A 57,671-nucleotide genomic window follows, 5' to 3' on the forward strand; every position below is an offset into this window, starting at 1 on the left:
TATTCTTCACGAGCGAAGGCCCCGAAACCCAGTGTTCCGGGGCCTTCGCCCATTCACCACCAAGCACACCCCGGTCGGGGTGTGCCTTCGCGCATTCACCCACGAAGCACCACCCACCGATAGGAGAGCCCGGAACCGCGGGTTCCGGTGGCTGCCATTCGTCGCCCCGGGGTCGGCACCATCTTCGGTCCGTGAACCCTGCGGGTCCCGCCACCCATCACGTCCATTGGGGCGCGGATGCAGCTCCCAGCATTCGTGGTGTCTTCCTTGATGCTGCCGGCTCCCCGAATGTGCTCCGGTCCTGCTTCGCATCGCGGGCACCTCGACTCCGGATGCCGATGTCTCGCCAAGATCCCTCGTTGCTGGCCGGCGAGTGCGCTACCCGGTGTCAGTGCGTTGTCTCTGCGGTTGAGGGCGCGTCCCGGGCTGCGGGTCGGTCGCGGGGCTTCCGGTCGGCCACGGTGACCTTGCACAGATCGGCTGTTCCGCTCTCAGGAACCTTCGGATATCGACCTCTGGAGGGGCGGGAGTCTCGGGGGATGGGCTGGGTGATGGACCAATCGGTCGACCGCATATCATTGCACTCATGTCCTTGCATACCAGTCTTCAGCCGATCTTCGACACCGTCCTGCGGAGGAACCCCGGCGAGTCCGAGTTCCACCAGGCCGCGCACGAGGTTCTGCACTCCCTCGGAGCCGTCGTCGAGAAGCACCCCGAGTACCTCTCGCTCGCCGCGATCGAACGTCTCTGCGAACCCGAGCGCCAGATCATCTTCCGGGTGCCCTGGGTCGACGACAGCGGCCAGGTGCAGATCAACCGTGCCTACCGCGTGGAGTTCAACTCCTCGCTCGGCCCCTACAAGGGCGGCATGCGCTTCCACCCGACGGTGAACTCCGGCATCATCAAGTTCCTCGGCTTCGAGCAGACCTTCAAGAACGCGCTCACCGGCATGCCGATCGGCGGCGGCAAGGGCGGCTCCGACTTCGACCCCAAGGGGCGCAGCGATCTCGAGATCATGCGCTTCTGCCAGTCGCTCATGACCGAGCTCTACCGGCACATCGGTGAGTACACCGACGTGCCGGCCGGCGACATCGGCGTGGGCGAGCGCGAGATCGGCTATCTGTTCGGCCAGTTCCGCCGCATCACCAATCGCTTCGAGGCCGGCGTGCTCACCGGCAAGGGGCTGGCCTACGGCGGATCGATGGTCCGCACCGAGGCCACCGGCTACGGTCTCGTGTTCTTCGTCCGCGAGATGCTCGCCGTCCGTGGCATCGACCTCGGCAGCAAGTCCGTCGTCGTCTCCGGCTCCGGCAACGTGGCGATCCACGCCGCGGAGAAGGCCCAGGCGCTCGGCGCCACGGTCATCGGCATGTCGGACTCCTCGGGCTACATCGAGGACCGCGAGGGCATCGACATCGCGCTCATGAAGCAGATCAAGCTCACCGACGGGCTGCGGATCTCCGAGTACGCGGAGCAGCGCTCGAGCGCCCGCTACGTCGAGGACGGCAACGTGTGGGAGATCAGCACCGACATCGCCCTGCCGTGCGCCACCCAGAACGAGCTCGACGAGGATTCGGCCCGGGCGCTCGTCGCCGGCGGCGTGGTCGCCGTGGCGGAGGGCGCGAACATGCCGTGCACCCCGGCCGCCGTGCGGATCTTCACCGAGGGCAACGTGCTGTTCGGCCCCGGTAAGGCCGCGAACGCCGGCGGCGTGGCCACGAGCGCCCTCGAGATGCAGCAGAACGCCTCGCGCGACAGCTGGGACTTCGCCTACACCGAGCACAAGCTCGACGAGATCATGTCCGGCATCCACGAGCGCTGCGCGGCCGCCGCCGAACAGTACGGCACCCCCGGCGACTACGTTGCCGGGGCGAACATCGCCGGCTTCGTCCGCGTCGCCGAGGCGATGCGGGCCCAGGGAGTCGTCTGAGCCGCGTACCGCCCGGCGTACCCCTCCCGCAGACCCCGTAGGTGGGGAACAGTGCGGAGCGATCGCGGCGACGCGGCCGGGCCCCGGGCCCCGGGAGCCCTAGGAGGAACCGGCGCGGGGCGCGAACGTCCCGTACCCCTCCCCGAACCGGATGAGCGGACGGCCGGTGCCCCGGGTGCCGGCCGTTCCGCATGTCCGGACCTCGCCGACGATGAGTGTGTGCGTGGCGACCTCCAGCCGCTGCGTCAGCGCGAGCTCGAACCACACCGGCGCCTCGGCGACGATCGGCAGCCCGCCGGGGGAGCGGAACGTCGGGACCGGGTCGAGGACGCCGTGGAGCGGCTGCCCGGGCTCGCCCAGCCACTGCGCCGTCCCCTTCTGCTGCGCGGACAGGACGCTGAGCGCCCAGGAGTCGGCGCGTTCGAGCGCCTCCATCATCCGCGAACCGCTGTACACGCTCACCGCCATAGTCGGCGGGTCCCATGACACGTCGAGGAACGAGTCGACGGTGATCGCCTGCGGCTTCCCGGCGCGCAGGCATGTGAGAACCGCGACACCCCGGGAGATCTCCGCGGCCAGACCCCGGTATGCGTCGACGAACCCCGGGTCCCCGACGGCCGCGGAACGGCCTGGTGGGCGCGCCTCAGGGGACGCCGGAGACGGGTCGACGGGTGCGGCGGGCGGGTGGCCGGCGGGCGTGGGGCGAGGGTCGTCGGACATGCACTCCAGTCTAGGAGTCCTAGAATGGGGGCATGTCCGAAACCATTCCGCAGTCCGGCGGCGCCGCCACGATCGAGCGCCAGGCCCAGGAGCAGCTCGTCGAGCCCGGCGACCACGAGCGCTTCTCCCACTACGCACCCAAGGCGAAGATCATGGAGTCCATGGTCACCGGCACCCCGCTCATCGCGCTGTGCGGCAAGGTGTGGGTGCCCACCCGTGACCCCGAGCGGTTCCCGGTGTGCCCCAAGTGCAAGGAGATCTTCGAGACGATGCCCGAAGGACCCCAGGAGTAGATGACGGGTCCGCAGAGGGTCCCGGGAACCTCAGCGGCAGAGCACCTGCCACCCGCATTCCCCGAACGCGCCGCGTGGGGAACCGCGGGCAAGCTGCGTGCCTGGCAGGCCGAGGCCCTGGATCAGTACTTCCGCACCGAACCGCGCGACTTCCTCGCCGTCGCCACGCCCGGCGCCGGCAAGACGACGTTCGCCCTCCGGCTGGCCGCCGAGCTCCTCGCCCAGCAGAAGGTCGACCGGGTGACCGTCGTCGCGCCCACCGAGCACCTCAAGACGCAGTGGGCCGACGCCGCCGGGCGCGTGGGCATCCGGCTCGACCCGCACTTCAAGAACAGCCAGGGCCGCCACGGCGTCGGCTTCCACGGTGTGGCGGTGACCTACGCGCAGGTCGCGGCGAAGCCGGTGCTCCACCACAACCGGACCGCGGCCGCGCGCACCCTCGTCATCCTCGACGAGATCCACCACGCCGGCGACAGCCTGTCCTGGGGCGAGGCGATCCGGGAGGCCTTCGAGCCCGCCCGGCGCCGGCTGTCGCTCACCGGCACGCCCTTCCGCTCCGACACCTCGGCGATCCCGTTCGTCGAGTACGCGCCCGACGACGAGGGCATCCGCACCTCCCAGTCGGACTACTCCTACGGCTACTCCCGGGCGCTCAGCGACGGCGTGGTGCGCCCGGTGATCTTCATGACGTACTCCGGCCAGATGCGCTGGCGGACGAAGACCGGCGACGAGATGTCGGCGGTGCTCGGCGCCGAGGCGACGAAGGACATCCACGCCCAGGCCTGGCGCACCGCGCTCGACCCCAGGGGCGAATGGATCCCCGCCGTGCTCACCGCCGCGGACCGGCGCCTCACCGAGGTCCGCCGCACCGTCCCCGACGCCGGCGGGCTCGTCATCGCCACCGATCAGGAGACCGCGCGCGCCTATGCGAAGCGCCTCACGGAGCTGACCGGGGAGCCGGTCACCGTCGTCCTGTCGGACGAGGCCGGGGCGAGCCGGCGGATCGAGGAGTTCCAGGACTCCGAGCGCCGCTGGATGGTCGCCGTGCGGATGGTGTCCGAGGGCGTCGACGTGCCGCGGCTCGCCGTCGGCGTGTATGCCACCTCCTCTTCGACCCCGCTGTTCTTCGCGCAGGCGATCGGCCGCTTCGTGCGCGCCCGGCGGCGTGGGGAGACCGCCTCGATCTTCCTCCCAAGCGTGCCGATCCTCCTCGCACTGGCCAACCAGCTCGAGGCCGAGCGCGACCACGCGCTCGATCGGAAGCCGGACCCCGACGACGACGGCACGGTGACCTTCGACGACGAGGCGCTCGAGCGCGCCAATCAGTCGGAGTCCGCCCCCGACGACCTGCTCGGGGCCTTCGAGGCCCTCGACGCACAGGCGTCGTTCGATCGGGTGCTGTTCGACGGCGGCGAGTTCGGCGCCGGGGGAGCGGTCGGCTCGGACGACGAGCTCGACTTCATCGGCCTGCCCGGCCTGCTCGAACCCGACCAGGTCACCGCGCTGCTGCGCACCCGCCAGGCCGAGCAGACGAAGCGCAAGACCAACGGGGCCGGACCCGGGCCGGTCGCCGACACCGGCGACGAGCTCGAGCACCGCGCGCTCAAGGAGGAGCGGAACCAGCTGCAGAGCCTCGTCGGCGCCTGGGCGCGCCGTACGGGCAAGCCGCACGGCAAGATCCACGTCGAGCTCCGCGCCGCCTGCGGCGGGCCGGCGGTCGCGCAGGCGAGCCGCGCACAGATCCAGGCCCGGATCAAGAAGCTCCAGGCCTGGTTCGTCGGCCGCTCCTGAGCCGGCGGCTCAGCCGGAGTAGTACACCGTGGGGATCGCCGGCTCGCCGTCCTGCAGGCGGTGCGCCGAGCGCGGCAGCTCGCCGACGGACTCCGCGTGCCGCACCTGCGCGCGGCGCACGCCCTCGGCCCCGGTGAACGCGTCGTCGATCTCCCCGTCGACGACGAGGTCGACGAGCAGCGCCCGGCCGTCGAAGTCCGCCGGGAGAGCGGGAACGCCGATCGACTCCTCGGTCGCGATCGACCCGTCGTAGCTGCGCACCGCCTGCTTGATGCCGCCGTGCGAGGCCTTGGACTTCGACGCCTTCTCCACCGATACCCAGGTGCCTTCGGCTCCCTGGCGTGCGACGAGCTTGTAGACGAGACTCGCCGTCGGTGCGCCGGAGCCGGTGACCACGCGGGTGCCGACCCCGTAGGCGTCGACCGGGGCGGCCTGCAGCGCGGCGATCGCGTACTCGTCGAGATCGCTCGTCACGGTGATCTTGGTGTTCCGCGCCCCCCGCGCGTCGAGCTTCTCGCGCACCTCGTGGGCCTGGATCCCGAGGTCGCCGGAGTCGAGCCGCACCCCGCCGAGCTCCGGGCCGGCGATCTCGATCGCGGTGTCGAGCGCGGTGTCGACGTCGTAGGTGTCGAGGAGGAGGATCGTGTCCTTCCCGAGCGAGTCCACCTGGGCGGCGAAGGCCTGCCGCTCGGTGTCGTGGAGGAGGGTGAAGGAATGGGCCGAGGTGCCGATCGTGCGCAGGCCGTAGCGGCGCCCGGCCTCGAGGTTCGACGTCGATGCGAAACCGGCGATGACGGCGGCGCGCGCGGCGGCGACGGCGGCGGCCTCATGGGTGCGGCGCGAGCCCATCTCCGCGCACGGCCGGTCCCCGGCGGCGCCGCTCATCCGGGAGGCCGCCGAGGCCACCGCGGTGTCGTAGTTGAGGGCGGACAGGATGAGGGTCTCGAGCACGACGCCCTCGGCGAAGCTCGATTCCACGGACAGCAGCGGCGATCCGGGGAAATAGACCTCGCCCTCGGCGTAGCCGCGGATCGTGCCGCTGAACCGGTAGTCGGCGAGCCAGTCGAGGGTGGGGGCGTCGACGACGCCCGTGCTGCGGAGGAAGTCGATCTCTTCACCCGTGAAGCGGAAGTCCCGGAGCATCTCGAGGATCCGACCGGTGCCGGCGACCACACCGTAGCGGCGACCGTGCGGCAGCCGTCTGCCGAACACCTCGAACACGCTGCGTCGCTGCGCGGTGCCCGCGGCGAGCGCGGCCTGGAGCATGGTGAGCTCGTAGTGGTCGGTGAATAGCGCCGTCGACGGCGACGAGGGTGTGAGATCACTCATAAGGACGATCCTATTGCACACTTCCGGGCCGTCGAGCTGCGCGGGATCGCTTACAGTGGACGGGTGACATCCACCTCCGCGGGCTCCCAGGCCGTACTGGAACCTGAGGTCGAGGTCCGGACCGGGACCCGGCCGGAGACCCCCTGGGTGACCATCGTGTTCAACGATCCGGTCAATCTCATGAGCTATGTCACCTACGTCTTCCAGAGCTACTTCGGCTACTCCCGCCTCAAGTCGGAGAAGCTCATGTACGAGGTCCACGAGGACGGCCGCTCCGTCGTCGCCACCGGCTCCCGCGAGCAGATGGAGCGCGACACCGCGGCGATGCACGGGTTCGGCCTGTGGGCCGCCTGTCGCCGGGCCGACCAGGGAGACTCCTGAGTGAAGATCACCCCCGGACCCCGCGGCACCGCCCGCCTCGATCTCAGCAGCGCGGAGAAGAGCGTCTTCGTCTCCGTGTTCTCCGACACCGCCGCCCTGCTCGGCCATGACGAGGGACGGGACGCCGGTGAGCTCAGCGAGGCCGAGCAGCTCGCCCGGCTCGTCGGGATGGGCGGCGAGGTCGAGCGCCCCACCGACCCCGCACTCCTGCGGCTCCTGCCCGACGTCGACCCCGACGATCCCGAGCGCTCCGCGGAGTTCCGCCGCCTCACCGACCTCGACCTCCGCGAGTCCAAGCTCGCCAATCTCCGGATCGCCCTCCACTCGCTCGGGGCGAGCGGCCGCGTCGAGCTCGACGGTCCCGCGCAGCGCGCATGGCTGACCGCGCTCACCGATGTGCGGCTCGTCGTCGCGAGCCGGCTCGGTCTCGAGACCGACGCCGACCTCGAGGACCTCTACGCCCGCGAGGAGGAGCTGCCCGACAGCGAGGCGATGCTCGTCACCGTGTACGACTTCCTGACCTGGGCGCAGGAGCGCCTGGCCGGGATCCTGCTCGACTCCCTCACCCCACCCGAGAAAGAGGACCCCTGATGCGGCTCACCGCGATCGGCACCTCGGGCTCGTTCCCCGGACCCACCTCGGCGGCGAGCTGCTACCTCCTCGAAGCCGAGGCGGGCGGCCGCACGCACCGGATCCTGCTCGACCTCGGCAGCGGTGCGCTGGGCGCGCTCCAGGCCCACTGCTCTCCGGCCCAGATCGACGCCGTCGTCCTCACCCACCTCCACCCGGACCACTGCCTCGACGTCACCGGCCTCTACGTCCATCGCTGCTACGACCCCGATCACTTCTTCACCACCGGGGAACCCGGCGGCGGGCGCGCCCCGCTCCCGGTGTGGGGGCCGGCCGGCACCGAGCGGCGGCTCGCCGCGGCCTACCACACCGACCCGGGGCTGAGCCCGTGCGCCGAGCAGGCGCACGAGACCGACCTCACCACGGTGTTCGCCTTCCACGACATCACGCCCGGGGCCCGCTTCGAGGTGGGGCCCTTCGCGATCGAGTCCTTCCTCGTCGATCACCCGGTGGAGGCCTACGCCCTGCGGGTCACCGGGTCCGACGGCGGCGTGCTCACCTACTCCGGGGACTCCGACGAGTGCGAGGCGCTCGTCGCCGCCGCCCGGGACGCCGACGTGTTCCTGTGCGAGGCGGCGTTCCAGGAGGACCGCGACACGGTGCGCGGCATCCACCTCACGGGCCTGCGCGCCGGCCGGGTCGCGACCGCGGCCGCGGCACGGGCGCTCGTCCTCACCCACATCCCGCCGTGGACCGACACCGGGACCGTGCGCGCCGAAGCCGCGGCCGAATTCGCCGGCCCGATCGGCGTCGCCGCCCCCGGCGGCGCCTGGACCATCGACCCCATCCCGGCCGCCGGCCGGCCCACCTTCGAGGAGACCCGATGACACGACCCGACGGACGCGCAGTCGACGAGCTGCGCGAGGTGCGGATCACCCGCGGCTGGCTCGACCATGCGGAGGGGAGCGTGCTCGTCGAGTTCGGGCGCACCCGGGTGCTCTGCGCGGCTTCACTCACCGAGGGCGTGCCCCGCTGGCTCAAGGGCCAGGGACGCGGCTGGGTGACCGCTGAGTACGCGATGCTCCCGCGCGCCACGAACACCCGCAGCGCGCGCGAATCGATCAAGGGCAAGGTCGGCGGCCGGACGCACGAGATCTCCCGCCTCATCGGCCGCGCGCTGCGCGCGGTGGTCGACATGAAGGCGCTCGGGGAGAACACTCTGCAGCTCGACTGCGACGTGCTCCAGGCCGACGGCGGCACCCGCACCGCGGCGATCACCGGGGCCTACGTCGCGCTCGCCGATGCGATCTCCACCGGCCGCAGTCGCGGCTGGATCCCCGCCGCGGTCGACCCGCTCACCGACTCCGTCGCCGCGGTGAGCGTGGGGATCGTCGACGGCACCGCGGTCCTCGACCTGCCCTATGTCGAGGACTCCACCGCGCAGACCGACATGAACGTCGTGATGACCGGCTCCGGCGCCTTCGTCGAGGTGCAGGGCACCGCCGAGGGCGCGCCGTTCGACCGCACCGAGCTCGGCACCATGCTCGACCTCGCGACCACCGGCTGCGCCCGGCTCACCGAGATCCAGCGCACCGCGCTCGCCGCCCCGCTGGAGCGCTGATGACCCGGCGCTTCGTGCTCGCGACCCGCAACGAGAAGAAGCGGGTCGAGCTCGCCGCGATCCTGGGGCAGGCGCTGGGCGAGGACGTCGAGGTGCTCACCGCTGCCGACCTCGACCTGCCCGAGGTCGCCGAGACCGGCGTGACCTTCGAGGCCAACGCCCTGCTCAAGGCGCACTCGGCGGCCGCGGCCTCCGGGCTGCCGGCGATCGCCGACGACTCCGGGCTCGCCGTCGACGTGCTCGGCGGGGCGCCCGGGATCTTCTCCGCCCGCTGGGCCGGCCGCCACGGCGACGACGCCGCGAACCTCCGGCTGCTCCTCGACCAGCTCGCCGACGTGCCCGATGAGCACCGCGGCGCGGCCTTCGTGTGCGCCGCGGCCTACGTCGGACCCGACGGGGCGGAGCGGGTGCACCGGGGCCGGTTCACCGGCCGCCTCATCCGCTCGCCGCGCGGGGACAACGGCTTCGGCTACGACCCGATCTTCGTCCCCGAGGGCGAGGAGCGCACCGCCGCAGAGCTCACCGCGGCGGAGAAGAACGCCCGGTCCCACCGGTTCCTCGCTCTCACCGCTCTCGCCGCGGACCTCCCGCCGGCGCTGCGCTGAGGCTGCGCCGGCCGCCTGCCCACACCGTCCGGACGGCGGGCGTCGACTGTCCGCACGGCGAGCGCCGGCGGCGGCCCGACATTCTGCGATCACCCTGCTGACCAGGACGTGATCTCCGCTACACTGTGATCCAGACTGGCCGAACGATCGTTCGGCACTCGGGTGCGCCCGGCAGCGGCGGCATCGCCGCGGGCACAGTGAGAATGAGGAGATCCATGGGACATCGTCGCGTCATCGGAACCCTGGCGGCCGCCGCCGCGATCGCGCTCACCGCGAGCGCATGCAGCGCCGGCGCGAGCAGCACGAGTGAGGGCGAGGGCGGCGAGTCCCGCACCGACATGGTCGTCGCGCACACCGCGGAGCCGGTCAACCTCGACTTCACCACGACAGCCGGTGCCGCCATCCCGCAGGCGCTCATGGAGAACGTCTACGAATCGCTCGTGCGGATCGACCAGTCCGGTGAGCTCCAGCCCGCGCTCGCGACGAGCTGGGAGGTCAGCGAGGACCGGACCGAGTACACCTTCGACCTGCAGGACGGGGTGACGTTCTCCAACGGGGACGAGTTCACCTCCTCCGACGTCAAGTTCTCGTACGAGCGCGTGAAGTCCGACGCCTGGCAGAACCAGCTCAAGACGAAGATGGACATCGTCGAGAGCATCGAGACGCCCGACGACTCCACCGTGACGATCACGCTCACCCAGCCCTCGAACCGCTGGCTGTTCGACCTCGCCTCGCTCGTCGGTGCGGTGTTCAGCGAGGACGCCGTCAACGACCTCGCGAACCAGGCCGTCGGCACCGGACCCTTCGAGGTCTCGGCCTTCACCCGCGGCCAGGAGATCGTGTTCGACGCCCGCGACGACTACTGGGGCGAGGCCCCGGCGCTCGAGGAGGTCACCTTCAAGTACTTCCGCGACTCCGTCGCCGCGACGAATGCGCTGCGCTCGGGGGAGGTCGACGTCATCGGCAACCTCCAGGCCCCCGAGCTCGCCGGCGAGCTCGAGTCCACCGAGTTCCAGGTCATCGAGGGGACCTCGAACGGTGAGGTCGTGCTCTCGATGAACAACGCCGACGGCGTGTTCGCCGACCAGAAGGCGCGCGAGGCGGTCCTCTACGCGATCGACGAGCAGACGATCCTCGACACCGCCTGGGGCGGCTACGGCACGCTCATCGGCGGCATGGTGCCGCCCACCGACCCCTACTACGAGGACCTCACCGGGGTGTGGGAGCACGACGTGGAGAAGGCCCAGGAGCTCGTCGAGGAGGCCGGGATCGCCGGCGAGGAGATCCGCTTCGCGGTGCCCAACCTCCCGTACGCCACCGCGATCGGCGACATCGTCGTGTCCCAGCTCGAGGAGGCCGGTCTGTCGGCGACGATCGAGTCCCAGGAGTTCCCGGCGGTGTGGCTCGACCGGACCTTCACCAACCACGACTACGACATGTCGGTGATCAACCACGTCGAGGCACGCGACATCCTCACCGTGTTCGGCGAGGGGTCCTACACCGGCTACGACCACACCCGGATCGACGAGCTCGCCGCGCAGGCCGATGCCGGCACCGAGGAGGAGTACGTCGAGGGCATGAAGGAGGTCGCCCGGACGATCACCGAGGACGCCGGAGCCGGCTTCGCCTTCCTCTTCCCCAACCTCATCGTCGCCGACCCCGCGGTGCAGGGCCTGCCGGAGAACTGGGTGTCCGACGCGTTCCCGATCGCCACGCTCTCGTGGAGCTGACGGCGGGATCCTGACACCGATGCTGCGCTATGTCCTCGTCCGGGTGCTCCAGTTCCTCCTCACCGCCTGGATCGCCTCGATCATCGTGTTCGCCCTCATGCAGGTGCTGCCCGGCAACGCCGCGCAGGTGGCGCTCGGCACGAACGCCACACCCGAGGCGGTCGCCCGGCTCGAGGCCGAGTACGGGCTCGACCGCCCCCTCGTCGTCCAGTACCTCGACTGGATCGGCGGGGTCGTCATCGGCGACTTCGGCCGCTCCTACGTCACCGAGGCCGACATCACCCCGGTGATCTCGGACTCGATCCAGGTCACGCTCATCGTCGTCATCGCCTCGATGGCGCTCGCGCTGCTCATCGCGGTGCCGCTCGGCACCGCCGCCGCGGTGTTCCACAACCGTGCCGCCGGCGTGGCGATCTCCGGCGCCTCGCAGGTGGGCATCGCGATCCCGAACTTCCTCGCCGCGATCATCCTGGTGATGATCTTCTCGCTCGGCCTCGGCTGGTTCCCGTCGAGCGGCTGGCGGGCCCCGATCGAGGGGATCGGGGAGTTCCTCGAGCGGCTCGTCCTGCCCGTCACCGCGCTCGCGCTCGTGCAGGCCGCGATCCTCACCCGCTACGTGCGCTCGGCCGTGCTCGAGGTCATGCGCGAGGACTTCCTCCGCACCGCCCGCGCCAAGGGGCTCACCGCCGGCCGCGCGCTCGTCAAGCACGGCCTGCGCAACGCCGCGATCCCGGTCGTCACCGTCGCCGGCGTGCAGCTGGCCACGCTGCTCATCGGCGCCGTCGTCATCGAACAGGTGTTCGTGCTGCCGGGGATGGGCTCCGAGCTCGTCCGCGCCGTGTCCAACCGCGACCTCCTCACGGTGCAGGGCATCGTCATGGTGCTCGTCGTCCTCGTCCTGCTCCTCAACCTCATCGTCGATCTCCTCTACAGCGTGCTCGACCCGCGTGTCAGGAGGGCCGCATGACCCCCGAACCGCAGCACCCGGACCCCGCCGCTCCCGAACCGTCGGCGGCGGCGCGCACCGCTCCCGCCGCGACGGCCGGGTCAGCTCCGCGCAGTCCGATCCCGAACGGGAACGACCCTCGCAGCACCGACCAGCACGGCGCGGACCAGCACCGCACGGCCCCGGACGGCACCGACCCGGACAGCACCGATCCGACCGGCCCGGCGGCGCCCGCCCGGCAGCGGGTCGGCTGGAACGCCTCGCTCGTCATCGGGGTGGTGCTCGTCGGGATCGTCGTCCTCATGGCGCTCGTGTCCTACCTGTGGACCCCGTACGACCCGACGCAGGCCGTCCCGGACGACCGCCTGCAGGGGATGACGGGGGACCACTGGTTCGGCACCGACCGGTACGGCCGCGACACCTTCACCTGGATCATGTACGGCTCCCGGATCACCCTGCTCGTGGGCATCGTGTCCGTCGCGATCGCGATGCTCATCGGCGTACCGCTGGGCATCATCGCCGGGATGACGAACAGCGGGATCCTCTCCGGGCTCATCATGCGCGGCAACGACCTCCTGCTCGCGTTCCCGGCGCTCCTGCTCGCGATCGTGTTCTCCGCGGTCTACGGGCCGGGCACGGGACCGGCGATGGTGGCGCTCGGCATCGCCTCGATCCCGGGGTTCGCCCGCGTCGCCCGCTCGGGCACGATGCAGGTGATGAGCACCGAGTACGTCATGGCCGCGCGCGCTGCGAACCGGCGTGCGCCGGCGATCGCCGCGCGCCACGTGCTGCCGAACATCGCCGGGATGGTCGTCGTCCAGGGCTCGGTCGCGTTCGCGCTCGCCGTGCTCGCCGAGGCCGGCCTGTCGTTCCTGGGCCTCGGCACCCAGGCACCCACCCCGTCCTGGGGCCGGATGCTCCAGGAGTCCCAGCAGTTCCTCGGCACCCGGCCGGAGCTCGCACTGTTCCCCGGCCTGTTCATCGCGATCGCCGTGCTCGGCTTCAACCTGCTGGGCGACGGACTGCGCGACCGGATGGACCCCAAGCTCCGAGGACGGGAGTGAGATGAGCACACCGCACACACCCGCGGCCCGCGACACCGCGAACGGCGGCCCCGCGACGACGGACAGCACAGCGGACGCACCGCTCGTCGCCGTCGAGGACCTGACGATCAGCGCCGGCGGGCGCACCCTGCTCCACCCCACCTCGTTCGCCATCGGCGCCGGCGAGCGCGTCGGGCTGATCGGGGAATCCGGGTCGGGCAAATCGCTGACCTCGCAGGCGATCATGGGCCTGCTGCCCCAGGAGCTCACCGCGCGCGGCTCGATCGCGCTCGCAGGCGGCTCCGGCAACCTGCTGCAGCAGTCCGAATCGCAGCTCGCCCGGCTCCGCGGCCGGGAGATGAGCATGGTGTTCCAGGAGCCGATGAGCGCCCTCAACCCGCTCATGCGGGTGGGCGACCAGGTCGCCGAGGTCATGCGCATCCACCGCACCGCCGGTGCCGCACGCGCCCGGGAGCGCGCCGTCGAGCTGCTCGACAGCGTCCGGCTGCCCGACCCCGCAGCCGCCGCGCGCGCCTTCCCGCACCAGCTCTCCGGCGGCCAGCGCCAACGCGTCATGCTCGCCATGGCACTGGCGAACTCGCCCCGCCTGCTCATCTGCGATGAGCCGACCACCGCGCTCGACGTCACCGTCCAGGCGCAGGTCCTCGAACTCATCGGCGAGGCGGTCGAGAGGGAGAACACCGGGCTGCTGTTCATCACCCACGACCTCGCCGTCGTCGCCGGGGTGTGCGAGCGGGTCATGGTGATGTACCGCGGGGAGCTCGTCGAGTCCGGGACGAGCGAACAGATCTTCACCGACCCCCAGCACGAGTACACGCGCGGACTCCTCGCCGCTTCCGACCTCACCGCCACCGACGCACGCGGCCGCCTGTTCACCATCGCCACCGCCGCGCAGTACCACTCCGGCGCCGAAGCGGGCAGCGATACGGACAGCGACCCGGGCCGCACGACGGGCGCGGCGACGAGCACTCCGGCCGGCGAGGCGACGCGCGGGGGAGTGGGCACCTCGGCCGATCCCGATGCGCCGCTCATCGAGGTCACCGACCTCGTCAAGACCTACCGGCGGACCAAGTCCTCGCTGTTCGGACGCGCCGACGAGGTGCCCGCGCTCGGCGGGATCTCGCTCTCGATCCCCGCCGGCCGACGGTTCGGGATCGTCGGCGAGTCCGGCTCCGGCAAATCCACCCTGCTCAAGATCCTGTCCGGGCTCGACACCCCGACGAGCGGGCGCGTGCGCGTGGGCGACGTCGAGGTCGGCTCCGCCGGGGAAGCCGAGCTGCGCCGGATGCGCGAGGATCTGCAGATCGTGTTCCAGGATCCCTTCGCCTCCCTCGACCCCCGCATGCGGGTGGCCGACATCATCGCCGAGCCGCTCGTCCCGATGGGCGTCGCCGCCGGCGAGCGGCGCTCCCGCGTCGCCGACGTGCTGCAGGCGGTGGGCCTCGACGCCGATTCCGCGCAGCGCTACCCGCACCAGTTCTCCGGCGGGCAGCGGCAGCGTATCTCGATCGCACGCGCACTCGTGTGCCGACCGCGGATCCTCGTCGCCGACGAACCGGTGTCCGCACTCGACGTCTCCGTCCGCGCGCAGGTGCTCAACCTGCTCACCGACCTCGTCGAGGAGTACGCGCTCACCCTGGTGTTCGTCTCCCACGACCTCGGAGTCGTGCGCCACCTGTGCTCCGACGTCGCGGTGATGCGCGGCGGGGAGATCGTGGAGTCCGGCCCCGTCGAGGAGATCTACACCGACCCCCAGCACCCGTACACGGCCGACCTCGTCGCCGCCACCCCGACCCTCGCGGCAGTCTTCGCCGACGCCGGATCCGACCCCAGGGAGCGACCATGACCTTCCCCCGCACTCTCGCCGACCTCTCCACCGCGGAGCTCGGCTCCGGCTACCAGGCCGGCGACTTCTCCCCGGGCGAGGTGCTCGACGCGGTCGCCGAACGGATCGCCGCGTGCGAACCGACGATCAACGCGCTGTGGCACGAGGACCTCGCCGCCGCGCGCTCCCGGGCGGAGGAATCCGGCGCCCGCTGGCGCTCCGGGCAGCCCCGCGGCGCGCTCGACGGGGTGCCGGTGACGATCAAGGAGAACATCGCCCGGAAGGGTGTGGCGATGCCCTCGGGTCACGCCGCCGGCGACCCGCAGCCCGCCGACCACGACGCTCCCATCACCGAGCGGCTGGAGGAGGCCGGGGCGATCATCGTCGGCTCCACGGTGATGCCCGACTGGGGGATGCTGTCCTCCGGGGTGTCCTCCCGGCACGGGATCACCCGGTCCCCGCTCGACCCGGCCCTCACCACCGGCGGCTCGTCCTCCGGGGCGGGTGCGGCGGCCGCCGCCGGCTACGGGCCGATCCACATCGGCTCCGACATCGGCGGCTCGATCCGGCTCCCCGGCACCTGGCTCGGCCTCGCCACCCTCAAGCCGAGCTTCGGCCGGATCCCGCTCGACGCCCCCTACCTGGGCCGCTGCGCCGGGCCGCTGGCCCGCACGGTCGACGACCTGCGCGCGGCGATGACGGTGATCGGACGGCCCGATGCGCGCGACTATTCCCAGCTCCCGCCCTACTCGGGGGACTACCGGGTGCCGGACTTCTCCGTCAGCGGCCTGCGCGTCGCGGTGCACACCGAGGCGGGGTGCGGCATGCCCACCGACCCGGAGGTGGCCGCCGTCGTCGACGCCGCCGCGCAGCGCTTCGCGGACGCCGGGGCGCAGGTGACCCGGATCGCGCCGTTCATGTCCGAGGAGCTGCTCGTCGACGTCGACCGGTTCTGGCGGGTGCGCTCCTGGGTCGACTACCACGGCCTCGACATCGAGGACCAGCGCCGGATCCTGCCCTATGTGGCCCGCTGGTGCACCGCCGGTGCCGATGTCCCCGGCGCGGAGCTGCTCCGCTGCTACCAGAGCATCCAGACGATGCGGCAGGCGACCGTCGCGGCGACCGAGCCCTTCGACCTCGTGCTGTCCCCGGTCGCGCCGGTGGCCGCGTTCACGGCGGAGTGGCCGATGCCCTTCAACGACCCCGACCAGCCGATGGGGCACATCTCCTTCACCGTGCCCTACAACATGTCCGAGCAGCCGGCGGCGAGCGTCAACGCCGGGTACACGGCCGACGGGCGCACCGTGGGGCTGCAGCTCGCCGGCCGCCGCTTCGACGACGCCGGGGTGCTCGCCGCCGCGGAGTGGTTCGAGCGCTCCGCCGGGATCGCGGCACCGGAGCGCACCGTCGGCTGACCGCGGCCGCGGACCATCGTGCGCGGCAGCGCTCCCCGAGACCGCAGCGGCGGCCCCGGCCGAATGGCCGGGGCCGCCGCTGCATTCATCCCGCGAGGTGCGGGCCCGAAGCGCTGGGGCCGATCAGAAGAACGAGACCGAGACGGCGTCCCCCTCGATCGCGACCGAGCCGGAGACGCTGAGGTCACCGCTGCCGGTCCACGCTCCCTTGCCCTGCGTCTTGGAGTCCATTGTGAACTCGATCTTGCCGAGCGAGGAGGTGAAGAAGGAGCCGGCGGACAGATCCGAGCTCATCGTCGCGGAGACCTTGGGCTGCTTGCTGATCGTGTAGTCCACGCTGCCGTCCACCCCGTCGTCGAGCGCCTCGACGCCGGTCCGCGAGTCGGTGCCGCCGATGCCGAACGGGCAGCCCTCCGGCTCGAGGTCCTTCTTCTTCGCGCACTCGTTGAGCGCGTCCTCGACAGCCTTCTGCACGTCGGTGCTGAACGCGTCGGTGGCCTGCACGTCGATGGTCATCGACGCCGGCTGCGGCTGCTCGGTGGGGGAGAAGCCGACGGTGAGCTGATCCGATCCGGCCTGGAAGTACTTGCTCTCCGGGGTCGCCACCGCATAGGTGCCGGGCATCACCGCATACTCGGTGCGGCCGCCCTCCTCGGGGTTGAATTCCTCGCCGTTGACCGTGGCGCCCTCGATCTTGGGCAGCTCGACCGCGATCGTCTGCAGGACCGGGCCGGTGAGCACCCAGTTGTCGAAGAACAGGCCCTGGCGGCCCTCCTTGTTCGCGGTCAGGGTGAGCTCGTGCGGCTGGCCGCCGAGCGTGTAGACGGCGTCGATGGTGGCGGTGTCGCCGTTGATCGTCGTGTTCTCCACCGTCGCGTCGGTGATGACGTCCTCGGAGGCCGCGGCGAACTTCGGGTCGAGGAGCAGCTCGTTGGCACCGTCGGGCACGGTCGGCGCGGCGATCTCGTTCGCCGCCGCGATGTCCTGGTTCTCGAGCGCGGTGAGGTACTCCTGCGCGACGGTGTCCGGCCCGTACTGCGAGCGGTTGACCGAATTCACCACGATCGCGCCGATGACGACGAGGAGGATGACGACGCCCACGGCGGTGAGCGAGAGGATGAGCGGCAGCTTCGACTTCTTCTTCGCCTGCTGCTGCTCGGGCGGGACGTAACCCGGGGCCGGTGCCGGCTGCGGTGTCGCACCGGCGGCACCCATACCGGGGCCGGAGGCGGAGTAGGCCGGGGGAGGGGACCCCTGGGCCGGTCCCGAGGCGGAGTAGGCCGGGGGAGGGGTGCCGTGCTCCGGCTGTCCCCAGCCGCCGCCGGACTCGCCCTGCGGCGAGTAGCCGGGACGCGGCGGCACGCCACCGGGGCCTTTCGCCGGGGGGCCGGGCTGCTGCCAGCCCTGCGGACCGCGGGGATCGCCCGGGGAGCCAGGGGGGAGATTGCTTCCGGAGCTCATCAGGATCCGTTCCTCACAGTTGTCGGGGGGCATGGGACACTGGGATCAAAATTATCACGGAGGCCCGGACCGGGGTGTGTCGAAGCGGCAACATCCCATGACGGTTCGGGCATCATGGCATGGGTGAAGGGACCAGCGGACTCCGGGCGGGCGCCGGGCATGATCGGGCGGCACCCGGCCGTCATCGGACTGTTCGAGAGCGCCCGTGTGCTCCTCCTGCTCGTCCTCACCGCTCTCCTCCTGGCCGCCGTCGCGTGGTTCATCGGCATCGCCGAGCAGCGGCCGCTCGCCGCGATCGCCGCCTGGGCGGCCACCGGGCTCGGCGTCGTCCACGGTCTGAACGCCGACCTCGAGACGCATCGGCACTCCCTGCCGCCCACCTCGCTCACGCTGCTCGTCTGGCTGCTCGTGCTCCAGGCCGCGCGCCGGACCCGGCGCGCACTGCACGCCAACGAGCGGCTCGCCGCCGCCGGTGCCCCACTGGTGCTCACCCGCCCGCGCCTCATCGCCGGGTCCGTGCTCGCGGGCACCCACCTCCTGCTCGTCCTCGTGCTCGCGTTCGGCTTCGGAGCGATCGGTGCGAGCGTGCTCGGGTTCGCCCGGATCATCGTGCTCGTCGGCAGCGCGGTGCTGCTCGGCCTCGGATGGCGGCCCGACGCCGAGCCGGTGCGCGCCCGGGTGCGCGACCTGGCGGGGCCGCACTGGGCCGAGGCGCTGGCAGCCGGCCATGCGGTGTTCCGGAGGGCGGGGCTCGCCGCGCTCGTCGTGGGCCTGCTCGCCCTCGGCGCCGCGCTCGCGCTGCGCTGGGAGCAGGCGGCCTCCGTGCTCGCGCTCTACTCCGATGCCACCGCCGCGGCGGTCGGCCTCACCGCCGTCCAGCTCCTCTTCGCCCCGACACTCGTGGTGCTCGGCCTCGCCTGGACCTCCGGGGCGGGCGTCGTCCTCGCCTCCGGCGCGCTCGCCTCACCATTCACCGCGGTCGAGGTGCCCGTCGCCGGGTTCCCCGTGCTCGCCGCGGTGCCCCAGGACCCGGCCGGGGCGTTCGTCCTCGTCCCGCTCGCCGTCGTGCTGTGCGGGATCGTCGCGGTCATCGGGCGGCCCGCCTGGCACCTCGTCGATCTGCGAGCGGTCGCGGTGATCGGGATCGAGATGCTGCTCGCGGGACTGTTCGTCGGCCTGTTCGCGTCCGGGGCCGTGGGCCCCGGGGGCCTCGCCGGGTTCGGCCTGCAGCCGGTGCTGTTCGCCCTCGCGGTGGCCGGGGAGATCGCACTGGGAGCGGCGATCGGCTGGGGACTGGTGCGCCTGGCCGGGCGGGGCCGCGCCGCGGACTGAGCGCCGCACGCTGCATCGAGGCCCGCTGCGCTCTGAGCGGTCAGCCGGGGTACGGCTGTCCGGTCGTCTTCTCGAACCAGGTGGAGAGCCCGGAGTTGTACTCCGCCGTGCAGCCGACGGAGGCCTGCTCGGTGATCGCTTCGCGGATGCACGTCTCGTACTGCGCCTGCACCGGCCAGATGGCGATCGTGCCGAGGGTCGCCAGCAGCATGTAGAGGCAGCTGAGGGCGGCGAGGATCCCGAGGACGATCCAGCTGCCCTTCTTCTTCGTCCGGGCGCCGGCGATGAAGTAGCGGACCACCCACACGAGGGCGAGGACGGCGAAGACGCCGGCGGCCATCCGATAGGGGAGGGGGAACGTCGTGGCGAGCAGCGCCCCGCCGAAGAACAGCGCGAGGATCGTGCCTTCGCGGTTGCGCGCGGCGGCCGCGCGGGTCTCCGCGTCCTCGGTCCGGTCGGGCTCGGTGCGGGGTTTCTGGTCGACGGGGCTCACCCGTTCAGTCTGGCATAGAATGGCCGCGTGCGCTGTGTTCTCCTCGCCTCCGGATCCGGCAGCCTGACCCAGGCCGTGCTCGACGCCTTCGTCGTCCCCGATCCCGCCGGCGCGGCCGCACCCGGCCCGGCCTCCGGCCGCAGCGATGGTGCGGCGACCGGGCCCGCGAGCGGCGTGGAGATCGTCGCCGTCGGCTCGGACACCGCCTCCGCCGGAGCACTCGAGAGGGCGGCGCGCGCCGGGATCGACACCTTCGTCGTCGCCCCCCGCGACCACCCGGACCGGGACGCCTGGAACCATGCGCTCGCCGAGGCCGTCGCGGCCCACCGGCCCGACTGGGTGGTATCGGCCGGCTTCATGCGCATCCTCGGCCCGACGTTCGTCACCCGCTTCGCCCAGCGCATCATCAACACCCACCCCGCGCTGCTCCCGGCATTCCCCGGCGCGCACGGGGTGCGCGACGCGCTCGCCCACGGCGTCAAGGTCACCGGCACCACGATCCACCTCGTCGACGACGGGGTGGACACCGGGCCGATCATCGCCCAGTTCCCGGTCGCCGTCCGCGACGACGACACCGAGGACACCCTCCACGAGCGCATCCGCGCCGTCGAGCGCGCACGCATCGTCGAACTGCTCGCCTCCCTGGCCGAGCACCCCCTGGATGTCTCCGGGCGGCGCGTCACCGGCTTCGTGCCGGCGCCCGCCGGCCGGATCTGAACCGCACCCAACGAAGGAGAACCCGTGGAAGCCGTACGGCCCATCCGTCGCGCACTCATCAGCGTGTACGACAAGTCCGGACTCACCGAACTCGCCACCGGCCTCGCCGCCGCCGGCGTGACGATCGTGTCGACCGGCTCCACCGCCGCCCGGATCGCCGAGGCCGGGGTCGACGTCACCCCGGTGGAGGACCTCACCGGCTTCCCCGAGTGCCTCGAGGGCCGCGTGAAGACCCTGCACCCGCGCGTCCACGCCGGCATCCTCGCCGACACCCGCAAGCCCGAGCACCTCGACCAGCTCGCCGAGCTCGGCGTCGAGGCCTTCGACCTCGTCGTCGTCAACCTCTACCCCTTCAGCGAGACCGTCGCCTCGGGCGCGGGCTTCGACGAGTGCGTCGAGCAGATCGACATCGGCGGGCCCTCGATGGTGCGCGCCGCGGCGAAGAACCACCCGAGCGTCGCCGTCGTCACCGACCCGGCCCGCTACGCCGAGGTCGTCGAGGCCGCCGCGGGCGAGGGCTTCGACCTGGCGACCCGGCGCCGGCTGGCGCAGGCCGCCTTCGAGCACACCGCGGCCTACGACGTCGCCGTCGCGACGTGGTTCGGCGAGCAGGACTCCCGCAGCGACGAGATCGCCGGCCGGGCAGGCGGCGCCGCGGCAGGTGACGGAATCGAGACCGGCACGGCTGCGCTGCCGGGGTTCTTCGGGCTCGCCGTGGAGAAGACCGCGGATCTGCGCTACGGGGAGAACCCGCACCAGAAGGCCGCGGTCTACGCCTCCCCGGGTGCCGGGGGGATCGCGAACGCCCGGCAGCTCCACGGCAAGGAGATGTCCTACAACAACTACCAGGACACCGACGCCGCGATCCGCGCCGCGAACGACTTCCGGACCCCGGCCGTCGCGATCATCAAGCACGCCAACCCGTGCGGCATCGCCACCGCCGACACCGTCGCCGAGGCGCACCGCCTCGCCCACGAGTGCGATCCGGTGTCCGCGTACGGCGGCGTCATCGCCGTCAACCGGGAGGTCACCGTCGAGCTGGCGGAGTCGATCGCCCCGATCTTCACCGAGGTCGTCGCCGCGCCGTCCTTCGCACCTGCCGCCCTCGAGGTGCTCCAGCGGAAGAAGAATCTGCGTCTGCTCGAGCTCGGTGAGCCCGCCGCCCCGGAGGCCGAGTTCCGGCAGATCTCCGGCGGCCTGCTCGTGCAGGACCGCGACGTGTTCCAGGCCCCCGGCGATTCCCCGGAGAACTGGACGCTGGCAGCCGGTCCCGCCGCCGATGCGCAGGCGCTCGCGGACCTCGAATTCGCCTGGCGCGCGTGCCGGGCGGTGAAGTCGAACGCGATCCTGCTCGCCCGCGGCGGCGCCTCCGTGGGCGTCGGCATGGGCCAGGTCAACCGGGTCGACTCCGCTCACCTCGCGGTGCAGCGCGCCGGAGGAGAGCGGGCCCGCGGTGCGGTCGCCGCTTCCGACGCCTTCTTCCCGTTCGCCGACGGCCTCGAGGTGCTCATCGCCGGCGGGGTCACCGCCGTCGTGCAGCCGGGCGGGTCGATCCGCGACGAGGAGGTCATCGCCGCGGCCGAGGCCGCAGGACTCACGATGTACCTCACGGGTACCCGCCATTTCTTCCACTGATCCTCAGTCCGCGGCCTCGGCGCCCCGCACCCGCGCCGAGGCGCGGGCCCGGGCGGCGGATGCCGGGGCTCGGCACGCCGCGCGCAGCGCCCACGTTCCGGTGCACGCCGCCCCCGGGGACACCGGGGCGGCCCGGCACGCGGCGGCGAGCGGCGATCCGGCACGACGGCATGCGGTGCGACGCCCGCCCCTGCGCCGCACCTCGAAGGGCCGCAACCCGATCGCGAAGCGCTGGATCTACTGGCGCCGCCGGTACTCGAACCCGACCCGCCGGGACTGGCTGCTCCTCATCTGCCTGCTGTGGATCCTCGCGTCCGCGGCGCTGAGCCTCGTCGACTTCCGGCTCGGCGGGATCGCGCTGGCGGCCTGTCCGCTCGCGCTCGCGGGCCTGCGCGCGATGCCGTCGCCGTGGGGCGAGATCTGGATCAACCGCTCCCGGGGCGTCGACATGGCCACGATGGTCCTCGTCGCCGTCCTGCTGCTCTCCCTCACCGTCACCGTCCCCAACGTCTGAGCGGTGCCCGGGATCGACTGTTTACAGCCGCCCGCATCCGATGTCAGGATGAATGCGTGGGCGGGGGGACCCCCGCCTGATCCCGACAGCGAAGGAGAATCACCATGGGACTCGGAGACCTGGGAAACAAGGCACAGGACGCTCTCAACACCGAGAAGGGCGAGCAGATCAGCGATCAGGGCATCGACAAGGCGCACGACGCGGCCTCCGGTGTGGGCGGCGGCAAGTTCGACGACCAGATCCAGCAGGGCCGCGACGCCGCCGACCAGCGCGTGGGCGACGACGGCGCCGACGAGAAGTGACGTTCCACCACTGACCCCCACCGCGTGAGCGCCGCCGGCGGCGGATCTGCGGACGTTCAGGGCCGGCACCCGAGAGGTGCCGGCCCTGAGCTGTGTCCGCGCCTCAGCTGATCTTCTCGACCGGGGCGTAGCGCATGAGGAGGCGCTTGGTGCCCTCCGAGCCGAAGTCCACGGTGGCGACGGTCTTGTCCCCGGCCCCGGCGACCTCGACCACGGTGCCGAGTCCGAAGGAGTCGTGGGAGACCTTGTCGCCCGGCTCCACCTGCGGCACCTCGCGGTTGGGGCGGATCCGGTTGGGGAACCCGCCCGGGGACGTCCCGGCGCGCGCCCCGCCGCGGCGACCGCCGCGGGAGCCGGACGCCCCGGACCCGTTCGCCGGGGAGCCCGCGCCGCCGGAGCGGGAACCGGGGGACCAGGCGCCGGAGAACGCACGGTCGGCTCCGGAGGTGTTCAGCGATCCCGTGCTCTCCCAGTCGACGAGCGAGTCGCCGAGCTCGCTGAGGAAGCGGCTGGGCGGGTTGTACGTCGGCTGGCCCCACATGCTGCGGGTCTCCGCGCGGGACAGGAAGAGCTTCTGCCGGGCCCGGGTGAGGCCGACGTAGGCGAGGCGGCGCTCCTCGGCGAGCTCCGCGCTCGTGTTGAAGGACCGCTGGTGCGGGAACGTGCCGTCCTCGAGCCCGGTGAGGAACACGACGGGGAACTCGAGCCCCTTGGCGGTGTGGAGGGTCATGAGCGTGACCTCGCCGACGTCCTGATCCGGGATCTGGTCCGCATCGGAGGACAGGGACACCTGCTCGAGGAACTCGTCGAGCGTGCCCTCGGGATTCGTCCGGCCGTAGTCCTCGGCGACCGCGACGAGCTCGGCGAGGTTGTCCACCCGCGACTCGTCCTGCGGGTCGGTGCTGCGGTGGAGCTCGGCGAGATAGCCCGTCTGCTCGAGCACGGACTCGAGGATGCGCGACACCGGGGCTCCCTCCGCGGTGGTGCGGAGGTCGGCGAGCAGCTCGCGGAACCGGGTGATCGGGCCGAGCGAGCGGCTCGACAGGCCCGGGGCCTCCTCCGCGCGGTCGAGGGCGGCGGCGAAGCTCATCCGCTCGCGTTCGGCGAGCGCCCCGACGAGCGCCTCGGTGCGGTCGCCGATCGAGCGCTTGGGGACGTTGAGGATGCGGCGCAGGTTGACGTCGTCGTCGGGGTTCGCGATGACCCGCAGGTAGGCCAGCGCGTCCTTGATCTCCTTGCGCTCGTAGAAGCGGGTGCCGCCGACCACTTTGTACGGCATGCCGGCGCGCATGAGCGCGTCCTCGATCGCGCGGGACTGCGCGTTCGTGCGGTAGAACACCGCGAAGTCGCCGTAGGTCAGGGAGTCGGAGTCCATGAGGGTGTCGATCCGCTCGGTGATGAAGCGGGCCTCGGCCTGCTCGGACTCCGCGACCCAGCCGGTCACCGGATCCCCGGGGCCGGCGTCGGTCCACAGGCGTTTGTCCTTGCGGTCGTCGTTGTGGGAGATCACCGCGTTCGCCGCGGACAGGATGTTCTGGGTGGAGCGGTAGTTCTGCTCGAGGAGGATGACACGGGCCTGCGGGAAGTCCTCCTCGAACTCGACGATGTTGCGCACCGTCGCGCCGCGGAAGGCGTAGATCGACTGGTCGGCGTCGCCGACGACGGTGAGCTCCGCGGTGGGTGCGGGGAGGTCCGCGCCGGCGAGCGCCCGGATGAGCCGGTACTGCGCCGGGTTCGTGTCCTGGTACTCGTCGACGAGGATGTGCGCGAAGCGCGCCCGGTAGTTCGCCGCGATGTCGGGGAACGCGTCGAGCAGGTGGACGGTCTCCATGATGAGGTCGTCGAAGTCGAAGGCATTGGCCAGGCGCAGGCGCTCGGAGTAGCGGCGGTAGATCTCGGCGAGCGCCTGCTCGGAAGGATTGTTCTCCTGCGCCCGGGAGGCGTAGTCGTCCGCGGTGAGGAGGTCGTTCTTGAGGTTGGAGATCCGGTGCTGCAGGGAGCGCGGGGTGAACTTCTTCGAGTCGAGGCCGGCCTCGCGGACGCACTGCGTGATGAGGCGCAGGGAGTCCTGGGAGTCGTAGATCGTGAAGTTCGACTTCATCCCCAGGGCCTTGGCCTCGCGGCGCAGGATCCGCACGCACGCGGAGTGGAAGGTCGAGATCCACATCCCGCGGGCGGCCGGCCCGACGAGCTCGGTGATCCGCTCGACCATCTCCTTGGCGGCCTTGTTCGTGAAGGTGATCGCGAGGATCTGGCCGGGGTGGGCGCGCCCGGTGCGCAGCGCGTAGGCGATCCGGCGGGTGAGCACGGCGGTCTTGCCCGAGCCGGCGCCGGCGACGATGAGGAGGGGGGAGCCGGTGTGCTCGACGGCGGCGAGCTGCTGCGGATTGAGGCCCTCGACGAGAGCGGCCGCGGTGGCCGGAGCAGCAGGGCCGGGGGCGGCGGGCTCCTGGGCCGAGGGGCCCGCGGGGGCACCGGCGGATGCGGCGGTGCTGGACGGCTCGGACGCGGGGGGAGCGTTGAGGAACTCGAACGGTGAAGTCATGGTGACACGCAATCTACCTGGCGGTGCGGACACGGGCGAGGTCGGCCGCCGCGGGCCGGCGGACGCGAAGCGACCGGGGACCGCGGCGGCGGTCCCCGGTCGTGGGCCGGGACGGACGGGCGATCGGGCAGGACCCGTCCACCGGGCGAGGGATCAGACGAAGACGGCGACGGCGGTGGCGATCACCGCGGCGCCGAAGGTCAGGTGCGCCATCGCGGCCGAGGGGTGCACGACCGGGGCCGGCGGTGCGGTGTCGCCGGCGTAGCCGTCGGTGCGGGCCGGGGCGCCGGCGCCGGCGCGGGCCGCCTTCTCCTTGCGGGCGCCGATGAACGCGAAGACGGCGACGAGGATCGCGAGGACGAGCTTGATGCCGATCTTCATGTGGTTGATCTCCACGCCGTCGGTGAATTCGAGGACGGTGACGAGGAGCAGCCCGGTGACGAGCTGGAGGTAGGCGCCGTGGAGCATTCCGGACACGACTCGCGGCGCGCGCAGATTGGCGAAGTACGAGCCGATGATGATCGCCATGCCGAGCAGGTGGATGAAGACGAGAAGATCGCGAAGAATTTCCATAGGATCAACCTTAGTGGCAATAATGGTGGCTCCCGGCACGGGGTCGTCGCTGTGCCGATCCGCCTTGGTGTAATGGCAGCACGCCGGCCTTTGGAGCCGTGCAGTCTAGGTTCGAGTCCTAGAGGCGGAGCGACGTCCGGCAGGCCGGTCGCCACCGTAATTCTCTGTGCAGAGGAGCCCTCTTCCATGACTCAGCACCGCCCCGCAGCGGTCATCGTCCTCGCCGCCGGCGAGGGCACCCGGATGAAGTCCGCGACGCCCAAGGTCATCCACCCGATCGGGGGGCGGTCCCTCCTCCACCACGCCATCAACGCCGCCGCCGGCACCGCCCCGGAGCACCTCGTCGTCGTGCTCCGCCACGCCCGCGACCAGGTGGCCGAGCACGTGGCCGGGATCGCCGAGGTCATCGACCGCACCGTGCTCGTCGCCGACCAGGACGACATCCCGGGCACCGGCCGGGCTACCGAGTGCGCGCTGACCCAGCTGCCCGACGACCTCACCGGCACCGTCGTCGTGACCTACGGCGACGTCCCGCTGCTCACCGCGCACACGCTGAGCACGCTCGTCGAGCACCACGAGGAGCACCGCGGCGCCGTCACTGTGCTCTCCGCGCAGGTCGCCCGCCCCCGCGGCTACGGGCGGATCGTGCGCGACGCCGCCGGCGACCTCGAGCGGATCGTCGAGGAGAAGGACGCCGACGAGCAGCAGAAGCGCATCACCGAGATCAACTCCGGCATCTACGCCTTCGACGCCGCCGTGCTGCGTGAGTCGCTCGCGCAGGTCGGGACCGACAATGCGCAGGGCGAGAAGTACCTCACCGACGTCATCCAGATCGCCCGCGGCTCCGGCGCCCGGGTCGCCGCGCTCACCACCGAGGACGTGTGGCAGGTCGAAGGCGCGAACGACCGCGTGCAGCTCGCCCAGCTCGGCCGCGAGCTCAACCGGCGCATCGTCGAGGACTGGATGCGCGCCGGGGTCACCGTCATCGACCCCGACACCACGTGGATCGACTCCGACGTCACGCTCGCCTCCGATGTCACCCTGCTGCCCGGGGTGCAGCTCCACGGCGCCACCGACATCGCCTCGCACGCGGTGATCGGCCCGGACACCACGCTCACCGACACCGAGGTCGGAGCCGGCGCGCAGATCGTGCGCACCCACGGCCAGCTCGCGGTGGTCGGGGCCGGTGCGACCGTCGGCCCGTTCGCCTACCTGCGCCCGGGCACCCTGCTCGGTGCCGAGGGCAAGATCGGCACCTTCGTGGAGACGAAGAACGCGCGGATCGGCACCGGCTCGAAGGTCCCGCACCTGAGCTACGTCGGCGATGCGACGATCGGGGAGTACTCGAACATCGGCGCCTCCTCGGTGTTCGTCAACTACGACGGGGTGGCCAAGCACCACACCACCGTGGGGTCGTACGTGCGGACCGGCTCCGACACGATGTTCGTCGCCCCGGTGACGGTGGGGGACGGCGCCTACTCCGGGGCCGGCACGGTGATCCGGAAGGATGTTCCCCCGGGTGCACTCGCCATGACCGTCGCGCCACAGCGTAATGTTGAGAACTGGGTCGTCGAACAGCGACCGGGCACGCCTGCGGCGCAGGCGGCCGAAGCAGCCGCACAGGCGAAGAAGGAGTCCGACTAAGTGAACTCGATCACCACCGCGGGGGAGAAGAAGCTCGTCCTCGTCACCGGCCGCGCCAACATGGAGCTCGCCGAGCAGGTCGCCGAATGCCTCGGCACCGAGCTGCTGCCCACCGACGTCTACAACTTCGCCAACGGCGAGATCTACGTCCGGTTCTCCGAGTCCGTGCGCGGCACCGACGTGTTCGTCATGCAGTCGCACTGCTCGCCGATCAACGACTGGCTCATGGAGCAGCTGCTCATGGTCGACGCGCTCAAGCGCGCCTCGGCCAAGCGGATCACCGTCATCGCCCCGTTCTTCCCCTACGCCCGGCAGGACAAGAAGCACCGCGGCCGCGAGCCGATCTCCGCCCGTCTCGTCGCGGACCTCTACAAGACCGCCGGCGCGGACCGCATCATCACCGTCGACCTCCACACCGCGCAGATCCAGGGGTTCTTCGACGGGCCGGTCGACCACCTCGTGGCGCTGCCGATCCTCGCCGACTACGTCAAGGCCAACCACCCCGGCGACCTCGCCGTGGTGTCCCCGGACGCCGGCCGGATCAAGGTCGCGGAGAACTGGTCGGCGAGCCTCGGTGGCGTGCCGCTCGCCTTCATCCACAAGACGCGCGACATCTCCCGGCCCAATTCGACCAAGGCGAACCGCGTGGTCGGCGAGGTCGAGGGCCGCACCGCAGTGCTCGTCGACGACATGATCGACACCGGCGGCACGATCGTCCAGGCCGCCGACGCCTGCATGGAGGCCGGGGCCACCGGCGTCGTCATCGTGTCGACCCACGCGGTGTTCTCCGGCCCGGCCGTCGAGCGCCTGCGGGACTCGGTGGCCAAGGAGGTCATCGTCACCAACACGCTGCCGCTGTCCGAGGACATGAAGTTCGACAAGCTCACCGTGCTCTCCATCGCCCCGCTGCTCGCGCGCGCCGTCCACGAGGTGTTCGAGGACGGCTCGGTCACCAGCCTGTTCAACATCTGAGGCCCGTCCACCGTCCGAACCGGGCCTGCCCGGCCCGGACCTCCCCGCGGGGAGCCGCACCCGAGGCGCCCACCGGCCACCGAGCCGGCGGGTGCCTCGGCGTCGGTGGGACGGCACGGGAGTGCGGTCCGGAGGGCGCCGGCGGGCGACGAGTGGCGGCGGCGGCCCGGGAGGGACTACACTGGACGGGTTGCCTCGGCGAGGGAGGCCGGTTCCCCGGCACTCCGTTATCGACGCGGTCTTCACGTGACGGCTCGCTGAGTCGGCACCACGAGGATTGTTCGCCGTGGTGCCCACACCACTCACGAAGGAGCTTCACATGGCAGTCGACGCCAAACTCATCGCCGAGCGCCGGACCGAATTCGGCAAGGGCGCAGCCCGCCGCATCCGCCGCACCGACCGGATCCCCGCGGTCCTCTACGGCCACGGCCAGGACCCCATCCACCTCACGCTCGAGGGCCACGCCACGATGATGGCGCTCAAGACCTCGAACGCGCTGCTCGAGATCGAGAACCCCGACGCGACGAAGAACGAGCTCGCGATCGCCCGCGAGGTCCAGGTCAACCCGGTGACCCGCCACATCGAGCACGTCGATCTCATCATCGTCAAGCGCGGCGAGAAGATCGAGGTCGACATCCCGATCCACGTCGACGGCGAGGCCGCGCCCGGCACCATCGTGTCGGTCGACAACCAGACCCTCCTGGTGTCCGCCGAGGCCACCCACATCCCCGAGTACTTCGAGGTCTCCGTCGAGGGCCGCGAGGTGGGCGACCACCTCTACGCCGCCGACGTCACCCTGCCCAAGGGTGTCGAGCTCATCGCCGACCCGGAGATGCTCATCGTCAACATCTCCGCCGAGCTCTCCGAGGAGCAGCTCGAGGCCGAGCTCGAGTCCGAGGCCGTGGACGAGGAGGTCGCAGCCGCGACCGGCGCCGAGTCCGACGAGGACGCCGAGGCCGGCACCGAGGACGCCGAGGGCGATTCCGACGAGGAGAAGTCCGAGGACTGATCCCCGCGCGTGTGCGGACGGCCCGGGTCGTCCGCACGCACCGCGCCCGAGTGTGGGGCGTTCAGGGGAGAGTGGTGGCCACGACGGTCGCACTCTCCACCGGACGCCCCACAGTCATGTCCGGCCGCGGTGCGGACGGGGAGCCGGCCGGCCGAGGTGCGGGCCGGTACAGTGGGGGCGGCGATCGACGCGCACGGAGCGCGTGCGAGCAGCGACGGAGGGAGAACGGTGGCCGGCGACACGTGGCTCATCATCGGGCTGGGGAACCCGGGGCGGCAGTACGCCCGGACCCGGCACAACATCGGCCACATGGCCGCCGATGCGCTCGCCGCGCGGATGGGCGCGAGCTTCACGAGCACCCGCGCCAAGGCGGTCGCCGCGACCGGTCGGCTCGGGATGCGCGGGGGAGTGCCCGGACCGCGCGCCGTCGTGATGAAGTCGCTGACCTACATGAACGTGTCCGGGCCGCCGGTGGCGCAGCTCGCGCAGTTCCATTCGATCGACCCGGAGCGGATCATCGCGATCCACGACGACGTCGACCTCCCGTTCGACTCGATCAAGCTCAAGCGCGGCGGCGGCGAGGGCGGCCACAACGGCCTGCGCTCGATGACGCAGTCGCTCGGCACCAAGGACTACCTGCGGGTGCGCGCCGGGGTGGGACGCCCGCCCGGCCGGATGGACACCGCCGACTACGTGCTCAAGCCCTTCATCGCCGCGGAGCTCACGACCCTGCCGATCCTCGTCGACGACCTCGCCGACGCCGTCGAGCTCCTCACCGCCGAGGGCCTCGAGGCCGCCCAGCAGCGCTTCCACGGCCGCAGCACTGCTGTCTGATCCGTCGAGCCGACCCGGCAGGGTGACCCGGCCGGCCCGCCGCGTGGGATGCGGGACGGAGCGCGGTGCTCTCCCGGACCGTCATTCGAGGCCGAGCTCGCGCAGACCGTAGGGGTCGTCGCGCCGTGCCTGCTGTGCCCGGCTCCGGGCGAGCCTGCGGTTGTCCCCGCGGCCCAGCCACACCGCGGCGAGTCCGCCGCCGACCGCCCCGAACAGGTGCGCCTGCCAGGAGATGCCGGGATAGAGCGGCAGCACCCCGGTGAGCATCGACGCCCCGAACACCATGACCACGACGACGGCGACGACGGCGTACCCGATCCGGTGCGCCATCGACCGCACGACGAAGGCGCGGACGAGCAGGTATCCGAAGTACCCGAACACGAGCACCGAGGCGCCCACCGTCACCGTGCCGGGCAAGTTGACGAGCCAGGTGCCGACCCCGCCGACGAGCGCGATGAGCGCGGTGACGAGCCAGAACCGGCGCGCTCCCTCGGCCGCGACGAGCAGCCCGAGGACGAGGAGCGGGACCGAGTTCGCGATGAGGTGGCCCCAGCCGGAGTGGAGGAGCGGCGCGAGGACGAGGCCGAAGGCGCTCGTCACGTCCCAGGAGCGGATGCCGTAGGTGTTGAAGGTGCCCGGCAGCACGAAATCGGCCGCGCGGATCACCCACATGAGGGCGAGGAGCGCGAGCGGGTGGACGAAGCGGGTCAGCGTCCGGCCGAGCTCGGCGGTCGGAGCGGAGGCGGGCGGGGACGAGGGCTGGAGCGGGCTCATGCGCCCAGTGTCCCAGAACCGCCTGAGCGTCGGATCGACAGGCACCCGGCCCTCCTGCGAGGGCCGGCGCGGAGCACACTCCGGACGACCGCCGCGGCCCCGCCCCGCGTGTGGCGCGCGCGTGCCGCGAGTAGACTGGAGCGCGTGCCTCTGACCGGAATCACCACCACCCTGCGCGCCCACCCGACCTTCGCCGACGCCGTCTCCGCGCTCGCCGACCCGAGCCACCGGGCCGGTACCATCAACGCCGTCAAGGGCCTGTGGCCGGCGCTCGTCGCCGACGCCGCGGCCGCCGGCACCGTGCTCGTCGTCACCGCCACCGGCCGCGAGGCCGAAGAGCTCGAGACCGCGCTCGCCGACCACCTGGCGCCCGACCGGGTGGCCGTGTTCCCGAGCTGGGAGACCCTGCCCCACGAGAAGCTCTCGCCGCGCTCCGACACCGTCGGCCGCCGCCTGTCCGTGCTGCGGCGGCTCGCCCACCCGCGCCCCGACGCGCCGCTGTCCGTGGTCATCGCTCCGGTCCGTGCGCTGCTCCAGCCGCTCGTCAAGGGACTCGGGGCGCTCACACCCGTCGAGCTCGCGACCGGTGACACCGTCGAGCTCTCCGCGCTCGCCGCGCAGCTGTCCGACCTCGCGTACTCGCGCGTGGACATGGTGTCCCGCCGCGGGGAGTACGCGGTGCGCGGCGGCATCCTCGACATCTTCCCGCCGACGGAGGACCACGCGCTGCGCCTCGAGTTCTTCGGCGACGAGATCGACGAGATCCGCCCCTTCGCCGTCGCCGACCAGCGCTCCCTGCCCGTCGCCGAGGGCGCCGAGTTCCGGCTCTGGGCCCCGCCCTGCCGCGAGGTGCTCCTGACCTCGGCGGTCCGCGAGCGGGCCCGCACGCTCATCCCGATCCTGCCCGCGGCCCGCGAGATGCTCGAGAAGATCGCCGACGGCATCGCGGTCGAGGGCATGGAGTCGCTCGCCCCCGTGCTCGCCGACGGCATGGAGCCGCTCATCGCCTGCCTGCCGGAGCACACCCGGATCGTCGTCACCTCCCCGGAGAAGGTCACCGCACGCGCCGAGGACCTCGTCGCCACGACGGCGGAGTTCCTCGCCGCCGCCTGGACCGGCGCCTCGGGCGGGGGCGAGGCACCGATCGACCTGTCCGCGGCGAGCTTCCGCACGCTCGCACAGACCCGCGAGGCCGCCGCCGCGATCGGCCTGCCGTGGTGGGAGGTCGGCGGGTTCGCCGTCGACTCCGAGCTCGTCGGCGACTCCGAGGTCGTCATCGACATCGACGCCCGCGCCCCGCGCGGCTACTCCGGCGAGGTCGAGGCGATCCTCGCCGACGTCCGCGCTCTCACCCACGCGTCCTGGCAGGTCTACGTCCTCACCGAGGGCAAGGGGCCCGGGACCCGGCTCGTCGAGGTGTTCACCGAGGCCGAGGTGCCCGCCGCCTTCGCCGACGACCTCGCCGCCCCCGGCACCCCGGGCACGGTGACGGTGACGACTGCCGCGGCGTACGGCGGCTACGTCATCGAGTCGGAGAAGCTCGCCGTGCTCACCGAGGCCGACGTGCTCGGCCGGGCGGCGGCCGCCTCGACGAAGGACATGCGCCGCCTGCCGGCCCGCCGCCGGCGCAACCAGGTCGACCCGCTCGACCTCAGCCCCGGGGACTTCGTCGTCCACGAGCAGCACGGCGTCGGCCGCTTCGTCGAGCTCGTGCAGCGCACCTCGGGCCGCGGGGAGGCCGCCCGCACCCGCGAGTACCTCGTCATCGAGTACGCGCCGTCCAAGCGCGGCCAGCCCGGGGACCGCCTCTACGTGCCCTCGGACTCCCTCGACCAGGTCACCCGCTACGTCGGCGGGGAGAGCCCGAGCGTCAACAAGATGGGCGGCTCGGACTGGTCGAAGACGAAGGCCCGCGCCCGCAAGGCGGTCAAGGAGATCGCCGGCGAGCTCATCCGCCTCTACTCCGCCCGCCGCGCCACCCGCGGCTTCGCGTTCTCCGGGGACTCTCCCTGGCAGCAGGAGCTCGAGGACGCCTTCCACTACGTCGAGACCCCCGACCAGCTCACGACGATCGACGAGGTCAAGGCCGACATGGAGAAGGAGATCCCGATGGATCGCCTGATCTGCGGCGACGTGGGTTACGGCAAGACCGAGGTCGCGGTGCGCGCGGCGTTCAAGGCGATCCAGGACGGCAAGCAGGTCGCCGTCCTCGTGCCGACCACGCTGCTCGTCCAGCAGCACCTCGGGACCTTCGGCGAGCGCTACTCCGGCTTCCCCGTGAGCGTCGGGGCGCTGTCGCGCTTCCAGACCTCGGCGGAGAGCCAGAAGGTCAAGGACGACCTCGCCGCCGGCACCCTCGACGTCGTCATCGGCACCCACCGGCTGCTCTCCGGCGAGGTCCGGTTCAAGGACCTCGGCCTCGTCATCATCGACGAGGAGCAGCGGTTCGGCGTCGAGCACAAGGAGACCCTCAAGGCGCTGCGGACGAACGTCGACGTGCTCGCGATGAGCGCCACCCCGATCCCGCGCACCCTCGAGATGGCCGTCACCGGGATCCGCGAGATGTCGACGCTGGCGACCCCGCCGGAGGAGCGCCACCCCGTCCTCACCTATGTGGGCCGCTACGAGGACCGGCAGGTCACCGCCGCGATCCGGCGCGAGCTGCTGCGCGAGGGCCAGGTGTTCTACATCCACAACCGGGTGCAGGACATCGAGCGGGTCGCCGGCCACCTCGCCGAGCTCGTGCCCGAGGCGCGGATCGCCGTGGCCCACGGCAAGATGAGCGAGGCGCGCCTCGAGCAGGTCATCGTCGACTTCTGGGAGAAGCGCTTCGACGTGCTCGTGTGCACGACGATCGTCGAGACCGGGATCGACATCGCGAACGCGAACACCCTCATCGTCGACCGCGCCGAGCGGATGGGGCTGTCCCAGCTCCACCAGCTGCGCGGCCGGGTGGGCCGCGGCCGCGAGCGCGCCTACGCCTACTTCCTCTACCCGCCCGACCACATGCTCACCGAGACCGCGCACGACCGGCTGCAGACGCTCGCCTCGCACACCGAGCTCGGCGCGGGCATGCAGGTGGCGATGAAGGACCTTGAGATCCGCGGTGCGGGCAACCTGCTCGGCGGCCAGCAGTCCGGGCACATCGAGGGTGTGGGCTTCGACCTCTACGTCCGGCTCGTCGGCGAGGCGGTCGCGAACTTCCGCGGCGACGGGCCCGTCGAGGAGCCGGAGATGCGCGTCGAGCTGCCGATCGACGCCCACCTGCCCACCGACTACGTCTCCCACGAGCGGCTCCGGCTCGAGGCCTATCGCAAGCTCGCCGCCGCGGCGAAGGAGGAGGAGATCGCCGAGGTGCTCGCCGAGCTCACCGACCGCTACGGTCCCTACCCGGCCTCCGTCGAGGTGCTCGCCGACATCGCGCGGCTGCGGATCCGCGCGCGGGCGTCCGGGGTCGCCGAGATCGTGGCGCAGGGGAACTTCATCCGCTTCGCCCCCGTCGAGCTCGCCGACTCCCAGCTCGTCCGCCTCAAGCGCCTCCACCCGAAGTCGCTCGTCAAGCCTGCGATCCGCTCGATCCTCGTGCCCAAGCCGCAGGCCGGCACCGGGTTCGACAAGCGGGACATGACCGACACCGAGCTCATCGGCTGGGTCACCGGCTTCCTCGACCAGATCCTCCCCGCCCCGGACCCGGCGCCCGCCCCGGATGCGGCCGAGGTGCCCGCCGGGACCGCCGAGGCGTCTGCCGGGACCTCCGCCGGGTCGGCCTGACATGGAGTGGGAGCGGCCGGACACGAGCACCCTCGCACCCGCCGAGGTCATGGCCTACATCCGCGCCCGCTGCCCGTGGGCGGCCGCCCACACGCACACGAGCCTGCAGAAGTACCTGCTCGAGGAGACCCACGAGCTCATCGCCGCGCTCGACGCGCACGCGGCCGCCGGGACCCCGGTGACCCGGGCCGAGGTCGTCGCGGAGCTCGGCGACGTCCTCTACCAGGTGCTGTTCCACGCTGCCCTGCTCGATGCCGCGGACGGTGACGATGACGGCGGTGAGGCGGACGGTGACGGCGGCGGGGACAGCGACGGCGCTGCGGGCGACCTTCCCCCGGCGACCGCGCTCCGCGGGGAGCCGGCCGCACCCCGTGCGATCGACGAGGTCGTCGCCGGGCTGACCGCCAAGCTCATCCGCCGCCATCCCCACGTCTTCGACTCCGACGGCCCCGTCGATCTCCGGGAGGTCGAGCGCCGCTACGAGGCGGTCAAGGCCGCCGAGCGCGCCGCGGCCGGCGCAGCGGGGGAGCAGCCTGCGCACCCTACCCCGGGTCCCGGGGCAGTGCCCCCGGCAGGGGCGGCGACGAGCGATCGGGCGGAGCAGGCGCGCGCCTCGTTCGCCTCGGTCCCGGTGACCCTGCCCGCGCTGACCCGCGCCCAATCCGTGCTCGGCCGCATCGACCGCCTCGAGCTGCCCGTGCCGGACGCTCCGGGCGCTCAGGTCGAGGCCGCCGCGATCGGTGCCGAGCTGTTCGACCTCGCCGTGCGCGCCCAGGCCGCCGGCATCGATGCCGAGGCCGCGCTGCGTGGGGTAACCTCCGAGGTGGAAGCGGCGGCGATCCGCGCTGCCGCCCGGGAGCCCCGGGGAGGAGAGCGCCCATGACGCACACCACCGAACCCGCGCTGTCGACGGCGCAGGCCTCCGCACGCATCCCCGTGCCGGGCACCTTCAACTTCCGCGATCTCGGCGGCCACCTCACCCCCGACGGACCCGTGGCCACGGGCCGTCTGTTCCGCTCCGACGGGCTGGCCCACCTCACCCCCGACTCCCACCGGATGATCGACGCGCTCGGCATCCGCTCCGTCATCGACCTGCGCGAGACCAAGGAGTCCGCCTCCGCCCCGGACGCCCTCGGTGCACCGGTGCGCCCGGCGGGCCCTGCGCTCGACCACATCCGGCTCCCGCTGTTCGGCGACCGCTACTACCCGCTCGAGGCCGACCACCCCGAGCGGCTGCAGCTGCCCGACCACTCCCTGCCGACGATCTACGCGGCCGTGGTCGAGAACTGCGGGGAGCGCATCGCCGACACGATCCGGCTGCTCGCCGACGCCTCGGCTCCGGTCCTCTTCCACTGCTCGGCCGGCAAGGACCGGACCGGGATCGTCTCCGCCTTCGTCCTCACCCTGCTCGGGGTGGACCGGGCGGACGTGCTCGACGACTACCAGGCCACCGAGCGCTACCTCGGCGCGGAGTTCCTCGAAGCGATCAGCCGCAACTTCGCGCAGGCCGGGATCGTCGCGAACCTCTCCCACACCGCCACCCAGGCGCCGCGGGAGTACATGGCGGACCTGCTCGCGCGCGTCGACGCCGAGCACGGCTCCGTCGAGTCCTATCTCACCGGCCACGGGCTCGCACCGGCGGAGATCCACCGGCTGCGCGAGGTCTGTCTGACCCACGGGTGAGCCGCGGTCTCCGGCCTGCACTAGGGTGGGCCGTGGTGGAGTTCTCCGCCGTCGAACTGTGAACGCGACAGAGGAGCAGGCATGGCCGAAATTCTTGCAGCCAATGCACGAGAGATTCTTGATTCCCGCGGCAACCCCACCGTCGAGGTGGAGGTGCTGCTCGAGGACGGCTCGGTCGGCCGGGCCGGAGTGCCGTCGGGCGCATCGACCGGTGAGTACGAGGCCGTCGAGCTGCGGGACGGCGATCCCGAGCGCTACCTCGGCAAGGGCGTGCAGGGCGCGATCGACGCCGTGCTCGACGAGATCAACGACGCGATCGCCGGCATCGAGGCCGACGACCAGCGCCTCGTCGACCAGGTGATGATCGACCTCGACGGGACCGACAACAAGTCCCGACTCGGCGCCAACGCGATCCTCGGCGCCTCGCTCGCTGTGGCCCGGGCCGCCGCGATGTCCGCCGACCTGCCCCTCTACCGGTACCTCGGCGGGCCCAACGCCCACGTCATGCCGGTGCCGATGATGAACATCCTCAACGGCGGCTCCCACGCGGACTCGAACGTCGACATCCAGGAGTTCATGATCGCCCCGATCGGAGCGGCGACCTTCCGCGAGGCCCTCCAGTGGGGTGCCGAGGTCTACCACGCGCTCAAGGCCGTGCTCAAGAAGCGCGGACTGTCCACCGGGCTCGGCGACGAGGGCGGCTTCGCCCCCAACCTCGACTCCAACGCCGAAGCCCTCGACCTCATCATCGAGGCGATCGAGAACGCCGGCCGCCGCCCGGGCAAGGACATCGCGCTCGCCGTCGACGTCGCCTCGAGCGAGTTCTGCGAGAACGGCACCTACACCTTCGAGGGCGGGGCGAAGACCGCCGCGGAGATGACCGCCTACTACGCCGAGCTCGTCGAGAAGTACCCGCTCGTGTCGATCGAGGACCCGCTCGACGAGAACGACTGGGACGGCTGGATCGGACTCACCGACGAGCTCGGCGACGCCGTGCAGATCGTCGGCGACGACCTCTTCGTCACCAACCCGGAGCGCCTGCAGCGCGGCATCGAATCGGGTGCCGCGAACTCGCTGCTCGTCAAGGTCAACCAGATCGGCTCGCTCACCGAGACCTTCGATGCGGTGTCGCTCGCGCAGACCCACCAGTACACCGCAATGATCTCCCACCGCTCGGGCGAGACCGAGGACACGACGATCGCCGACCTCGCCGTCGCGACGAACGCCGGGCAGATCAAGACCGGTGCGCCGGCCCGTTCCGAGCGCGTTGCGAAGTACAACCAGCTGCTGCGGATCGAGGAGCAGCTCGGCGACGCCGCGCGGTACGCCGGGCGTGCGGCGTTCCCGCGCTTCCGCGCCTGAGCACGGGTCCGATCGCTCGGCCCGGGTGAGTTCGCCCGGATGAGCCGGAGACGGGTCCGGGCCCGCTGAGCAGGGCCGATCCGTGCGGACACACCGGGGTCAATCCCCGTCGGGGAAGGGAAGGCAGGGCACACTGGGTGTGTCGCGCCTTCCCTTCCCCTATGTGCGATTCCCGAGGTGTCATGAGCAAGCAGCGCAGGCGAGCCAGGTCGAGACCGGCCTCTGCCGCGCCCCCGCGCAGCCGCACCGGCACCTTCCGCAGCACCCGCCCCGCCGCCGTCGCGGCCGCCGATCCCGAATCGGTCGACGTCACCGCGGCCGGCCGGCGGATCTCCCTGCGCAGCCTCATGCTCATCGCCGTCGCGGTGGTGCTCGTGCTGATGTTCGCCCCGAGCATCAGCACCGGGATCCGCCAGTGGCAGCAGATCTCCGCGCTGGAGAAGGACATCGCGACCACCGGCGAGGAGGTCGAGCAGCTCAAGGACAAGCAGGAGCAGCTCCACGACCCGCGCTACATCGAGCGGGTGGCGCGGGAGGAGCAGTTCTACGTCAAGCCGGGGGAGGACGCCTACATCGTCGTCGACGACACCGTCGGCGACACCACCGCGGAAGGCGCCTCGACCGACGCCTCCGGCGACCGCGTCGACCGTCCCGTCCGGTCCCAGCCCTGGTACATCGAGCTCCTCGACTCCCTGAAATCCGTGGGCTACGCGACCAAGGAATCCGCCCCGCCGGAGGAGACCGAGCGCGGGAGCGGCGACGAGGAGCGGGACGCGGCCGCCGCGCGACACAGCACCGAGACCGGAACCGAGGACAGCCGATGATCACCCCGTGCACCACTGCCGACACCGCCACGATCCGCGAGCAGCTCGGCCGGATGCCGCGCGGCGTCGTGGGAGTCGCCGCCCGGTCGGCGGCCGGCGAGCCGCTCGTCGTAGCCACCGCGCCGCGCCTCGAGGACGGCACGCCGTTCCCCACCACCTACTACCTCACCCACCCGGACTACGTCGCCGAGTGCTCGCGCCTCGAGGCCTCCGGGGTGATGGCCGAGTGGACCGCCGAGGTCGCCGCGGACGAGGACCTCGCCGCCGCCTACCGGGCCGCCCACCGCGCCTACCTCGCCGCTCGCTCGCGGATCGGGAAGGATGCCGGGCTCGCCGAGGTCGAGGAGATCAGCGACTTCTCCGCCGGCGGCATGCCCACCCGCGTCAAGTGCCTCCATGCGCTCGTCGGCCACGCGCTCGCCGCCGGCCGCGGCGTCAACCCGATCGGCGACCGCGCCCTCGACCTCCTCGAGGGCGTGCCGAAGCCCGCCTGAACCCGCCCGGACGCCGCACGCGGCACGGGCCGGCGGCACCCGCGCCGCCTGCATCCGCAGGCCCCCGCCCGGCTCGGACCGGACGCCGACTGTCCTAGAGTGAAGCCATGACACGTGTAGCCGCCTACGACTGCGGAACCAACTCCCTGCGCCTCCTCGTCGCCGACATCACCGGCGACCGGATCACCGAGCTCGCCCGGGAGACGACCATCGTGCGCCTCGGCCAGGGCATCGACGCGACCGGCGAGTTCGCGCCCGAGGCGCTCGCGCGGACCTTCGCCGCGTGCGAGGAGTACGCCGCGATCGTCGGACCGCTGGCCCCGGAGGCGCAGCGCTTCGTCGCCACCTCCGCCAGCCGCGACGCCGGCAATCGGGAGGAGTTCTTTACCGGGGTGCGCGAGCGCCTCGGCCTCGATGCCGAGGTCATCACCGGCCGGGAGGAGGCCGAGCTGTCCTACCTCGGCGCGGTGTCGGGAGTCGCGGACGCCTCGACCACGGCGCCCTACCTCGTCATGGACCTCGGCGGGGGATCGACCGAGCTCGTCCTCGGCACCGACTCCGTCGAGCAGGCCTTCAGCATGGACATCGGCTCGGTGCGCCTCACCGAGCGCCACCTCCGCTCCGACCCGCCCACGGAGGGCGAGGTCGCAGCCGCGCTCGCCGACATCGACGCCGCGTTCGCCGAGGCCGAGCAGCACGTCGACGTGTCCCGCGCCCGGACCTTCGTCGGCGTCGCCGGGACCATCACGACGATCACCGCTGCCGCTCTCGACCTCCCGGCCTACGACCGCGAGGCCATCCATGGAGCCGAGCTCACCGCCGAGCAGGCCGCGGACACGACGCAGCGGCTCCTCGGGATGACCAGCGAGGAGCGCGTCGGGCTGCCGTACATGCACCCGGGCCGTGCCGACGTCATGGGCGCCGGCGCCCTGATCTACGCCCGGCTGGTCGAGCGGATCGGGCAGCGCGTCCGGGACGCCGGCGGCGAGCTGCGGATCCTCACGAGCGAGACCGACATCCTCGACGGCATCGCGCTGGGCCGGGCGCGCGACGCCCAGGCCTGAGATGACGCGGGTTCCGGTGGGCGGCGCGCGGGCGCCTGACGCGGTGCGCGGTGCACTCGGCGGGGTGTGCGCGCTCGCGCTGCTCCTCGGGGGGCAGGTGCCTGCGCTCGCCGTCGCCGGCGAGGTGCCCGGTCAGCGTGCGGCGGCTCCCTTCGCGGCGTTCCTGGCCTCGGCCGCGGTGCCGTCTGCCGCCGCGATACCCACCTCGGTGGCCGCGCCCGGCACCGGGGTCGCGCCGCCGGAGACCGCGGTCGAGCCCGAGCCCGCACCGGGGGAGTCGGCTCCCGGCACCGCACCGGGCGGCGGGCCTGCGGCCGGCCCGGGCCAGTGGTTCATCGACGACTATGGCATCGACACCCTGTGGGAGCAGACCACCGGTGACGGGGTGAGCGTCGCCGTGATCGACTCCGGGGTCGACGACTCGCACGAGAACCTCACCGGCACCGTGCGCGACGCCCGCGACTTCAGCGGCTCGGGCACCGACGGCCGCACGCCGATCGGACCCGAGGCCAATCAGCACCACGGCACGGCGGTGGCCGGGGTCATCGCCGGCAACGGCGACGGGGCCGGGCCGACGGGGGTGGCCCCGGATGCGGAGATCCTGTCCGCCTCGATGTGGCTGGGCTCCGGCCTGCCCGAGGGCGCGAAGTCCTCCCGCGAGCAGGCCGTCGACGCGATCCGCTGGGCCGTGGACAGCGGTGCCTCGGTCATCAACATGTCGCTCGGCTGGGACGACCCGGCCTGGCCGGAGTCCTGGGACGAGGTCTTCGCCTACGCCTACAGCAAGGACGTCGTCATCGTCGCCTGCGTCGGCAACAGCTCACAGGGTGCGACCCAGGCATGGTCCCCGTCCACCGTCCCCGGGGTCGTCGGGGTCGGCGGCCTGGGCCAGGACGGTCAGGTGCGCCACCCCTCGACCGCGCCCGGCACCGCCGTGGACGTCATGGGCCCGGCCGAGGAGATCCCCGTCCCCTTCCACACCGGCGGCTACGCGCAGGCCGCCGGCTGCTCCTTCGCCGCCCCCGTGGTGTCCGGCGTCGTCGCACTGCTCCGCAGCGCGCACCCGGAGCTCAGCGCGGACGAGGTCGTCGCCGCGCTGGAATCGACGGCCACCGCGGTGCCCGGCCACGACGGGCGCAGCACTCCGGAGTCACCGGACCCGGTGATCGGCTGGGGGAGGATCCAGCCGGTGTCCGCCCTCGAGTCCGGACCGCCCGCCGAGGTGCCCGTCGCGGCCGAGGAGCTCGCCTCCTGGGTGCATATGCACCGGCAGGCACCTGCCGAGGACGATGCGGGTCTCTCCGCATCCGCAGGCGCGCCCGAATCGCAGGCCGCGACCGAACCCGGTGGTGCGCGGCCCGCGGCCCGCACCCCCGTGCTCGGACCGGTCGTGCTCATCACCGGGGGCGTAACCGCCCTCGTGCTCGCCGCGCTCGCCCTCGTCCGGGCCCGCCGCGCCGCCCGGGCGACAGCCCCCGTGGAGTCCGCGGACGGCCCGGCAGACGATCCCGGGGATGGCCCTGCAGACGGCCCCGGGGAGGGCCGTGGAACCCGGTAGTGAAAGTTTTCACAAAGCGTTAGCATGAGGACATGGCTTTGATCAGAAACAGCAAACTGCGTCCTCGTATCCTCATCGTCGGCGGCGGCTCCGTGGGCCTGCTCGCTGCTCAGCACCTGCTCAAGAACCTGGGCCGGGGAGAGGCGACGGTCACCGTCGTCGACCCGAACCCGTACATGACCTACCAGCCGTTCCTCCCGGAGGTCGCCGGCGGCAACATCGAGCCGCGCCACGCCGTCGTGCCGCTGCGCCGCAACCTCAAGGGCGCGGAGGTCATCACCGGGGCCGTCACCCGCATCGACCACGCTGCGAAGTTCGTCGTCGTCGAGCCCGAGGGCGATGAGCCGTTCGAGCTCGACTACGACCAGATCGTGCTCGCCGCCGGCTCCGTCGCCCGCACCCTGCCGATCCCGGGTGTGGCCGAGGAGGCCATCGGCCTCAAGCGCATCGAAGAGGCCGTCGCGCTGCGCGACCACGTCCTCAACCGCATCGGCGAGGCGTCCCTCATGGAGAACGACGAGCAGCGCCGCCGCGCCCTGACCTTCGTCTTCGTCGGCGGCGGCTTCGCCGGCATCGAGGCGCTCGCCGAGCTCGAGGACCTCGCCCGCTCCGCCGTGGGCCTGTACGAGACCCTCACCGAGGCCGACCTCCGCTTCGTCCTCGTCGAGGCGATGGGTCGCGTCATGCCCGAGGTCGGGGAGGCCCAGGCCCGCTGGGTCGTCGATCACCTGCGCGAGCGCGGCATCGACGTCTACCTCGAGACCTTCCTCCAGGACTGCACCGACAAGCACTGCAAGCTCTCCAACGGCGAGGAGTTCGACGCCGACACCATCGTGTGGAGCGCCGGCGTCAAGGCCAACCCGGTCCTCGTCGACTCGGACCTGCCGATCGACGATCGCGGCCGCGTGACCGTGCGCGCCGACCTCCGGGTCGAGGGCGAAGAGGGCGTCGTCGACGGCGCCTGGGCGGCCGGCGACAACGCCGCCGTCCCGGATCTGTCCGGTGGGGGAGTCGGCGGCTTCTGCGTGCCGAACGCGCAGCACGCCGTGCGCCAGGCCCCGGTCCTCGCCGCGAACCTGCTCGCCGCGCTGCGCGGGGAGACCGAGTTCCAGCAGTACTTCCACAAGACCATCGGCTCCGTGGCGGGTCTCGGCCCGTACAAGGGCGTGTCGCAGATGGGCAACTTCGAGGCACGCGGCCTGCTCGCGTGGCTCATGCACCGCGGCTACCACGGCTACGCTATCCCGACCGTGGACCGCAAGGCCCGTGTGTTCGGCAACTGGGCGCTCAACCTCGTCTTCGGACGCGACTCGATGCCGCTCAAGGATCTCGACGTGCCGCGCAAGGCCTTCGTCGAGGCCGCGCACTCGAAGCCGGCTCCCAAGAAGGAGCCCGCGAAGGCCTGATCACCCCGGCCTGCCGGTCCATGTGACCGACACCGCCGCGCCCCGCCTCGGACTCCGAGGCGGGGCGCGGTGCGTCTGCGCTGCGGTGGTGCGGGTCGACGGAGGGTGCGACTCGTAATCGCATCCCTGTGTAGGCTGAGATCACCGGCTCCGCGCGGTGGTGATGCACAGCCGGAGCCTGCGCCCTCGTAGCCCAATCGGCAGAGGCAGCCGACTTAAAATCGGTTCAGTGCGGGTTCGAGTCCCGCCGGGGGCACCCGTTTCATGAGTCGCGTCCTCACCCTCCGGGCTCGGGCGGTGAGCCCCCAGCCGAGGAGGGCCGCCGCGGCGAGCATGATGATGTCGCAGGCCACGGCGATGGACTGCGGGGTGCCGGCGTGTGCTCAGTCCTGCGGGCCTCCGCAGTCGGGGAACGCCGGGCCGCTCGGTTCGTGGGCGGAGTACGCGGCGAGGAATGCACCGGCGATGATCGAGTAGCCCTCGGCGTTGGGATGCAGGCCGTCGGAGAGCGTGTCCACGGTGCCGCGGAGCGGATAGTCGAGGTCGAGGTACTCGACCGCGTGCGCCTCGGCCGCGGTCCGGATCTCATCCCCGAGCTCGTCGAGCCGCTCGGCAGGGACGTCGTCGCGGTGGAACGGCGAGGTGGCGACGATCGGGGTGTCGGGCAGCGCATCGCGCAGGCCTCCCAGGGTCCTGGCGATCGCGGCCCGCTGGTCGGAGTCGGCGGAGTTCGCCGCCGTCGACACGACGACGATGTCCGGTTCCGCCCCGATCGCCTCCGGGACCCGGTCGACGTAGGCCGTGTTCGGGCGGACCCGATTGCTCACCGCGTAGCTCGAGCCGCTGACCGCGATATTGACCTCGCTCCATCCCTGCTGCCGGGCGACGATCGTCGACCAGCGCTCCGACTCGGTGTCGACGCCCGCGCCGACGGTGAACGAATCGCCCATGAACACGGCGGTGGGCTCGCTGAGGCAGCCGTGCGCGGCGGTCGGGTCGCCGCTCGGCGCGCCCTCCGCGGGGCCGTCGGCCTGGCGCGGGGCACCGGTGCAGGCGGTGAGGAGGAGCGCGGCGAGCCCGGCGACGGCGAGGCGGGTGCCACAGACCGACTGTCGGGCGGTGCGGTGATGGGCGGTGCGGGGACGAGGTGCCACCGGACTCCTTCGGGGTGCAGGCGGTGTGCCGGGCCGTTCACGATCGTACCGGCGGTCTCGGTGCCGGGCCCACCTGCCCCGGTGACGCGGGTTCGACCGGCGGCGGGCGCCTCGGGAGCGGCCGTCCGGGGGAATGACAGGACCGGGATGTTCACACTGCGGCGGTTCACTCGCAGTTCACATGCGGGTGAATAGACTGGGAGCACGGCCATTCGAAGGAGAATCATGCATCCTCACCAGCGCGAGAACCTGCGCGAGTACATCGACAAGCTGCGGCTCGAGGGGTACACGGTCCGGGAGGGGCACACTGCGGACCCCGACCTCATCGACCCGGGCGGCAAGGCCGTGGAGACCTGGCGCGAAGGCTACCCGTACGACGAGCGGCTCGATCGCGAATCCTACGAGATGGAGAAGTACAAGCTCCAGATCGAACTGCTGAAGTTCCAGTACTGGGGTCAGGACAACGGCCTGCGCCACGTGCTCCTGTTCGAGGGGCGCGACGCGGCCGGCAAGGGCGGCACGATCAAGCGCTTCACCGAGCACCTCAACCCGCGTGCGGCTCGCGTCGTGGCGCTCAACAAGCCCTCGGACCGCGAGCAGGGCCAGTGGTACTTCCAGCGCTACGTCCAGCACCTGCCCACGGTGGGCGAGATCGTGCTGTTCGACCGCTCCTGGTACAACCGCGGCAACGTCGAGCACGTCATGGGGTTCTGCTCCGACGAGGAGTACGAGACCTTCATGCGTCAGGCCCCGGTGTTCGAGCAGATGCTTCTGGACTCCGGCATCCACGTGACGAAGTTCTGGTTCTCCGTCACCCAGCACGAGCAGCGCACGCGGTTCGCGATCCGCCAGCTCGACCCGGTGCGGCAGTGGAAGCTCTCGCCGATGGACCTCGAGTCCCTCGACAAGTGGGAGGAGTACACGGCGGCGAAGGAGGCGACCTTCCTCCGCACGGACACCGACTACGCGCCGTGGGTGACGATCAAGTCGAACGACAAGAAGCGCGCCCGCCTCAATGCGATGCGCTACTTCCTCAACCAGTTCGAGTACGACGGCCGCGACGACTCGGTGGTCTACCCGGCCGACGAGAAGCTCGTGCAGCGCGGACGCGACGCCGTCGGCGACTGACACGCAGGGCCTCGCACGGGCAGATCCTGTCCGACTGCGCGGTATCCGAAGAACGACGCGCAATTGCGCGCTTCGTCTCGGATACCGCGCAGTTCGCGTGTGGGGTGAGAGAGAATGGGGCCGGGTGACAGGGGAAAGCCACCCGACCCCACGTGTGTGTCGGCCTGCGCTCGGCCCGCGCCGCGGCCTGGGCTCAGACGGTCTCGGTGCGCTTCGCCTCGGTGCGCTCGGCCTTGCGGGCCTTCCGGCGCGCGCCCGCGCCCATGAAGCTCAGGATCAGGGGGATCAGGGCGCCGAGCAGGATGATGACGCCGACCGCGATCCCTGCATCGATCCAGAACGGGGCGGGGAACAGGCGGATGAGCGCGTCGTCGAGGTAGAACTGCCACGTCCCCTGATCGAAGAACAGGGTGTGGAAGCCGGTGAAGAACCGGTCCCAGCCGAGCACCGCGAGGACCGCGAGCGCGGTGGCGGCGACGAACGTGAGGACGGCGCCCCAGCGGATGCCGTGGCGCAGGCCCGGGCCGGTGCGGCGGGACAGGTAGAGCGCGAACACGACGCCGACGACCGCGGCGATGACGCCGACGAGGTAGAGCAGCTGGACGAGCGCCTTGACGTCGGCCATGTGCGTGATCTCCTCGGCCGCGAATACCGGCACCCCGTTGGGCAGGACGACATCGGCGAGGTAGCGGCTCGAGTCGAGGTTGTTGAGGTAGTCGACGGCATAGGAGCCGTAGTGGAGCCGGTCGTCGGAGGTGAAGCCGTAGTCGTCGACCGGGAACCCGGGACGGTAGAAGTACTCGAACTTGAGGAACAGGCCGGAGGCGACTGCGCGCACCGCGATCGCGGCGAGGACGAACGGCATCGCGAGCGTGATCCAGATCGTGCCGATGACGTCGAGCGCACCGAATCGGCCGGTGCCGGGCACGTCGACCTCGCGCGAGCGGTCTCCGCGGACATCCGCAGTGCCCTTCCGGCCGGCCTTCCCGGTCTTCCCGGTCTCCCCGGCACCGCTCGTGCCCGCCGCCGAGGCGCCTGCGCCGGCTGCTGTGCCGCCGCCGAGGATCGCCCACTCCTCATCGGAGAGCAGCGCCGGCTTCCCGGAGCCCGCGCCCGTGTCGGCACTTGCCCGAGCAGGCTTCGCCGCGGTGTCGGTGCCGGCCGAGCGTGCCGGGGTCTCCCGGGTGGGGCCGGGGTCGTCGTGGAAGGTGTCGAAGGCCTGGGTGTCCTCGAGATGCGAACCGGAGGCCCGGTCGTCGGCCGCCGGGGCGCGGGACGGTTCGGTCCCGGAGCTCAGGCGGCGCGAGAGCAGGTCATCGGAGTTCTTCGGGTCATCGGTAGCCACCCCACCATTGTTCGTCCCCGGCCCGGCCGCGCGGCGGACCGACACGCACTAGCGCCGAACTCGGGGCGCCGCTCAGCCACCGAGGAGCACCGCGACGACGATCATCGTCGGCACGGACAGCACCGTGGTGATGAACACCGCGTCGCGGGCCAGCCGCTCGGCCTGGTTGTACTGCATCGCGTAGATGTAGACGTTCTGCGCCGTCGGCAGCGCGGAGGTCACGACGATGCCGAGCAGGTCGAGCCCGGAGTATCCGAGCAGCGGACCGCCGATCGCCCAGGCGATCGTCGGCTGGGCGAGAAGCTTGAGCACGGTGATGAGGGTGAGCTGGCGGCGCGAGCCGGGCGCCGGCAGCGTCCAGCCGTCCTTGAGGGAGATCCCGAACGCGAGCAGCGCCCCGGGCACCGCGATCGCCCCGAGCATCCCGAGCGGCTCGTGGATCACTCCGGGCAGCCGCACGCCGGCGACCGAGCACACGACGCCCACAGCGGCACCGATGACGATCGGGTTGCGGAGCACGACGACGATCGCCTTCCACCACTCCCGGGTCGCACCCGGCCGGGTCGCGTCGAGCAGCGCCATGCTCACCGGACCGAGCACGACGAGCTGGAACAGGAGCACCGGTGCGACGTAGCTCAGATCGCCGAGCACATAGGTGGCGATCGGGATGCCGAGGTTGCCGATGTTGACGTAGCCGATCGACATCGCGCTGATCGTCGACTCCCCGAGCGAGCGCCTCCGCCACCACTTCGTCACGATGAAGCCGAGCACCGCGAGGAGCACCGCCGAACCGCCCGTCGCCAGCAACGCGGAGGAGAAGATCATCCCGACATCGGTCTCGGCGAGGGTGACGTAGAGGAGCGCGGGGGTCGCGGCGTAGAACACGAGCTTGGCGATGACCTGCTGCCCGGACGGCCCGAGCACCCCGCTGCGGCCGAGGAGCAGGCCGGTGAGCACGACGACGGTGATGACGCCGAAGCCCTCGAGCACTCCGATCACCGCTGCCTCCTTCTCGCTCCGCGCCCGGTCCCGCGCACGGGCCAGCCGGCCCGCCCGTGCGCCTCGGCCCACCTGCGTGCCGCGACCCAGCCTAGACCCGCAGCCGCGGAGGCGAGCGGCCGACCGCACTGCGGGCACGGTGCACGGCCGCGGCGCAGTGCCCGCCACCCGTGCCTGCAGCCCGTGCTCGCCGCCGGCACCTCGCGTCCCGGTAGTCTGGGAGCCGTCATGACCGAGAACCGATCGTCCCGCCCCGCCCGCCGCCGCGGCTCCCGCTCCCGGGGCCGCGGCCACCAGGAGAACGACCGCGGCCGCCGCGGCCCGCGCGAGAACCGCCGCAGCGCTGCCCTGCGCACCGCGCGCCAGGGCTTCGCCCCGCACATCACCTATCCGCCGCAGCTGCCGGTGAGCGAGCACCGCGACACCATCGCCGCGGCGATCCGTGACAATCAGGTCGTCATCATCGCCGGTGAGACCGGCTCGGGGAAGACGACGCAGATCCCCAAGATCTGCCTCGAACTCGGCTACGGCATCGACGGGATGATCGGCCACACCCAGCCGCGCCGGATCGCCGCCCGCGCGGTCGCCGCCCGCCTCGCCGAGGAGCTCGACGCGGAGCTCGGCGGGGGCATCGGCTACCAGGTGCGCTTCACCTCGCAGGTCGCCGACAGCACCCGGGTCAAGGTCATGACCGACGGCATCCTCCTCGCCGAGCTCCAGCACGATCGCCGGCTGTCGGCCTACGAGGTCATCATCATCGACGAGGCGCACGAGCGCAGCCTCAACATCGACTTCCTCCTCGGCTCCCTCGCCCGGCTCCTCAAGGAGCGCCCGGACCTCAAGGTGATCATCACCTCGGCGACGATCGACCCGGAGTCCTTCGCCGCCCACTTCGACGACGCCCCGATCATCCGCGTCTCCGGCCGCACCTACCCCGTCGAGGTCCGTTACCGCCCGCTTACCGACGACACCGCGGCATCCGACGACGACGCCGACGGCCCGGGTGCCGACGGCGACTACGAGGCCGGGGCGGCGGACCAGACCGAGGGGATCCTCGCCGCGGTCGACGAGCTCCTCGCCGAACCCCCCGGCGACATCCTCGTGTTCCTGTCCGGCGAGCGGGAGATCCGCGACACCGCCGAGGCGCTCGGCAGCCACCTCGCGCGCCGTCCGCGCACCCAGCACTGGGAGGTCATCCCGCTGTTCTCCCGGCTGTCGTCCGCGGAGCAGCAGCGGGTGTTCGCCGCCCACCGGAACCCGCGCATCGTCCTTGCCACGAACGTCGCGGAGACCTCGCTCACCGTGCCCGGCATCAAGTACGTCATCGACGTCGGCACCGCCCGGATCTCCCGCTACTCCAACCGCACCAAGGTCCAGCGCCTGCCGATCGAGCGGATCTCGCAGGCGAGCGCGAACCAGCGGATGGGCCGCTGCGGGCGCACGAGCGACGGCATCTGCATCCGGCTCTATTCGGCCGACGACTTCGCCTCCCGCCCCGAGTACACCGATCCGGAGATCCTGCGGACCAACCTGGCCAGCGTCATCCTCCAGATGTGCTCTCTCGGGTTCGCCCGCACCGAGGCCGACATCACCGGCTTCCCCTTCCTCACCCCGCCCGACCCCCGCGCGGTGCGCGACGGCCGGATGCTCCTCGGCGAGCTCGGCGCGCTGCGTCACGACGGGGACGCGATCCGGCTCACCGGGATCGGCCGGAAGCTCGCCCGGCTGCCGATCGATCCCCGGCTGGCGCGGATGCTGCTCGCCGGGGCCGAGGCGGGATGCGGCGGGGAGGTCGCCGTCATCGTCGCCGGGCTCTCCATCCAGGACCCGCGCGAGCGCCCCACCGAGGTGCGCGCCGAGGCCGATGCGCTCCACGCCCGCTTCCGCGACGAGGCGAGCGACTTCCTCTCCCTGCTCACCCTGTGGAACCATCTCCAGGACTCCGCGGCGACCCTGTCGTCCTCGAAGTTCCGCCGGCTCTGCAAGGCGGAGTTCATCAACTTCGTCCGGGTGCGCGAATGGCAGGATCTCGTGAGCCAGCTCCGCTCGCTGCTCGGTGGGGCCGGCGTCCACATCGAGCGCTCCCGGTGGCGCCCCCTCGAGGAGGAGGAATCCGGTGCCGCCGGGGCGGTCGGTGCGCCTGCCGGGGACGCCGGCGGCGGACGGCGCGGCGCTCAGCAGGGTTGCAAGGCCCAGCGCGGTGGGAAGCCCCGGGGCCCTTATGACGACGAAGCGGTGCAGATCCACCGTGCGCTGCTCACCGGCCTGCTGTCGATGATCGGCGTGCGCACCGAGACCGGGCGCGGCGACCGGGCGGGCGGACGCTCCGGGCGCGGTGAGCGCGGCGGACCGGGCCGCGAGTACCAGGGTGCGCGCGGCACCCGGTTCGCGATCTTCCCCGGCTCCGGCCTCAGCCGGTCACGGCCGGAAGTCGTCGTGGCCGCCGAGCTCGTCGAGACCTCGCGGCTGTGGGCGCGCACCGTCGCCGTCGTCGAACCCGAATGGATCATCGAGGCCGCCGGACCGCTCGCGCTGCGCCGGCACAGCGAACCCCACTGGTCGCAGCGCAGCGGTTCGGCGATGGCCTACGAGACGGTGACGCTCTACGGGGTGACCCTGAGCAGCGACCAGCGGGTGGGCTACGGGAAGATCGATCCGGTCGTGTCCCGCGAGCTGTTCATCCGCCACGCGCTCATCGACGGCGAATGGCGGGAGAGCCACGCCTTCCTCCGCCGCAACGCCGCCGCGATCGCCGAGGCCGAGGAGCTCGCCTCCCGGGTCCGCAACCGACGCCTGCTCGCCGAGGACGAGGTGCTCTTCGACTTCTACGACGCCCGCCTGCCGGAGACCGTGGTATCCGGCGCCCACTTCAACTCCTGGTGGAAGACGGTCCGGCAGGACCAGCCCGAGCTCCTCGACATCCCGGTCGAGGCGCTGCTGAGCGACGACTCCGCCCAGCTGTCCTCCCGGGCCGCCGCCGACTTCCCTCTCGAATGGCCCCTGCCCGACGGCACCGCCGCCCGGCTGCGCTACGCCTACGACCCCGGCTCGACGTCCGACGGGGTGACCGTCGAGATCCCCGCCGACGCCCTCGAGACCGCCGATGCCGACGCCTTCACCTGGCAGGTGCCCGGCCTGCGCCACGAGCTCGTCACCGCGCTCATCCGCTCCCTGCCCAAGGCCAAGCGCCGCTACTTCGTGCCCGCCCCCGACGTCGCCTCCGAGGTCCTCGCCGGCCTCACCCCGTACGAGGGCCGGCTGCCCGAGGTGCTCGCTGCGTCGCTCACCGCCCGCGCCGGGGGAGGGGAGCTCACCGACCTCGTGCCGATCACCGTCACCGCCGACGACTTCGACCGCACCCGGATCCCGCCCCACCTCGTCATGGAGTTCGCCGTCATGCGCGGGGACACGGCAGTGACCCGCGACCGGGACCTCGGCGCCCTGCGCACCGCGGTCCCCGCCCCGGCACCGGCAGCCCGCGCCACCAGAACCGGGTTCGCCGAGCGCACCGGGCTCACCGGCTGGACCTTCGGGGAGCTGCCGGGGCCGATCGAGCAGGGGTCGGTGACCCTCCACCCCGGCCTCCGCGACGACGGCGACGCGGTGACGCTCACCGTGTTCCGGGACGCAGACGAGGCGCGCCGGGAGACGCAGCGCGGCATCGTCCGACTCCTCGCCCTGCGCCAGACCGAGGCGCTCGCGCACGTCACCCGCGAGCTGCCCAATGCCGACAAGCTCGTGCTCGGCGCCCACCGGACCCCGGGCCACGATCCGCTGCAGGACGCGGTTCTCGCAGCGATCGCCGGACTGCCGGCAGTGCAGGAGGACGGTCCAGCGGTGCGGACGGAAGTCGAGTTCGAAGCGCTCGCCGTGCGGGTGAACGCAGAGATCATCGCCGCCCTCGAATCGACCGCGGCGCTCGTCGCGGAGATCCTGCGGCTCGGCGACACGCTCGACCGTGCGGTGACGAAGGCCTCCTCTCTGACGCTGCTCGCCAACCTCGCCGACGTCAAGGACCTGCGCGCCGACCTGCTCGCCGCCGGCTTCGTCTCAGCGACCCCGCCTGCGCAGCTGCGCCGCCTGCCGGTGTACCTCGCCGCCGCGCTGCACCGGGTGGAGAAGATGGGGGAGTCCGCCGGGCGCGACAAGCAGCTCATGGACCGCGTGCGCGCCGTCGAGGCGAGCGTGCGCACCAAGCTCACCCGGACCATCCGCCTGGAGCCCGCCCCGACCGCGCAGCTGAGCGCCCGGCTGGGGGAGGACTGGAACCGCGTGCTGTGGGACCTCCACGAGCTGCGGGTCTCCCTGTTCGCCCCGCACCTCGGCACCGCCCACACCGTGTCCGAGCAGCGCATCGCGAAGGCGCTCGCGAAGATCTGAGGACGCGCAGGCCTGCCGGTGAAGGGAAAGTCCCGCGATTCCTGCAATCTCCCGCGCACCCTGACCAGGATCCGGGGGAGGGTGCAGGAATCGCGGGGTTTTCGCGTCCTGCCCGGCCCGGCCCGCATGCCTACAGGCCGCGCAGGCCTGCAGGGCGTGCTCAGCCCGGGATCAGTGGCCGAAGATCAGGCGGAGGCTGATGAGCACCATGACGATGCCGATCGCGATGTCGACGATCTGCCACACGCGGGGCCTGGCGGCGTACGGGGCGAGCGCATGGGCGCCGAATCCGATCGCTGCGAACCAGGTGATCGATCCGAGGACCGCGCCGGCGGTGAACGCCCAGCGGTCCGTCCCGAGCTGGTTCGCGAGGCTGCCGATGAGGAGCATGGTGTCGATGTAGACGCCGGGATTGAGGAAGGTCAGCGTGAGCGTGGTGATGATGACGGTCCGCAGCCGCACGGAGCCCCGGGTCGCGGTGAGCCCCTCGGGCTTCGCCGCGGAGCGGAACGAGGTGTAGGCGAACCACAGCAGGTACGCCGCGCCGCCCCAGCGGAGCAGGTCGAGGAGGATCGGCGCGCGCTCGACCACCGCGCCGATCCCCGCGGTGCCGAGCACCATGAGCAGCGCGTCGGCGACCGAGCAGATGACGACGACGAGCGCGACGTACTCGCGCCGCATGCCCTGCCGCAGCACGAAGGCGTTCTGCGGGCCGACGGCGATGATGAGGGACCAGCCGGTGAACATCCCGGTGATGACATGTGTGAGCACGCAGTCGACTCTAGATCCGGCCCGGTATCAAGTGAAGCGCAAGAAAATCATCGTGATGCACAATTGCTTCATGCATGCCGATCAGCTCGCCGCTCTCCGCGCCGCCGTCGACCACGGCTCCTTCGAGGCCGGAGCCCGTGCGCTCCACATCACGCCCTCGGCCATGAGCCAGCGCATCCGCACGCTCGAGGCGGGCGTCGGCAGCGTGCTCGTCCTGCGCACCCTGCCGGTCGCCGTCACCGAGGCCGGGCAGGTCATCCTCCGCCTCGCCCGCCAGATCGACCTGCTGGAGACCGAGGCGCTGTCCCGCCTGCCCGGGCGCACCGCGGACGCGGAGAGCGGGGGCGGGGCCGAGGTGCTCGCCCTGCGGATCACCGTCAACGCCGATTCGCTCGCCACGTGGTTCCGACCGGTCTTCGACGCCGCCGCGACGTGGACGGATGCGGTGCTCCAGGTCGAGATCGCCGACCAGGACCAGGCCGACCGGGCGGTCGCCGAGGCGCAGTCGATGGGGGCGACCTCGTCGCGCGCCCGGCCCCACCACGGCTGCCGGGTCACTCCGCTCGGAGTCATGCGCTACGTCGCCGTGGCCGTGCCCGAGCTCCTCGAACGCTGTCCGGCCGGCCCCGGAACGCCGCAGGGGCTGCACGCCGACATCCACCGGATGCCGATGGTCGACTACGGGCCCGACGACGAGCTGCAGGGGAGGTTCCTCGCCCGCTGGGATGCCGTCCGTCCGCAGCGGCGCACCCTCGTGCCGAGCTCCGCGGAGTTCCTCGCCGCGGTCGAGGCGGGGCTCGGCTGGGGCATGCTCCCCGAGCTCCAGCTCGCCGGCAGCACCGCCGAGCTCATGCCCATCGCGGCTGCCGGTCGGAACCACATCGACGTGCCGATCCACTGGCACCGGTGGAAGATGCCCTCGGACGTGCTCGAGCGCCTCGAGACCGCAGTCGTCGATGCCGCGCGCGTGCTGCGGCCGTTCGAGGAGGGGGCACGGCGCCGCAGGTGAACGACCGCGGGACACGGGGGATGAGACGCCGGGGTCGGGAGGCTGGTGGTGCGACCCAGGGGATGAGGTGCAGGCGATGAGCGACTGCGGGCCGGGCGCCCCGTCAGGCGGGGCCGGTGAGGCCGAAGAGCAGCCAGCTCACCGGCAGCAGGGCGGCGCAGGCGAGTGCGCCGAGCGCCCAGCCCACCCGCCAGCGCCACGTCCGGCGCCGCGTGCCCACCCACAGGCACACGAGCGTGCCGAGCAGGGAGACGAAGCCGGCGAGCGTGAGGAGCACGAGCCCGACGATCGTCCACGTGTCCGTGCCGAGGCTGACGACGTAGAAGCCGATCTGCCCGATGAGCAGGGAGAACTGGACGGACAGCCACAGCAGGGGGAGCGCGCCGAGCGCGGCGGCGATGAGCGGCAGGCGGCGCAGCCAGCGGTCGCCGGCGGTGCGGTCGCGGGCGACCCGCGAGTACTCGGACTCTTCCATCACCGCCCACAGTAGCCGCTGACACGATAGGGTGCAGGTGACCCGGCACCCACCCGGTGCCTCAGCTTCTCGAGGAGCCGCCCGTGCGCATAGCGCTGTTCGCCACCTGCATCGTCGACGCGATGTACCCCGATGTCGCCAAGGCCACCGTGCGCATCCTCGAGCGGCTCGGCCACGAGGTCGTGTTCCCGGCCGGCCAGGCCTGCTGCGGGCAGATGCACATCAACTCCGGCAAGTTCCGCGAGGCCTACCCCGTGGTCCGCAACCACGTGGAGGCCTTCGAGGCCGAGGACTGGGACCACGCCGTCGCCCCGAGCGGCTCCTGCGTTGCGAGCCTCGGCCACCAGCACCCGATGATCGCCGAGCACAACGACGACCCGGAGCTCTCCGCGCGCGCCTCCGCCGTCGCCTCCCGCACCTACGAGCTCGCCCAGCTCCTCACCGATGTGCTCGGCGTGACCGACGCCGCCGCGCAGCTCGGCTCGTACTTCCCGTACTCCGTCGTCCACCACAGCTCCTGCCACGGCATGCGCCTGCTCCGGCTCGGCGACCGGCAGCTCGACCTGCTCCGCAGCGTCGAGGGGGCGACCGTGGTGGAGCCGGAGCACCCGGATGCGTGCTGCGGGTTCGGCGGCACGTTCTCGGTGAAGAACCCCCAGGTGTCCGCGGCGATGCTCAGCGACAAGGTCGACGCGCTCGTCACCACCGGGGCCTCCGTGTGCTCCGGCGGGGACGCCTCGTGCCTGATGCACATCGGCGGCGGGCTGCAGCGCACCCGCGAGCTCATGCCCGCTCAGGCCGGCGTGCCGCGCACCGTCCACCTCGCGGAGATCCTCGCCTCGACGAAGGAGGACCCGCTCGTGCTCGAACCCCTGGACGCCCCCGCGTCCCGGACACCGGCGCGGAGCAGCCGCGCCTCCCGGCTGCGCGCGGCGCTGAGGCGCACACCGACCGACCGGACGACGGGAGCCCTGCGATGAGCGTCACCCACCTCGGCATGCCGACCGTGCCCGGCAAGGGCAACATCGTCGAGCCCTCGCCGTTCCCGCAGGTCGCCGAGCTCGAGCTCGGCAAGATCCAGATGCGCACGAACCTGGCGCGGGCCACCTCGACGATCCGCGGCAAGCGGCTCGCCCGCGTCGCCGAGGTGCCGAACTGGGAGGAGCTGCGCGACCACGGCTCGGCGGTGAAGACCGCGGTCATGGACCGTCTGCCGGAGCTCCTCGAGCGGTTCGAGCACAACGTCACCGCGCGCGGCGGCCACGTCCACTGGGCGCGCGACGCCGACGAGGCGAACGCGATCGTCGCCCGGCTCGTCGAGGAGCACGCCCCGGTGCTCGACACCGGCCGGCGCGAGGTCATCAAGGTCAAGTCGATGGCGACGCAGGAGATCGGCCTCAATGAGCACCTCGAGGAGATCGGGATCGACGCCTACGAGACCGACCTCGCCGAGCTCATCGTGCAGCTCGGCCACGACCGGCCCAGCCACATCCTCGTCCCCGCCATCCACCGCAACCGCCGCGAGATCCGCGAGATCTTCCTGCGCGAGATGCCCGACGTCGATCCTGACCTCACCGACGACCCGACCGCGCTCGCCGAGGCGAGCCGCAAGCACCTGCGCCGCAAGTTCCTCTCCACCCCGGTCGCGGTGTCCGGGGCGAACTTCGGCATCGCGGAGACCGGCACCCTGTCCGTCGTCGAGTCCGAGGGCAACGGCCGGATGTGCGTGACCCTGCCCGAGACCCTCATCACCGTCATGGGGATCGAGAAGATCCTGCCGCGGTTCGCCGACCTCGGCACCTTCATGCAGCTCCTCCCGCGCTCCTCGACGGGCGAGCGGATGAACCCCTACACCTCGTTCTGGACCGGCGTGACCCCTGGCGACGGGCCGCAGAACGTCCACGTCGTGCTCCTCGACAACGGCCGCACCCGCGCCCTCGCCGACGAGCACGGTCGGCAGGCCCTCCACTGCATCCGCTGCTCGGCGTGCATGAACGTGTGCCCGGTCTACGAGCGCACCGGCGGGCATGCCTACGGCTCGGTGTACCCCGGGCCGATCGGCGCGATCCTGTCCCCGCTGCTCACCGGCACCGACGCCGGGGCCAACGACACCCTGCCGTACGCCTCGAGCCTGTGCGGGGCCTGCTACGACGCCTGTCCGGTGAAGATCGACATCCCGCAGATGCTCGTGCGCCTGCGCAACGAGGACACGGAGACGAAGGTCCGGAAGACCGGTCGGCTGCCCCGCACCCAGCTCGACGCCGCGCTCACCGCGGCCTCCTGGGTGATGTCCGACGGCCGCCGGATGGCGGTCGCGGAGAAGAGCCTGCCGCTCGCCCACCTGCTCACCGGCTCCGAGGGCATCCGCAGCCTGCCCGGGGTGGCGGGGAAGTGGACGCACTCGCGCACCCTGCCGCAGCCGCCCGAGCAGTCGTTCCGGTCCTGGTGGAAGAAGGAGCGTGGCACCCGATGAGCCCGCAGACCGCCCGCACAGAGGTGCTCGCACGCATCCGCTCCGCGCTGCGCCGCGACGACGCACCCGCCGGCAGCGCATCCGCCGAGCCGTCCGGCCCGGCCGGAACCTCGCTCGCGGCATCCGCGGCCGCCGCGCAGGTCGGCCCTGCGCCGGCCGACCCCGGCCCCCACCCGGACGGGGACGCGCTCATCGAGCTGCTCACCGACCGGCTGCTCGACTACGACGCAAGCGTCTCCCTGCTCACCGCGGCCGAGGTGCCCGCCCGCATCGCCGAGCTCCTCACCGGGGCGCGCACGATCGTCGTCCCCCATGACCTCGACCCCGCCCACCTCGCCGGGCTCACCGCCGAGGTGCTCCCCGACTCCGCCGATGCCCCGCTCGACCTCGCGACCCTCGATTCCGTCGACGCCGTCGTCACCGCCTCGACCGCGGCGGTCGCCGACACCGGCACGATCGTGCTCAGCGGTCCGCAGTGCGGCAGGCGCGCGATCACCCTCGTGCCCGACCACCACGTCTGCCTCGTGCGCACCGCCGACATCGTCAACCGGGTGCCCGCGGCCGTGGGGATCATCGAGGAGCGCGGACTCGTCGAGCACCCCCAGACCTGGGTGTCGGGGCCCTCGGCGACCTCCGACATCGAGCTCGAGCGCGTCGCCGGGGTGCACGGCCCGCGCACCCTCGACGTCATCCTCGTCACCGGCTGATCCCGGTGCCCCGGGGCGGTCCGGGGCGGTCCGGGGCACCGGC

49 protein-coding genes and 2 tRNA genes are annotated in these 57,671 nt (G+C 72.0%); 39 read left to right on the top strand and 12 right to left on the bottom strand.

Features of this window, described 5'->3' with window-relative positions:
• The first annotated feature begins 586 nt into the window (after positions 1–586).
• Positions 587–1,930 carry an NADP-specific glutamate dehydrogenase gene (gdhA, locus tag MTQ12_RS11910; protein ID WP_175406908.1) on the top strand — a complete coding sequence of 448 codons (1,344 nt, stop codon included), beginning with the start codon at positions 587–589 and terminating at the stop codon, positions 1,928–1,930.
• Positions 1,931–2,029: 99 nt separating this feature from the next.
• Here gdhA and MTQ12_RS11915 read toward each other — a convergent pair whose 3' ends face one another.
• Positions 2,030–2,650, bottom strand: coding sequence for a flavin reductase family protein (locus MTQ12_RS11915; protein ID WP_247618783.1), 621 nt, complete (start codon positions 2,648–2,650; stop codon positions 2,030–2,032).
• A gap of 32 nt (positions 2,651–2,682) precedes the next feature.
• Between MTQ12_RS11915 and MTQ12_RS11920 the strand changes: the two genes are divergently transcribed.
• A complete protein-coding gene (locus MTQ12_RS11920; RefSeq protein WP_137319122.1) occupies positions 2,683–2,943 on the top strand; it encodes a DUF3039 domain-containing protein in 261 nt (86 codons plus the stop codon).
• Complete coding sequence (locus MTQ12_RS11925; RefSeq protein WP_247618784.1) at positions 2,944–4,734, top strand: DEAD/DEAH box helicase; 1,791 nt, start codon at positions 2,944–2,946, stop codon at positions 4,732–4,734.
• Positions 4,735–4,743: 9 nt separating this feature from the next.
• Here MTQ12_RS11925 and MTQ12_RS11930 read toward each other — a convergent pair whose 3' ends face one another.
• On the bottom strand, positions 4,744–6,063 hold the full coding sequence (locus MTQ12_RS11930) for a nicotinate phosphoribosyltransferase (protein ID WP_247618785.1): 1,320 nt from the start codon (positions 6,061–6,063) through the stop codon (positions 4,744–4,746).
• 96 nt (positions 6,064–6,159) lie between these two features.
• On the opposite strand from MTQ12_RS11930, the gene clpS reads away from it, so the two are divergent.
• The 10 genes from clpS (at position 6,160) to MTQ12_RS11980 (ending at position 16,220) form a co-directional block, all read left to right on the top strand.
• Positions 6,160–6,444, top strand: a complete 285-nt coding sequence (gene clpS / locus MTQ12_RS11935) for an ATP-dependent Clp protease adapter ClpS (RefSeq protein ID WP_247618848.1) — start codon at positions 6,160–6,162, stop codon at positions 6,442–6,444.
• Positions 6,445–7,035, top strand: coding sequence for a DUF2017 domain-containing protein (locus MTQ12_RS11940; RefSeq protein ID WP_137319126.1), 591 nt, complete (start codon positions 6,445–6,447; stop codon positions 7,033–7,035).
• On the top strand, positions 7,035–7,901 hold the full coding sequence (locus MTQ12_RS11945) for an MBL fold metallo-hydrolase (protein ID WP_247618786.1): 867 nt from the start codon (positions 7,035–7,037) through the stop codon (positions 7,899–7,901). The genes MTQ12_RS11940 and MTQ12_RS11945 overlap by 1 nt, the downstream gene beginning before the upstream one ends.
• Positions 7,898–8,635, top strand: coding sequence for a ribonuclease PH (gene rph, locus MTQ12_RS11950; protein WP_137319128.1), 738 nt, complete (start codon positions 7,898–7,900; stop codon positions 8,633–8,635). Before MTQ12_RS11945 ends, rph begins: the two co-directional genes overlap by 4 nt.
• Positions 8,635–9,240, top strand: coding sequence for an RdgB/HAM1 family non-canonical purine NTP pyrophosphatase (gene rdgB / locus MTQ12_RS11955; protein WP_247618787.1), 606 nt, complete (start codon positions 8,635–8,637; stop codon positions 9,238–9,240). Before rph ends, rdgB begins: the two co-directional genes overlap by 1 nt.
• Before the next feature lie 215 nt (positions 9,241–9,455).
• A complete protein-coding gene (locus tag MTQ12_RS11960) occupies positions 9,456–10,970 on the top strand; it encodes an ABC transporter substrate-binding protein (RefSeq protein ID WP_247618788.1) in 1,515 nt (504 codons plus the stop codon).
• A 19-nt stretch (positions 10,971–10,989) separates the two neighbouring features.
• Positions 10,990–11,937 (top strand): ABC transporter permease, encoded by a 948-nt coding sequence (locus MTQ12_RS11965; protein WP_137319131.1) that lies wholly within the window; start codon positions 10,990–10,992, stop codon positions 11,935–11,937.
• Entirely contained in the window at positions 11,934–12,980 is a 1,047-nt protein-coding gene (locus tag MTQ12_RS11970) for an ABC transporter permease (RefSeq protein ID WP_137319132.1), read from the top strand. The genes MTQ12_RS11965 and MTQ12_RS11970 overlap by 4 nt, the downstream gene beginning before the upstream one ends.
• 1 nt (position 12,981) lies before the next feature.
• Positions 12,982–14,826 (top strand): ABC transporter ATP-binding protein, encoded by a 1,845-nt coding sequence (locus tag MTQ12_RS11975; protein WP_137319133.1) that lies wholly within the window; start codon positions 12,982–12,984, stop codon positions 14,824–14,826.
• A complete protein-coding gene (locus tag MTQ12_RS11980) occupies positions 14,823–16,220 on the top strand; it encodes an amidase (RefSeq protein ID WP_247618789.1) in 1,398 nt (465 codons plus the stop codon). The genes MTQ12_RS11975 and MTQ12_RS11980 overlap by 4 nt, the downstream gene beginning before the upstream one ends.
• A gap of 123 nt (positions 16,221–16,343) precedes the next feature.
• Here MTQ12_RS11980 and MTQ12_RS11985 read toward each other — a convergent pair whose 3' ends face one another.
• On the bottom strand, positions 16,344–17,681 hold the full coding sequence (locus MTQ12_RS11985) for a hypothetical protein (RefSeq protein WP_247618790.1): 1,338 nt from the start codon (positions 17,679–17,681) through the stop codon (positions 16,344–16,346).
• 114 nt (positions 17,682–17,795) lie between these two features.
• Here MTQ12_RS11985 and MTQ12_RS11990 point away from each other — a divergent pair, with 114 nt between their 5' ends.
• Positions 17,796–19,013 carry a DUF6350 family protein gene (locus MTQ12_RS11990; protein WP_247618791.1) on the top strand — a complete coding sequence of 406 codons (1,218 nt, stop codon included), beginning with the start codon at positions 17,796–17,798 and terminating at the stop codon, positions 19,011–19,013.
• Between the two features lie 40 nt (positions 19,014–19,053).
• On the opposite strand, the gene MTQ12_RS11995 is transcribed toward MTQ12_RS11990, so the two are convergent.
• Positions 19,054–19,506, bottom strand: coding sequence for a hypothetical protein (locus MTQ12_RS11995; RefSeq protein ID WP_137319137.1), 453 nt, complete (start codon positions 19,504–19,506; stop codon positions 19,054–19,056).
• A 27-nt stretch (positions 19,507–19,533) separates the two neighbouring features.
• Here MTQ12_RS11995 and purN point away from each other — a divergent pair, with 27 nt between their 5' ends.
• From purN to MTQ12_RS12015, 4 genes are all read left to right on the top strand, one after another.
• Entirely contained in the window at positions 19,534–20,223 is a 690-nt protein-coding gene (gene purN / locus MTQ12_RS12000; RefSeq protein ID WP_137319138.1) for a phosphoribosylglycinamide formyltransferase, read from the top strand.
• 24 nt (positions 20,224–20,247) lie between these two features.
• Entirely contained in the window at positions 20,248–21,858 is a 1,611-nt protein-coding gene (purH, locus tag MTQ12_RS12005; RefSeq protein ID WP_247618792.1) for a bifunctional phosphoribosylaminoimidazolecarboxamide formyltransferase/IMP cyclohydrolase, read from the top strand.
• 175 nt (positions 21,859–22,033) lie between these two features.
• On the top strand, positions 22,034–22,372 hold the full coding sequence (locus tag MTQ12_RS12010; protein ID WP_247618793.1) for a hypothetical protein: 339 nt from the start codon (positions 22,034–22,036) through the stop codon (positions 22,370–22,372).
• A 104-nt stretch (positions 22,373–22,476) separates the two neighbouring features.
• Entirely contained in the window at positions 22,477–22,674 is a 198-nt protein-coding gene (locus MTQ12_RS12015; RefSeq protein WP_137319140.1) for an antitoxin, read from the top strand.
• 103 nt (positions 22,675–22,777) lie between these two features.
• Here the strand turns inward: MTQ12_RS12015 and pcrA are convergent, their stop codons facing one another.
• Entirely contained in the window at positions 22,778–25,219 is a 2,442-nt protein-coding gene (gene pcrA / locus MTQ12_RS12020) for a DNA helicase PcrA (RefSeq protein WP_247618794.1), read from the bottom strand.
• 153 nt (positions 25,220–25,372) lie between these two features.
• Positions 25,373–25,792: a hypothetical protein gene (locus tag MTQ12_RS12025; RefSeq protein WP_247618795.1), complete on the bottom strand. Its 420-nt coding sequence runs from the start codon at positions 25,790–25,792 to the stop codon at positions 25,373–25,375.
• Positions 25,793–25,850: 58 nt separating this feature from the next.
• Between MTQ12_RS12025 and MTQ12_RS12030 the strand changes: the two genes are divergently transcribed.
• From MTQ12_RS12030 to pth, 5 genes are all read left to right on the top strand, one after another.
• Positions 25,851–25,922, top strand: a tRNA-Gln gene (locus MTQ12_RS12030).
• A 56-nt stretch (positions 25,923–25,978) separates the two neighbouring features.
• Entirely contained in the window at positions 25,979–27,436 is a 1,458-nt protein-coding gene (gene glmU / locus MTQ12_RS12035; RefSeq protein WP_137319143.1) for a bifunctional UDP-N-acetylglucosamine diphosphorylase/glucosamine-1-phosphate N-acetyltransferase GlmU, read from the top strand.
• The gene (locus MTQ12_RS12040; protein ID WP_137319144.1) at positions 27,437–28,408 is read left to right on the top strand and encodes a ribose-phosphate diphosphokinase; all 972 of its coding nucleotides are present in this window, start codon (positions 27,437–27,439) and stop codon (positions 28,406–28,408) included.
• Between the two features lie 319 nt (positions 28,409–28,727).
• Positions 28,728–29,417 carry a 50S ribosomal protein L25/general stress protein Ctc gene (locus tag MTQ12_RS12045; protein ID WP_137319145.1) on the top strand — a complete coding sequence of 230 codons (690 nt, stop codon included), beginning with the start codon at positions 28,728–28,730 and terminating at the stop codon, positions 29,415–29,417.
• Between the two features lie 228 nt (positions 29,418–29,645).
• Entirely contained in the window at positions 29,646–30,251 is a 606-nt protein-coding gene (pth, locus tag MTQ12_RS12050) for an aminoacyl-tRNA hydrolase (RefSeq protein WP_247618796.1), read from the top strand.
• 81 nt (positions 30,252–30,332) lie between these two features.
• On the opposite strand, the gene MTQ12_RS12055 is transcribed toward pth, so the two are convergent.
• Positions 30,333–31,025 carry a rhomboid family intramembrane serine protease gene (locus MTQ12_RS12055; RefSeq protein WP_137319147.1) on the bottom strand — a complete coding sequence of 231 codons (693 nt, stop codon included), beginning with the start codon at positions 31,023–31,025 and terminating at the stop codon, positions 30,333–30,335.
• Between the two features lie 144 nt (positions 31,026–31,169).
• Between MTQ12_RS12055 and mfd the strand changes: the two genes are divergently transcribed.
• The 10 genes from mfd (at position 31,170) to MTQ12_RS12105 (ending at position 43,443) form a co-directional block, all read left to right on the top strand.
• Entirely contained in the window at positions 31,170–34,796 is a 3,627-nt protein-coding gene (mfd, locus tag MTQ12_RS12060; RefSeq protein WP_247618797.1) for a transcription-repair coupling factor, read from the top strand.
• 1 nt (position 34,797) lies between these two features.
• Positions 34,798–35,679, top strand: a complete 882-nt coding sequence (locus MTQ12_RS12065) for a MazG nucleotide pyrophosphohydrolase domain-containing protein (protein ID WP_247618798.1) — start codon at positions 34,798–34,800, stop codon at positions 35,677–35,679.
• Positions 35,676–36,479, top strand: coding sequence for a tyrosine-protein phosphatase (locus MTQ12_RS12070; protein ID WP_247618799.1), 804 nt, complete (start codon positions 35,676–35,678; stop codon positions 36,477–36,479). Before MTQ12_RS12065 ends, MTQ12_RS12070 begins: the two co-directional genes overlap by 4 nt.
• A gap of 81 nt (positions 36,480–36,560) precedes the next feature.
• On the top strand, positions 36,561–37,841 hold the full coding sequence (gene eno, locus MTQ12_RS12075; protein ID WP_247618800.1) for a phosphopyruvate hydratase: 1,281 nt from the start codon (positions 36,561–36,563) through the stop codon (positions 37,839–37,841).
• Positions 37,842–38,023: 182 nt separating this feature from the next.
• Positions 38,024–38,665 (top strand): septum formation initiator family protein, encoded by a 642-nt coding sequence (locus MTQ12_RS12080; protein ID WP_247618801.1) that lies wholly within the window; start codon positions 38,024–38,026, stop codon positions 38,663–38,665.
• Positions 38,662–39,159, top strand: coding sequence for a DUF501 domain-containing protein (locus MTQ12_RS12085; RefSeq protein WP_137319153.1), 498 nt, complete (start codon positions 38,662–38,664; stop codon positions 39,157–39,159). Before MTQ12_RS12080 ends, MTQ12_RS12085 begins: the two co-directional genes overlap by 4 nt.
• Before the next feature lie 107 nt (positions 39,160–39,266).
• Entirely contained in the window at positions 39,267–40,223 is a 957-nt protein-coding gene (locus MTQ12_RS12090) for a Ppx/GppA phosphatase family protein (protein WP_247618802.1), read from the top strand.
• Between the two features lies 1 nt (position 40,224).
• Positions 40,225–41,781 carry a S8 family serine peptidase gene (locus tag MTQ12_RS12095; protein ID WP_247618803.1) on the top strand — a complete coding sequence of 519 codons (1,557 nt, stop codon included), beginning with the start codon at positions 40,225–40,227 and terminating at the stop codon, positions 41,779–41,781.
• Between the two features lie 32 nt (positions 41,782–41,813).
• The gene (locus tag MTQ12_RS12100; protein ID WP_247618804.1) at positions 41,814–43,187 is read left to right on the top strand and encodes an FAD-dependent oxidoreductase; all 1,374 of its coding nucleotides are present in this window, start codon (positions 41,814–41,816) and stop codon (positions 43,185–43,187) included.
• Between the two features lie 182 nt (positions 43,188–43,369).
• Positions 43,370–43,443: transfer RNA gene (locus tag MTQ12_RS12105), tRNA-Leu, on the top strand.
• 127 nt (positions 43,444–43,570) lie between these two features.
• On the opposite strand, the gene MTQ12_RS12110 is transcribed toward MTQ12_RS12105, so the two are convergent.
• On the bottom strand, positions 43,571–44,341 hold the full coding sequence (locus tag MTQ12_RS12110; protein WP_247618805.1) for an SGNH/GDSL hydrolase family protein: 771 nt from the start codon (positions 44,339–44,341) through the stop codon (positions 43,571–43,573).
• Between the two features lie 225 nt (positions 44,342–44,566).
• On the opposite strand from MTQ12_RS12110, the gene ppk2 reads away from it, so the two are divergent.
• Entirely contained in the window at positions 44,567–45,469 is a 903-nt protein-coding gene (gene ppk2 / locus MTQ12_RS12115) for a polyphosphate kinase 2 (protein WP_247618806.1), read from the top strand.
• A gap of 193 nt (positions 45,470–45,662) precedes the next feature.
• Here the strand turns inward: ppk2 and MTQ12_RS12120 are convergent, their stop codons facing one another.
• Together MTQ12_RS12120 and MTQ12_RS12125 are read right to left on the bottom strand one after the other, a co-directional pair.
• Positions 45,663–46,814, bottom strand: a complete 1,152-nt coding sequence (locus tag MTQ12_RS12120; protein WP_247618807.1) for a TIGR01906 family membrane protein — start codon at positions 46,812–46,814, stop codon at positions 45,663–45,665.
• A gap of 72 nt (positions 46,815–46,886) precedes the next feature.
• Entirely contained in the window at positions 46,887–47,813 is a 927-nt protein-coding gene (locus MTQ12_RS12125; protein WP_247618808.1) for an AEC family transporter, read from the bottom strand.
• A gap of 228 nt (positions 47,814–48,041) precedes the next feature.
• On the opposite strand from MTQ12_RS12125, the gene hrpA reads away from it, so the two are divergent.
• On the top strand, positions 48,042–52,193 hold the full coding sequence (hrpA, locus tag MTQ12_RS12130; RefSeq protein WP_247618809.1) for an ATP-dependent RNA helicase HrpA: 4,152 nt from the start codon (positions 48,042–48,044) through the stop codon (positions 52,191–52,193).
• A 171-nt stretch (positions 52,194–52,364) separates the two neighbouring features.
• Here the strand turns inward: hrpA and MTQ12_RS12135 are convergent, their stop codons facing one another.
• Positions 52,365–52,940, bottom strand: a complete 576-nt coding sequence (locus MTQ12_RS12135) for a LysE family transporter (protein ID WP_247618851.1) — start codon at positions 52,938–52,940, stop codon at positions 52,365–52,367.
• Between the two features lie 94 nt (positions 52,941–53,034).
• On the opposite strand from MTQ12_RS12135, the gene MTQ12_RS12140 reads away from it, so the two are divergent.
• Positions 53,035–53,973: an ArgP/LysG family DNA-binding transcriptional regulator gene (locus tag MTQ12_RS12140; protein WP_247618810.1), complete on the top strand. Its 939-nt coding sequence runs from the start codon at positions 53,035–53,037 to the stop codon at positions 53,971–53,973.
• A gap of 103 nt (positions 53,974–54,076) precedes the next feature.
• Here the strand turns inward: MTQ12_RS12140 and MTQ12_RS12145 are convergent, their stop codons facing one another.
• The gene (locus tag MTQ12_RS12145; protein WP_137319161.1) at positions 54,077–54,448 is read right to left on the bottom strand and encodes a hypothetical protein; all 372 of its coding nucleotides are present in this window, start codon (positions 54,446–54,448) and stop codon (positions 54,077–54,079) included.
• Between the two features lie 83 nt (positions 54,449–54,531).
• Here MTQ12_RS12145 and MTQ12_RS12150 point away from each other — a divergent pair, with 83 nt between their 5' ends.
• The 3 genes from MTQ12_RS12150 to MTQ12_RS12160 are packed head-to-tail and all read left to right on the top strand — an operon-like array spanning position 54,532 to position 57,628.
• Positions 54,532–55,428 (top strand): (Fe-S)-binding protein, encoded by an 897-nt coding sequence (locus tag MTQ12_RS12150; RefSeq protein WP_247618811.1) that lies wholly within the window; start codon positions 54,532–54,534, stop codon positions 55,426–55,428.
• Positions 55,425–56,921: a lactate utilization protein B gene (locus tag MTQ12_RS12155; protein WP_247618812.1), complete on the top strand. Its 1,497-nt coding sequence runs from the start codon at positions 55,425–55,427 to the stop codon at positions 56,919–56,921. The genes MTQ12_RS12150 and MTQ12_RS12155 overlap by 4 nt, the downstream gene beginning before the upstream one ends.
• The gene (locus MTQ12_RS12160; RefSeq protein WP_247618813.1) at positions 56,918–57,628 is read left to right on the top strand and encodes an LUD domain-containing protein; all 711 of its coding nucleotides are present in this window, start codon (positions 56,918–56,920) and stop codon (positions 57,626–57,628) included. Before MTQ12_RS12155 ends, MTQ12_RS12160 begins: the two co-directional genes overlap by 4 nt.
• Positions 57,629–57,671 lie beyond the last annotated feature (43 nt).

It is taken from the genome of Brevibacterium sp. R8603A2, from assembly GCF_023072605.1.
In the GTDB taxonomy this organism is placed as follows: domain Bacteria; phylum Actinomycetota; class Actinomycetes; order Actinomycetales; family Brevibacteriaceae; genus Brevibacterium; species Brevibacterium pityocampae.

Excerpts from the sequence above, each read along its gene's own strand:
- gdhA (WP_175406908.1), top strand. The coding sequence starts at position 587 with ATGTCCTTGCATACCAGTCTTCAGCCGATCTTCGACACCGTCCTGCGG.
- MTQ12_RS11915 (WP_247618783.1), bottom strand. The coding sequence starts at position 2,650 with ATGTCCGACGACCCTCGCCCCACGCCCGCCGGCCACCCGCCCGCCGCA.
- MTQ12_RS11920 (WP_137319122.1), top strand. The coding sequence starts at position 2,683 with ATGTCCGAAACCATTCCGCAGTCCGGCGGCGCCGCCACGATCGAGCGC.
- MTQ12_RS11925 (WP_247618784.1), top strand. The coding sequence starts at position 2,944 with ATGACGGGTCCGCAGAGGGTCCCGGGAACCTCAGCGGCAGAGCACCTG.
- MTQ12_RS11930 (WP_247618785.1), bottom strand. The coding sequence starts at position 6,063 with ATGAGTGATCTCACACCCTCGTCGCCGTCGACGGCGCTATTCACCGAC.
- MTQ12_RS11945 (WP_247618786.1), top strand. The coding sequence starts at position 7,035 with ATGCGGCTCACCGCGATCGGCACCTCGGGCTCGTTCCCCGGACCCACC.
- rph (WP_137319128.1), top strand. The coding sequence starts at position 7,898 with ATGACACGACCCGACGGACGCGCAGTCGACGAGCTGCGCGAGGTGCGG.
- rdgB (WP_247618787.1), top strand. The coding sequence starts at position 8,635 with ATGACCCGGCGCTTCGTGCTCGCGACCCGCAACGAGAAGAAGCGGGTC.
- MTQ12_RS11960 (WP_247618788.1), top strand. The coding sequence starts at position 9,456 with ATGGGACATCGTCGCGTCATCGGAACCCTGGCGGCCGCCGCCGCGATC.
- MTQ12_RS11965 (WP_137319131.1), top strand. The coding sequence starts at position 10,990 with ATGCTGCGCTATGTCCTCGTCCGGGTGCTCCAGTTCCTCCTCACCGCC.
- MTQ12_RS11970 (WP_137319132.1), top strand. The coding sequence starts at position 11,934 with ATGACCCCCGAACCGCAGCACCCGGACCCCGCCGCTCCCGAACCGTCG.
- MTQ12_RS11975 (WP_137319133.1), top strand. The coding sequence starts at position 12,982 with ATGAGCACACCGCACACACCCGCGGCCCGCGACACCGCGAACGGCGGC.
- MTQ12_RS11980 (WP_247618789.1), top strand. The coding sequence starts at position 14,823 with ATGACCTTCCCCCGCACTCTCGCCGACCTCTCCACCGCGGAGCTCGGC.
- MTQ12_RS11985 (WP_247618790.1), bottom strand. The coding sequence starts at position 17,681 with ATGAGCTCCGGAAGCAATCTCCCCCCTGGCTCCCCGGGCGATCCCCGC.
- MTQ12_RS11990 (WP_247618791.1), top strand. The coding sequence starts at position 17,796 with ATGGCATGGGTGAAGGGACCAGCGGACTCCGGGCGGGCGCCGGGCATG.
- MTQ12_RS12015 (WP_137319140.1), top strand. The coding sequence starts at position 22,477 with ATGGGACTCGGAGACCTGGGAAACAAGGCACAGGACGCTCTCAACACC.
- pcrA (WP_247618794.1), bottom strand. The coding sequence starts at position 25,219 with ATGACTTCACCGTTCGAGTTCCTCAACGCTCCCCCCGCGTCCGAGCCG.
- MTQ12_RS12025 (WP_247618795.1), bottom strand. The coding sequence starts at position 25,792 with ATGGAAATTCTTCGCGATCTTCTCGTCTTCATCCACCTGCTCGGCATG.
- glmU (WP_137319143.1), top strand. The coding sequence starts at position 25,979 with ATGACTCAGCACCGCCCCGCAGCGGTCATCGTCCTCGCCGCCGGCGAG.
- MTQ12_RS12045 (WP_137319145.1), top strand. The coding sequence starts at position 28,728 with ATGGCAGTCGACGCCAAACTCATCGCCGAGCGCCGGACCGAATTCGGC.
- MTQ12_RS12055 (WP_137319147.1), bottom strand. The coding sequence starts at position 31,025 with ATGAGCCCGCTCCAGCCCTCGTCCCCGCCCGCCTCCGCTCCGACCGCC.
- MTQ12_RS12065 (WP_247618798.1), top strand. The coding sequence starts at position 34,798 with ATGGAGTGGGAGCGGCCGGACACGAGCACCCTCGCACCCGCCGAGGTC.
- MTQ12_RS12070 (WP_247618799.1), top strand. The coding sequence starts at position 35,676 with ATGACGCACACCACCGAACCCGCGCTGTCGACGGCGCAGGCCTCCGCA.
- eno (WP_247618800.1), top strand. The coding sequence starts at position 36,561 with ATGGCCGAAATTCTTGCAGCCAATGCACGAGAGATTCTTGATTCCCGC.
- MTQ12_RS12080 (WP_247618801.1), top strand. The coding sequence starts at position 38,024 with ATGAGCAAGCAGCGCAGGCGAGCCAGGTCGAGACCGGCCTCTGCCGCG.
- MTQ12_RS12085 (WP_137319153.1), top strand. The coding sequence starts at position 38,662 with ATGATCACCCCGTGCACCACTGCCGACACCGCCACGATCCGCGAGCAG.
- MTQ12_RS12090 (WP_247618802.1), top strand. The coding sequence starts at position 39,267 with ATGACACGTGTAGCCGCCTACGACTGCGGAACCAACTCCCTGCGCCTC.
- MTQ12_RS12095 (WP_247618803.1), top strand. The coding sequence starts at position 40,225 with ATGACGCGGGTTCCGGTGGGCGGCGCGCGGGCGCCTGACGCGGTGCGC.
- MTQ12_RS12100 (WP_247618804.1), top strand. The coding sequence starts at position 41,814 with ATGGCTTTGATCAGAAACAGCAAACTGCGTCCTCGTATCCTCATCGTC.
- ppk2 (WP_247618806.1), top strand. The coding sequence starts at position 44,567 with ATGCATCCTCACCAGCGCGAGAACCTGCGCGAGTACATCGACAAGCTG.
- hrpA (WP_247618809.1), top strand. The coding sequence starts at position 48,042 with ATGACCGAGAACCGATCGTCCCGCCCCGCCCGCCGCCGCGGCTCCCGC.
- MTQ12_RS12135 (WP_247618851.1), bottom strand. The coding sequence starts at position 52,940 with ATGTTCACCGGCTGGTCCCTCATCATCGCCGTCGGCCCGCAGAACGCC.
- MTQ12_RS12140 (WP_247618810.1), top strand. The coding sequence starts at position 53,035 with ATGCATGCCGATCAGCTCGCCGCTCTCCGCGCCGCCGTCGACCACGGC.
- MTQ12_RS12145 (WP_137319161.1), bottom strand. The coding sequence starts at position 54,448 with ATGGAAGAGTCCGAGTACTCGCGGGTCGCCCGCGACCGCACCGCCGGC.
- MTQ12_RS12155 (WP_247618812.1), top strand. The coding sequence starts at position 55,425 with ATGAGCGTCACCCACCTCGGCATGCCGACCGTGCCCGGCAAGGGCAAC.
- MTQ12_RS12160 (WP_247618813.1), top strand. The coding sequence starts at position 56,918 with ATGAGCCCGCAGACCGCCCGCACAGAGGTGCTCGCACGCATCCGCTCC.